Origin of the sequence: Glaciecola sp. 33A (assembly GCF_002836745.1) — a bacterium.
Lineage (GTDB): Bacteria > Pseudomonadota > Gammaproteobacteria > Enterobacterales > Alteromonadaceae > Glaciecola.
The window spans coordinates 115,344-173,014 of the sequence record NZ_PJAR01000041.1 but is presented as its reverse complement, the minus strand read 5'-3'; the positions used below and the strand labels follow the sequence as shown (position 1 = coordinate 173,014).

50 protein-coding genes (1 of these 50 only partly in view) are annotated in these 57,671 nt (G+C 43.4%); 33 read left to right on the top strand and 17 right to left on the bottom strand.

Going from position 1 to position 57,671, the window contains the following annotated elements:
* Positions 1-33: 33 nt before the first annotated feature.
* From CXF81_RS12375 to CXF81_RS12350, 6 genes are all read left to right on the top strand, one after another.
* The gene (locus CXF81_RS12375) at positions 34-981 is read left to right on the top strand and encodes a phytanoyl-CoA dioxygenase family protein (protein WP_101181656.1); all 948 of its coding nucleotides are present in this window, start codon (positions 34-36) and stop codon (positions 979-981) included.
* Positions 982-991: 10 nt separating this feature from the next.
* Positions 992-2,260, top strand: coding sequence for a methylaspartate ammonia-lyase (locus tag CXF81_RS12370; protein ID WP_101181655.1), 1,269 nt, complete (start codon positions 992-994; stop codon positions 2,258-2,260).
* 5 nt (positions 2,261-2,265) lie between these two features.
* Positions 2,266-3,462: a CaiB/BaiF CoA-transferase family protein gene (locus CXF81_RS12365; protein WP_101181654.1), complete on the top strand. Its 1,197-nt coding sequence runs from the start codon at positions 2,266-2,268 to the stop codon at positions 3,460-3,462.
* 19 nt (positions 3,463-3,481) lie between these two features.
* The gene (locus tag CXF81_RS12360; protein ID WP_101181653.1) at positions 3,482-4,420 is read left to right on the top strand and encodes a CoA ester lyase; all 939 of its coding nucleotides are present in this window, start codon (positions 3,482-3,484) and stop codon (positions 4,418-4,420) included.
* Positions 4,398-5,270 (top strand): oxaloacetate decarboxylase, encoded by an 873-nt coding sequence (locus CXF81_RS12355; protein WP_101181652.1) that lies wholly within the window; start codon positions 4,398-4,400, stop codon positions 5,268-5,270. Before CXF81_RS12360 ends, CXF81_RS12355 begins: the two co-directional genes overlap by 23 nt.
* 119 nt (positions 5,271-5,389) lie before the next feature.
* A complete protein-coding gene (locus CXF81_RS12350; protein ID WP_101181651.1) occupies positions 5,390-7,264 on the top strand; it encodes a propionyl-CoA synthetase in 1,875 nt (624 codons plus the stop codon).
* Positions 7,265-7,282: 18 nt separating this feature from the next.
* On the opposite strand, the gene CXF81_RS12345 is transcribed toward CXF81_RS12350, so the two are convergent.
* The 3 genes from CXF81_RS12345 to CXF81_RS12335 all read right to left on the bottom strand — a co-directional run bounded on the left by CXF81_RS12345 (position 7,283) and on the right by CXF81_RS12335 (position 9,798).
* Entirely contained in the window at positions 7,283-8,080 is a 798-nt protein-coding gene (locus CXF81_RS12345; RefSeq protein ID WP_101181650.1) for an alpha/beta fold hydrolase, read from the bottom strand.
* A gap of 295 nt (positions 8,081-8,375) precedes the next feature.
* Positions 8,376-8,867, bottom strand: coding sequence for a DUF3598 domain-containing protein (locus CXF81_RS12340; RefSeq protein WP_101181649.1), 492 nt, complete (start codon positions 8,865-8,867; stop codon positions 8,376-8,378).
* Positions 8,868-9,018: 151 nt separating this feature from the next.
* A complete protein-coding gene (locus CXF81_RS12335; RefSeq protein WP_101181648.1) occupies positions 9,019-9,798 on the bottom strand; it encodes a GntR family transcriptional regulator in 780 nt (259 codons plus the stop codon).
* Between the two features lie 258 nt (positions 9,799-10,056).
* Here CXF81_RS12335 and CXF81_RS12330 point away from each other — a divergent pair, with 258 nt between their 5' ends.
* From CXF81_RS12330 to CXF81_RS12280, 11 genes are all read left to right on the top strand, one after another.
* The gene (locus tag CXF81_RS12330; RefSeq protein WP_101181647.1) at positions 10,057-10,734 is read left to right on the top strand and encodes an isochorismatase family protein; all 678 of its coding nucleotides are present in this window, start codon (positions 10,057-10,059) and stop codon (positions 10,732-10,734) included.
* Between the two features lie 3 nt (positions 10,735-10,737).
* Complete coding sequence (locus CXF81_RS12325; protein ID WP_101181646.1) at positions 10,738-11,685, top strand: polysaccharide deacetylase family protein; 948 nt, start codon at positions 10,738-10,740, stop codon at positions 11,683-11,685.
* The gene (locus CXF81_RS12320; protein WP_101181645.1) at positions 11,678-12,622 is read left to right on the top strand and encodes a polysaccharide deacetylase family protein; all 945 of its coding nucleotides are present in this window, start codon (positions 11,678-11,680) and stop codon (positions 12,620-12,622) included. Before CXF81_RS12325 ends, CXF81_RS12320 begins: the two co-directional genes overlap by 8 nt.
* 203 nt (positions 12,623-12,825) lie before the next feature.
* Positions 12,826-13,845, top strand: a complete 1,020-nt coding sequence (locus tag CXF81_RS12315) for a DUF1838 family protein (RefSeq protein WP_198556395.1) — start codon at positions 12,826-12,828, stop codon at positions 13,843-13,845.
* Positions 13,846-13,847: 2 nt separating this feature from the next.
* The gene (locus CXF81_RS12310) at positions 13,848-14,765 is read left to right on the top strand and encodes a VOC family protein (protein ID WP_101181643.1); all 918 of its coding nucleotides are present in this window, start codon (positions 13,848-13,850) and stop codon (positions 14,763-14,765) included.
* A gap of 22 nt (positions 14,766-14,787) precedes the next feature.
* Positions 14,788-16,002 carry a class I SAM-dependent methyltransferase gene (locus CXF81_RS12305; protein ID WP_198556394.1) on the top strand — a complete coding sequence of 405 codons (1,215 nt, stop codon included), beginning with the start codon at positions 14,788-14,790 and terminating at the stop codon, positions 16,000-16,002.
* Entirely contained in the window at positions 15,999-16,391 is a 393-nt protein-coding gene (locus CXF81_RS12300; RefSeq protein WP_101181642.1) for a hypothetical protein, read from the top strand. The genes CXF81_RS12305 and CXF81_RS12300 overlap by 4 nt, the downstream gene beginning before the upstream one ends.
* Positions 16,372-17,766 carry an MmgE/PrpD family protein gene (locus CXF81_RS12295; protein WP_157825554.1) on the top strand — a complete coding sequence of 465 codons (1,395 nt, stop codon included), beginning with the start codon at positions 16,372-16,374 and terminating at the stop codon, positions 17,764-17,766. Before CXF81_RS12300 ends, CXF81_RS12295 begins: the two co-directional genes overlap by 20 nt.
* A gap of 41 nt (positions 17,767-17,807) precedes the next feature.
* Positions 17,808-18,212 (top strand): nuclear transport factor 2 family protein, encoded by a 405-nt coding sequence (locus tag CXF81_RS12290; RefSeq protein ID WP_101181640.1) that lies wholly within the window; start codon positions 17,808-17,810, stop codon positions 18,210-18,212.
* A gap of 74 nt (positions 18,213-18,286) precedes the next feature.
* Positions 18,287-18,595, top strand: a complete 309-nt coding sequence (locus CXF81_RS12285; RefSeq protein WP_101181639.1) for an REDY-like protein HapK — start codon at positions 18,287-18,289, stop codon at positions 18,593-18,595.
* 11 nt (positions 18,596-18,606) lie between these two features.
* On the top strand, positions 18,607-19,464 hold the full coding sequence (locus CXF81_RS12280) for an SDR family NAD(P)-dependent oxidoreductase (protein ID WP_101181638.1): 858 nt from the start codon (positions 18,607-18,609) through the stop codon (positions 19,462-19,464).
* 128 nt (positions 19,465-19,592) lie between these two features.
* On the opposite strand, the gene CXF81_RS12275 is transcribed toward CXF81_RS12280, so the two are convergent.
* Positions 19,593-20,474: an oxaloacetate decarboxylase gene (locus CXF81_RS12275; RefSeq protein ID WP_198556393.1), complete on the bottom strand. Its 882-nt coding sequence runs from the start codon at positions 20,472-20,474 to the stop codon at positions 19,593-19,595.
* A gap of 227 nt (positions 20,475-20,701) precedes the next feature.
* Between CXF81_RS12275 and leuC the strand changes: the two genes are divergently transcribed.
* The 3 genes from leuC to CXF81_RS12260 all read left to right on the top strand — a co-directional run bounded on the left by leuC (position 20,702) and on the right by CXF81_RS12260 (position 23,446).
* Positions 20,702-22,144 carry a 3-isopropylmalate dehydratase large subunit gene (leuC, locus tag CXF81_RS12270; RefSeq protein WP_101181637.1) on the top strand — a complete coding sequence of 481 codons (1,443 nt, stop codon included), beginning with the start codon at positions 20,702-20,704 and terminating at the stop codon, positions 22,142-22,144.
* A complete protein-coding gene (gene leuD / locus CXF81_RS12265; RefSeq protein ID WP_101181636.1) occupies positions 22,141-22,755 on the top strand; it encodes a 3-isopropylmalate dehydratase small subunit in 615 nt (204 codons plus the stop codon). The genes leuC and leuD overlap by 4 nt, the downstream gene beginning before the upstream one ends.
* Before the next feature lie 67 nt (positions 22,756-22,822).
* On the top strand, positions 22,823-23,446 hold the full coding sequence (locus CXF81_RS12260) for an isochorismatase family protein (RefSeq protein WP_101181635.1): 624 nt from the start codon (positions 22,823-22,825) through the stop codon (positions 23,444-23,446).
* Between the two features lie 3 nt (positions 23,447-23,449).
* Here CXF81_RS12260 and CXF81_RS12255 read toward each other — a convergent pair whose 3' ends face one another.
* The 5 genes from CXF81_RS12255 to CXF81_RS12235 all read right to left on the bottom strand — a co-directional run bounded on the left by CXF81_RS12255 (position 23,450) and on the right by CXF81_RS12235 (position 30,859).
* The gene (locus tag CXF81_RS12255) at positions 23,450-24,289 is read right to left on the bottom strand and encodes an SGNH/GDSL hydrolase family protein (RefSeq protein WP_101181634.1); all 840 of its coding nucleotides are present in this window, start codon (positions 24,287-24,289) and stop codon (positions 23,450-23,452) included.
* A 49-nt stretch (positions 24,290-24,338) separates the two neighbouring features.
* Complete coding sequence (locus tag CXF81_RS12250; RefSeq protein WP_101181633.1) at positions 24,339-26,204, bottom strand: hydantoinase B/oxoprolinase family protein; 1,866 nt, start codon at positions 26,202-26,204, stop codon at positions 24,339-24,341.
* The gene (locus CXF81_RS12245) at positions 26,197-28,275 is read right to left on the bottom strand and encodes a hydantoinase/oxoprolinase family protein (RefSeq protein WP_101181632.1); all 2,079 of its coding nucleotides are present in this window, start codon (positions 28,273-28,275) and stop codon (positions 26,197-26,199) included. Before CXF81_RS12245 ends, CXF81_RS12250 begins: the two co-directional genes overlap by 8 nt.
* 33 nt (positions 28,276-28,308) lie before the next feature.
* Positions 28,309-29,250 carry a LysR family transcriptional regulator gene (locus CXF81_RS12240; protein ID WP_198556392.1) on the bottom strand — a complete coding sequence of 314 codons (942 nt, stop codon included), beginning with the start codon at positions 29,248-29,250 and terminating at the stop codon, positions 28,309-28,311.
* Positions 29,251-29,344: 94 nt separating this feature from the next.
* Complete coding sequence (locus tag CXF81_RS12235) at positions 29,345-30,859, bottom strand: aldehyde dehydrogenase (RefSeq protein WP_101181630.1); 1,515 nt, start codon at positions 30,857-30,859, stop codon at positions 29,345-29,347.
* Between the two features lie 157 nt (positions 30,860-31,016).
* Between CXF81_RS12235 and CXF81_RS12230 the strand changes: the two genes are divergently transcribed.
* From CXF81_RS12230 to CXF81_RS12220, 3 genes are all read left to right on the top strand, one after another.
* Positions 31,017-31,925, top strand: coding sequence for a polysaccharide deacetylase (locus tag CXF81_RS12230; protein ID WP_101181629.1), 909 nt, complete (start codon positions 31,017-31,019; stop codon positions 31,923-31,925).
* A gap of 116 nt (positions 31,926-32,041) precedes the next feature.
* A complete protein-coding gene (locus CXF81_RS12225) occupies positions 32,042-33,430 on the top strand; it encodes a cytosine permease (RefSeq protein ID WP_101181628.1) in 1,389 nt (462 codons plus the stop codon).
* Positions 33,431-33,455: 25 nt separating this feature from the next.
* The gene (locus CXF81_RS12220; RefSeq protein WP_101181627.1) at positions 33,456-34,688 is read left to right on the top strand and encodes an iron-containing alcohol dehydrogenase; all 1,233 of its coding nucleotides are present in this window, start codon (positions 33,456-33,458) and stop codon (positions 34,686-34,688) included.
* Positions 34,689-34,843: 155 nt separating this feature from the next.
* On the opposite strand, the gene CXF81_RS12215 is transcribed toward CXF81_RS12220, so the two are convergent.
* Positions 34,844-35,395: a tetratricopeptide repeat protein gene (locus CXF81_RS12215; RefSeq protein ID WP_101181626.1), complete on the bottom strand. Its 552-nt coding sequence runs from the start codon at positions 35,393-35,395 to the stop codon at positions 34,844-34,846.
* Positions 35,396-35,734: 339 nt separating this feature from the next.
* On the opposite strand from CXF81_RS12215, the gene CXF81_RS12210 reads away from it, so the two are divergent.
* The 6 genes from CXF81_RS12210 to CXF81_RS12185 all read left to right on the top strand — a co-directional run bounded on the left by CXF81_RS12210 (position 35,735) and on the right by CXF81_RS12185 (position 42,902).
* The gene (locus CXF81_RS12210) at positions 35,735-38,068 is read left to right on the top strand and encodes a TonB-dependent receptor (RefSeq protein ID WP_101181625.1); all 2,334 of its coding nucleotides are present in this window, start codon (positions 35,735-35,737) and stop codon (positions 38,066-38,068) included.
* A 119-nt stretch (positions 38,069-38,187) separates the two neighbouring features.
* Complete coding sequence (locus CXF81_RS12205) at positions 38,188-39,231, top strand: ABC transporter substrate-binding protein (protein ID WP_232771909.1); 1,044 nt, start codon at positions 38,188-38,190, stop codon at positions 39,229-39,231.
* A complete protein-coding gene (locus tag CXF81_RS12200; protein WP_101181624.1) occupies positions 39,213-39,986 on the top strand; it encodes an ABC transporter permease in 774 nt (257 codons plus the stop codon). The genes CXF81_RS12205 and CXF81_RS12200 overlap by 19 nt, the downstream gene beginning before the upstream one ends.
* A gap of 1 nt (position 39,987) precedes the next feature.
* Positions 39,988-40,734 carry an ABC transporter ATP-binding protein gene (locus CXF81_RS12195; RefSeq protein WP_101181623.1) on the top strand — a complete coding sequence of 249 codons (747 nt, stop codon included), beginning with the start codon at positions 39,988-39,990 and terminating at the stop codon, positions 40,732-40,734.
* Between the two features lie 151 nt (positions 40,735-40,885).
* Positions 40,886-42,046 carry a porin gene (locus CXF81_RS12190; protein ID WP_101181622.1) on the top strand — a complete coding sequence of 387 codons (1,161 nt, stop codon included), beginning with the start codon at positions 40,886-40,888 and terminating at the stop codon, positions 42,044-42,046.
* Positions 42,047-42,236: 190 nt separating this feature from the next.
* Positions 42,237-42,902: a response regulator transcription factor gene (locus tag CXF81_RS12185; RefSeq protein WP_101181621.1), complete on the top strand. Its 666-nt coding sequence runs from the start codon at positions 42,237-42,239 to the stop codon at positions 42,900-42,902.
* Positions 42,903-42,938: 36 nt separating this feature from the next.
* Here CXF81_RS12185 and CXF81_RS12180 read toward each other — a convergent pair whose 3' ends face one another.
* The 7 genes from CXF81_RS12180 to pedF all read right to left on the bottom strand — a co-directional run bounded on the left by CXF81_RS12180 (position 42,939) and on the right by pedF (position 54,039).
* A complete protein-coding gene (locus CXF81_RS12180) occupies positions 42,939-45,485 on the bottom strand; it encodes a PAS domain-containing hybrid sensor histidine kinase/response regulator (protein ID WP_101181620.1) in 2,547 nt (848 codons plus the stop codon).
* Positions 45,478-46,617, bottom strand: a complete 1,140-nt coding sequence (nosP, locus tag CXF81_RS12175; protein ID WP_101181619.1) for a nitric oxide-sensing protein NosP — start codon at positions 46,615-46,617, stop codon at positions 45,478-45,480. Before nosP ends, CXF81_RS12180 begins: the two co-directional genes overlap by 8 nt.
* A 96-nt stretch (positions 46,618-46,713) precedes the next feature.
* Positions 46,714-48,834 carry a 4Fe-4S binding protein gene (locus CXF81_RS12170; RefSeq protein ID WP_101181618.1) on the bottom strand — a complete coding sequence of 707 codons (2,121 nt, stop codon included), beginning with the start codon at positions 48,832-48,834 and terminating at the stop codon, positions 46,714-46,716.
* 116 nt (positions 48,835-48,950) lie between these two features.
* Entirely contained in the window at positions 48,951-50,471 is a 1,521-nt protein-coding gene (locus tag CXF81_RS12165) for an aldehyde dehydrogenase family protein (protein ID WP_101181617.1), read from the bottom strand.
* Between the two features lie 301 nt (positions 50,472-50,772).
* Positions 50,773-52,569: a PQQ-dependent methanol/ethanol family dehydrogenase gene (locus CXF81_RS12160; RefSeq protein WP_101181616.1), complete on the bottom strand. Its 1,797-nt coding sequence runs from the start codon at positions 52,567-52,569 to the stop codon at positions 50,773-50,775.
* A gap of 173 nt (positions 52,570-52,742) precedes the next feature.
* The gene (locus CXF81_RS12155) at positions 52,743-53,612 is read right to left on the bottom strand and encodes an ABC transporter substrate-binding protein (protein WP_232771908.1); all 870 of its coding nucleotides are present in this window, start codon (positions 53,610-53,612) and stop codon (positions 52,743-52,745) included.
* Positions 53,605-54,039: a cytochrome c-550 PedF gene (pedF, locus tag CXF81_RS12150; RefSeq protein ID WP_198556391.1), complete on the bottom strand. Its 435-nt coding sequence runs from the start codon at positions 54,037-54,039 to the stop codon at positions 53,605-53,607. The genes CXF81_RS12155 and pedF overlap by 8 nt, the downstream gene beginning before the upstream one ends.
* Before the next feature lie 163 nt (positions 54,040-54,202).
* Here pedF and CXF81_RS12145 point away from each other — a divergent pair, with 163 nt between their 5' ends.
* The 4 genes in view from CXF81_RS12145 to CXF81_RS12130 are tightly spaced (at most 49 nt apart) and all read left to right on the top strand, a layout consistent with a single transcriptional unit that may run on beyond the window.
* Complete coding sequence (locus CXF81_RS12145) at positions 54,203-55,381, top strand: ABC transporter substrate-binding protein (protein WP_232771907.1); 1,179 nt, start codon at positions 54,203-54,205, stop codon at positions 55,379-55,381.
* A 49-nt stretch (positions 55,382-55,430) separates the two neighbouring features.
* Positions 55,431-56,432 (top strand): PQQ-dependent catabolism-associated beta-propeller protein, encoded by a 1,002-nt coding sequence (locus CXF81_RS12140; protein WP_101181613.1) that lies wholly within the window; start codon positions 55,431-55,433, stop codon positions 56,430-56,432.
* Entirely contained in the window at positions 56,432-57,160 is a 729-nt protein-coding gene (locus tag CXF81_RS12135; RefSeq protein ID WP_101181612.1) for an ATP-binding cassette domain-containing protein, read from the top strand. The genes CXF81_RS12140 and CXF81_RS12135 overlap by 1 nt, the downstream gene beginning before the upstream one ends.
* A protein-coding gene (locus CXF81_RS12130) for an ABC transporter permease (protein WP_101181611.1) crosses the window boundary here: on the top strand, positions 57,160-57,671 show its 5' portion. 262 nt of this gene lie beyond the right edge of the window; only the first 512 of its 774 coding nucleotides appear in the window; its start codon is at positions 57,160-57,162; its stop codon lies beyond the right edge, outside the window. The genes CXF81_RS12135 and CXF81_RS12130 overlap by 1 nt, the downstream gene beginning before the upstream one ends.

The window sequence follows — 57,671 nt, the reverse complement described above, 5'->3', positions numbered from 1 at the left end:
TATTTTTGATAACTAAGGGGCGTAATTTTGGCCATGAACAAGAAACCACTTAACCCAGTTTCCCAAGCAGATATAGATACCTACCATCGCGATGGCGTTGTTTGCCTGCGTGGTGTACTTAATAGCGATTGGGTAGATGAACTGCTACCCGTAGCACGTCGATTAATTGTCGACAAAGAAGATTTTGGACTATTACCCACATTTCCGGGACGCAACTTGGCGCGCACGATTGAACAGTATCGCCGTCTCGTATTTGAATCACCAATAGCTCAGGTATGTGGGCAGTTGTTGGAGTCAAAAGAAATGCGCTTTTTCTTCGATGAAGTGTTTGCCAAACCACCACAGTCAGATGCTAAGACCATATGGCATAGTGATCATATGGGTTGGCCTGTTTCAGGAGAAATGGTGCCGTCGCTGTGGCTGCCTCTTACCCCTATTACAAAAGCTAATAGTCTCGAATGTATTGCTGGCTCACATAAGCAACATACGCCCTATTGGCTGTTTTCATCGAACGCGCGAAAAATGATAAAACCCGATGATCGAGTACCACATCCTGATTGCGAAAAGTTACGCAATGACGGTAAGACCGAGTTTCTGAGCTGGGACATGGATGCTGGCGACCTATTAGTGGTGCACCCACGGACCTTGCATTATTCTAGCGGCAATCCAACTGATGACTGGCGAGTGGCAATATCACTGCGCATGTTTGGCGATGATATTCGCTGGGCGCCTCGTCCAGACTGCGTTAACTTAGCAGGCGTGAGTTTTGACGAAATGTTAGAGGGCGAAAAACCCATGGGCTCGCATTTTCCGCTGCTATGGTCGCAAGATGGACAATGTGATACCGATGCGGATTATCCGCGTGAGTTTGCCACCCGTTGGCCGCGCCGCGACATGAAAGGTGTTAACGAATATGACACCTTCAAAACATTTAAAGAGAAAGAAGCGCAAGGCGATCTGGCTGCTAAGAATAATACCTAGGCGCGATATAATGAAAATTGTAAAAGTGACTTTTGTGAAAGGATTTTCAGCTTTTTACTTTGATGATCAAGCGGCGGTGAAAGCGGGAGCAACACAAGATGGATTCATCTATGAAGGCAAGCCAATCACAAGTGGATTTAGTTCTGTGCGTCAAGCTGGAGAATGTATTTCTGTGCTGCTGCATCTTGAAAATGGCCTTATAGCTAGGGGCGACTGTGTTGCCGTGCAGTATTCTGGCGCGAGCGGCAGAGACCCCGTTTTCATTGGCGACACTTATATTTCCTTTCTTAGAAACAACATTGCGCAGCTATTGCTTGGCCTATGTGTTGACAGATTTATACCTAACTCACGTTATTTCGATGAATTAATGGTTGATGGTAATCCCATGCATACGGCTATTCGCTATGGTATATCTCAGGCTTTACTAGATGCGACTGCATTAGCAAATGTGTGCTTGAAGGCAGAAGTCATCTGTTCAGAATATGCCTTGCCGGTCATCGCAGATAAAGTAAAGCTGTTTGCGCAAAGTGGCGACGATCGTTATGACTGTGTCGATAAAATGATATTAAAAAGAGTTGATGCCTTGCCCCACGCGCTGATTAATTCACTTAGCAAGATAGGCAAGGACGGTGAGGCGTTACTAAATTACGTAGATTGGTTGGTAAAGCGCATCGATTTGCACAAACCGGATGAGCACTATCGACCTGATCTGCACATTGATGTATATGGCATGATTGGTGACATTTTCAGTAATGAACCACAAAAAATTAGTGACTATATTGCACGTCTTCAAGATACAGCTGGCGATTATCAATTATATATTGAAGGACCCATCGACGCAGGTAACAAAGCTAAACAGATAGAAATGCTGAGAACCATCAAGACCTCACTGGCATCGCTAGGCTCTCGCGCAAAAATTGTTGCAGACGAATGGTGCAACACTTATCAAGACGTGATTGACTTTGTCGATGCCGATTGTTGTCATATGGTGCAAATTAAAACGCCCGATCTTGGCGCTGTGCACAACACAGTAGAGGCCGTTTTGTATAGCCGTAAACACGGCATCGAAGCCTATCAAGGAGGTACCTGTAATGAAACCGATATTTCAGCACAGGTATGTACCCATCTTGCTCTGGCATCTAGACCTGATTTAATGTTAGTTAAACCCGGAATGGGTTTTGACGAAGGTATGACCATTGTCGGTAATGAGATGGCGCGCACTATTCAAGTCTTGAAGGACAAGCAACCACAGTTACATACTAATTATGCTGTTGGGTAGGTGTTATGAATTCAAATAATGATAGTAAAGCGCCTAAGCCTTTTGCTGGTTTATTAGTGGTGTCGATAGAGCAAGCAGTTGCTGCACCCCTCTGTTCTTGCCATTTGGCCCAAGGCGGTGCGCGGGTAATTAAAGTAGAGCGCGAAGAAGGTGATTTTGCGCGCAATTACGACAAATCTGTTAAAGGCGAATCTGCCTACTTTGTGTGGGCGAATCATGGCAAAGAGTCGCTTAAACTCAATTTCAAAAATAAAGACGACGCCGAGTTGCTGCATCGCTTACTCAGCCAAGCAGACATTTTTATTCAAAATTTAGCCCCAGGCGCATTAGAACGCTCAGGACTTAGCTCAGGCAGCCTGCGAGAAAAATACCCGCAGCTTATTACGTGCGATATTAGCGGCTATGGCACGCAGGGCGACTATCGTAATATGAAAGCCTATGATTTTCTGGTGCAGTGCGAAAGCGGTTTAGTATCAATTAACGGCTCGCCCGAGGGCTATGGCAGAATTGGCGTTTCGGTGTGTGATATTGGCGCTGGCATGAATGCAGTAATTGGTATTCAAAATGCATTATTGGTGAGAGCCCAAACGGGCAAAGGATCGAGTGTTCTCGTATCGCTGTTTAGTACCGCGGCTGACTGGATGTCTGTACCCTACTTGCAATCTGTATATGGCGCAGGAGCACCTAAGCGTTCAGGTTTGCATCATCCGAGTATTGCGCCCTATGGTGGTTATACTACAAGTGATAATGAAATCGTGGTTATTTCTATTCAGAATGAACGCGAGTGGACTCGGTTTTGCGAGCTAGTATTACACAATAAAGGACTTTCTAATGCGCCTGAGTACAAAAATGTAGCAGTACGCGTCGACAATCGTGCAGATTTAGATCGACACATCAATACCGTGTTTTGTGCTCACACTCGCGATGAAATGGTGGCGCGTTTACAAATTGCGTCAATCGCTTTTGGCGCCTTGAACTCAGTGGAGGATTTTTCAGTGCATCCACAACTCAAACGCCGCGAGGTAACTTTACAGTCAGGGAAAACCGCGCAAATAATTGCACCGCCGATTGAACATAGTTATGAACTTGAGTCCGCTACTTTTGGCCGTGTGCCGAGTGTTGGAGAGCATTCTGATGCGATCAGGGCTGAATTCGCTATGCCGCTAGAGCAGCCCGTGATTAAGCCCATCACTAGGCCCTAAAAGCAAAAGGTGGTAAAAAATGTCATTTACAAAACACAACATATACAAGCCCGCTAGCAAAAAGCAAATTTTACACACGATCATGCACTGGCGATCGCTGTTGTTTGTGCCTGCGCATGAAGAGCGGTTCATAAATTCTTGCATAAATAAAGGCGCTAGTGCCATTGCACTTGACTTAGAAGATAGCGTTCCTAAAAATAAAAAACAACATGCGCGGCAAAACTACCCGCTTTATGTTGCCTTACTGCGCAGCGCAAACTGTGAGGTTTGTGTCAGAATAAATAGCGATTTACGTGCTTGCGTCGCCGATTTAGAAGTCGTGGTGATAACCGGTACCGCCGCAATTGTAGTGCCCAAAGTTATTGGTATCGACCAATTAATATTAATCGACGAGCTTATTCTTAAATTAGAACAGGAGCGCAACTTGCCAGAAAATGGGATTGCCTTGATTGCCATGGTTGAATCTGCTCAAGCATTGCAAAAATCATCACAGTGGGGCGAGGGTTGTAGCCGACTGGCGGCACTGTTTTTCGGCACTGAAGATTTTTGTCTTGATACTGGCATGCAAGCAAGCCCGGAAAATCTGTTTTATCCCGCTCAGCAATTAGTCCTTGCAGCTAAATCGATCGGTGTTTTAGCTTTCGGCTTTCCTGCAAGCATTGCCGACTACTCCAATCTATCGATGTTACGAGCATCTATTTCTAGTGGCAAATCTATGGGGTTTGACGGTGTTTTTTGTATTCACCCTAAGCAAGTTGACATTGTAAATGAGGTCTATCAGCCAATATCTGCAGAAATTGATCAAGCCGGCTTGATTGTAAAAGCATATGAGCTTGGCCAGAGCCAAGGTAAAGGCGCCGTTGAAGTGGCAGGAAAAATGATCGACGCACCCGTCTATCATCGTGCAAAAAAATTATTATCTGAGGCATTTATCCATGGATCACGCAAAGGCTCTTAGAGCCATTTTAGCCAATAACGTTGTTATAAAAGTCCCTGGTATATACGACGGGCTATCCACCGTATTAGTAGAAAAAGCAGGCTTTCCTGCGGCTTTTTTATCGGGCGGTAGCTTGTCATTTTCACGTTTCGGTCGGCCCGACATGGGCTTAGTTACCGCGACGGAAGTCGCAGATACTGTCGCAGTTATTCGCGAACGTTCTACTATTCCGTTAATAGTCGATATGGACACAGGTTTTGGTAACGCACTGAATGTGCGTCGTACAGTCGAAACCTTTGAGCGCGCGGGTGCATCGGCCCTGCAAATGGAAGATCAGCTTGCGCCCAAGCGTTGTGGTCATATGGCTGGCAAACAAGTTATTAGTGCTAGTGAGATGGTAGGTAAAATAAAAGCTGCACTGGATGCTCGCAACAATAACGATACCCTTATCGTGGCGCGCACCGACGCACTAGGTATCAATGGTTTTGATGATGCCATGGAACGCGCTCACAAATATGTAGAGGCTGGTTGCGACGTACTATTTATTGAAGCTGTGGCATCGGTCGAACAAATGAAAATTATTGGAAACACTTTTGCTGACAAAATACCGTTGATGCATAACCTCGTAGAGGGCGGAGGTTCTCCTGTTGCAGGGGCGAGTGAATTAGCGGATTTACGCTACAAAATTGCACTTTATCCAGTCGCTTTGCTGCATTTATTTGTCAAGCAAGCCCCGGCATTGTTACAACACATTTTACAAGAAGGTAGCACCACCGCTTGGCAGCAAAAAATGGTTGAATTGAAAGACATGAATACATTACTTGGTAGCGATGACTTGCTTGATGCTGCCAGCAAATACGCTGCTCAATAACCTGTCTATTTATATAATTCCAACCAGGACGTCACTGACATTAGCGAGTATTTGTTAGTTGCAAGAACGTTTACAAAGCGCTCAAAGCAAAAAACCAATCATATTTTAAGAGGCTTTACATGAGACTTTATCAGGAAGAATATCAACAATCCGTTGAGGATGTTGAGTCGTTTTGGCAACGGAAATCTAAAGATATCGATTGGTTCAAACAGCCTGAGTCGATATTGAGCCGAGATGATAATGGCATACATCGTTGGTTTGCAGACGGTGAATTAAATACTTGCCATTTAGCCTTAGATTTTCATGTGGCTAATGGAAGAGCTGATGTTGCTGCGTTAATTTATGACTCTCCGCTGGCCGAAACTTTTACGCAGTTTACTTATGCTGAAATGCTGGCTGAAGTCGAAAAGCTTGCTGGCGCAATTAAAGCCTTGGGTGTGGGGAAAGGCGATACGGTTTTAATCTATATGCCAATGATCCCCCAAGCGGTTTTTGCAATGTTAGCTTGCGCGCGTTTAGGTGCAATTCACTCAGTGGTATTTGGTGGTTTTGCGGCAAACGAGCTTGCGGTTAGAATTGACGACACAGAGCCAAAAATAATATTAGCGGCATCGTGTGGATTAGAACCTAACAAAGTAATTGAGTATAAACCAATGCTAGATGACGCGCTACGTATCTCTCAATTTCAACCAAAGCATTGTGTTATTTTTCAGCGCGCGCAAGGATTGGCTTTACTCAGTGCTAAAAGAGACCTTGATTGGCAAGATCTCGTGTTTAATGCCAAACCGACTGCCTGTGTGCCGGTGAAAGCCACCGACCCTTTATATATATTATACACCTCAGGGACAACAGGCGCTCCAAAAGGCATTATCCGTGACAACGGTGGCCATGCGGTTGCGCTCAAATATAGCATGCAAGCAATTTACAATATGCAGGCTGGCGATGTCTTCTTGGCTGCCTCAGACGTAGGTTGGGTAGTTGGCCATTCCTATATAGTTTACGCGCCATTAATACATGGCTGCACAACAATATTGTATGAAGGAAAGCCGGTAGGTACGCCAAATACAGGAGCATTTTGGCGAGTAATAGAAGCATATAAAGTGAAGGCCATTTTTGCAGCACCAACTGCTTTTCGCGCAATCAGAAAACAAGACCCAAACGCAGAGTTAGCCAAAGTTCATGACCTATCGAGTTTACAAACAATATTTGTTGCGGGTGAAAGACTCGATCCGCCAACCTATTATTGGCTAAACGAAAAGTTCAAAATACCTATTGTAGATCACTGGTGGCAAACAGAGACAGGTTGGGCTATCGCAGCTAACATGACAGGAATCGAGTTACTCCCCACCAAGCCGGGCTCGTCATGTGTGCCTACACCTGGGTTTAACGTCGAGATTTTAGATGATAAAGGTAAACAATTGCCTATTGGAGAGCAAGGTAACATTGCTATTAAGCTGCCACTACCACCTGGTTGTACACCGGGGATTTGGAGGGGATTTAAGCGCTTTAAAGAGCTATATTTAACCCAGTTTAAGAACTATTATTTATCTGGTGATGCCGGTTATTTCGATGATGAGGGCTACTTATTTGTTATGGGTCGTGTTGATGATGTAATAAACGTTGCTGGACATCGTTTGTCTACGGGACGAATTGAAGAAATCGTAGGCTCACACAGTGCGATAGCAGAATGCGCAGTGGTGGGTGTTGAAGACAGTTTAAAGGGACAAGTACCTACGGGCTTTGCAATTTTAAAAGACGGCGTTAGTATATCCGCAGCTGACTTGAACAATGAAGTAGTGTCACTGGTTAGAAAGGAAATAGGTGCCATTGCATGCTTCAAGCATCTGCACGTGGTGTCTCGCCTGCCAAAAACACGCTCGGGTAAAATACTGCGCAAAGTGATTCGTCAAGTAGCTCAAGGTGAGTCGTATGCGGTGCCCTCAACGATTGATGATCCTGCCAGCCTAGATGACTTTATTATTATGTTTTTGTAGCGCTTCATATCATGCGACTTATGTCTCACTTTGCGTTAAAAACGTGACCACAGCTTGATTGTATTCTTGTGAAACCGTCATAGGTGCAAAGTGACCACCATGTTGCAACATTTTTAAAGTCGTGTTGGGTATTTTATCCGCCAGTTCCTCAGTAAAACTAAACGGCGTTATCTGATCATCTTTAGCACCCATAGCGAGTGTGTCATGTGAAATCTTGTGAACGCTAGTACGTAAGTCATGAGACTGCACCGCTGCCAATCTACTCAATTCAACCTCTAGCCCAGGAAATGCCTTAATTCGGTCTTCTAAAAATGATCGTGGCGATTTAATTTGTTCACTTAAATACCACGATGGAGTAGCCAAATAAGTACCCATAGTGATGTAGGCAGCGGGACCACAATTTATCAGCACTTGGCGCCTCGCATTGAATAACTGCAGTAAGTAAGGGTCTGGCCCAGCCCAACTGCTGCTAAGTATCAATTTATCTATTCGTTCTGGCGCCTTTAACGCAATGTGCTGACCAATTGCACCCCCGGTAGAATGACCCAATAGATGCGCTTTTTCGATATCCAGTGCATCCATCAGCTCAATTAGATCATCAGCCATATGCTCTGCGCCCAGTATTACTTTGTTTGCTGTGCTGCGCCCAACCCCTCTATGGTCATGTAAGATAACTCGAAAATGCTGAGATAAAAACGGCACCTGTTTCATCCAAAACTCATGGCGTCCGCCCAAGCCTGCTACTAAAAGAAGATTCGGTCCTTCACCGTGTATTTCTGTATATATTTCTACATCATCAACTGGCACTAAGGGCATGATTAATCCTTCGTTTATTGTTTATCAACGGGTTAAAGTGGAACTTAGTATTCGAACAAGGTTCCTTATTTCAATACTTTAGCAGAGCATTACAGCTGATTCTATTGCATAGGTGTGCCTAAGCTATGAGGGAAAATCATAGGAAGCGATTTGACAAATAAAGTGACTCGAAGGTTGAAGGCTAGTGCGGCAAAGGAGAGTTAATGTAAAGACGATAGTCATCAGACAGAAATATTTGTAGGGAATGCGCTCCCGCTCTGTTATTCGCCAGAGCGGCGCGGCAGCATAAAACTAATTATAGCTTGGGTGGCTGAGGGTTTTCTTCGTATTTTGCCCAATCAGGACTAACAAAATGTTCGTCTATTAGAGTACGTTTCCACAAGCGACCACCTCTAAACCATTGCCACACTCTTGATCTGAATTTACGACAATCGCTGTGTTGAATCATTTCGTAAAGGTAAAGATCCGGTTCATTGTGGCGTGTCCAATTTAACATCACAGTGCGGTTGTAAGTATCTAATGGCACTTCAGCAGCCCAGCCGTCGATGTGGGTAAAAAAGACTAACTTATTATTTTCGATTCGAGTGGGGAAGTCTTTAATTTCGACCGTACCGTCAGGCCAAAAGTATTGATTAGTTTGATGATAATTATGCTCGTCAAGAAAACGACAAAGTAATCGAGAGGTATGCTCGTCAATTTTGTCTCCATCTGCATCATAGTGACGATACCAACCTTCCCAAACTCCATCACTGCTTGAAATAATTGGCATTGTTTCTTTTAGTGACATGTAATAACTCCCATAGTTAAGTGAGGTCTTTGCTTATGTTTCCTTGTGACACGCACAAAAAAAGCGATTGTAAAAACCAAATGAGATAATGTTATAACATTAATATTTTAATCATACAAGCTATTACAATTGTAGGGACAGTTTTACGCGACTAGTCTGCGCCTAGCACCATTTTGTAGGTAAATAGTTTAGGATTATATAAGCCATATAAAATATCAACCAGTTCCCCACTAGAGTCGAATGATTGGCGTTTAAGCGATAGCAGAGCGGTATTAATATTAACTTGCAACTGCGACGCAACCAACGAATTGGCATTTTCTGCAGCTAAGGTTTGTTCAACTTTAACAATTTTTATACCGTTTTCTTTAAGAATATCGAGACGGGTTTTCTTTTCGATGTTTTTCTTGGTTAAGCCTTTTGCTTGCGGTAATGTCCAGCTCACATAATAAGCATACGGTTGACCGTTTTCATTACTTCTTACACGTATCACCTTCACAGCTTTTTCATCTTTGCCAAGATTGAGCTCTTCACGAACCGCCGCCGGGGGAACCAGTTTTTCAATGGCTAAGACTACAACTTTGCTGTGTTTACCCATTTCTGCTAGATTTTCGAGCATGCCAACTAGTGGAGCTTTCACTGGTTCATGAACATATTGATAAGTAACATGTGAACCTTTGCCGCGACGCCGAGCAATCAACTTTTCAGCAGCGAGGTCATCCATTGCTCGTTTGACGGTAATACGTGATACAGCGAAGGCATCAGACAATTGCAGTTCAGTCGGCATTTGTTCCCCATACCGTGCACTGCCATTGATAATGGTATTTTTAAGTAGCAAATACAGTTGATGATAAAGTGGCTCTTTTGAAGAGGAGTCGCTAACCACTTCCCACTCAGATTTTAAAGATGCTAATAACGGATACATTTCTTTCATATGGTACTTACATGCCTTTTTAACTGACTTTAGTGAAGCATTATTTCGAATACAAGCAACAACAATAGATAAATACTACTAATAAGGTCATTAGTCGAATATTTGTAATCAGTTTGTTAATGTAGAACTCGTCATAAATACTTTACATTATATTGTTATGTTGATATACCTTTAATAATAATTTTTCATGCTCGTGACAAACAAATACAGTGTAGCGGTGTTCATTCACCTGTCTAGTTAAATTTTATTGAGGATAATGTGCAAACATCTAATAAAACTGCCAAACAAATCTATCTGGATTTAAAAAATAAGCCAACACGCAAGCGTTTTGGCTTTGGTCGAAAGGCGGCGTTAATAAATATAGACCCACAAAAAGCCTATACGCGCACCGATCTGTTTGACACAGCTTATGAAACAGATCCAAACCAGTTAGTCTATATAAATAGTCTTTCAGAACGATTTCGAAAACTAGCTTGGCCCGTAGTATGGACTCACGTAGCCTATATGGACTCGGCTGAAGATGCCGGCATATGGGGTACTAGAACGGATACTCCTGACAGTCTACAAAACATAAAATTTGACTCGCAGCGCAGCGAATTCGACGACCGCCTCGATATTGATCATAACAAAGACGTGGTCTATTTGAAAAAAATGCCGTCTGCTTTTTTTGAAACCCCCTTACAGTCGTTGCTAGTATGGCATCAAGTTGATACGCTTATTCTAACCGGTGGCTCAACCTCAGGGTGTATTCGGGCTACCGGCGTAGACTCGCTGTCTCGCGGTTATCGAACAATAGTGGCTGAGGAATGTGTTGCAGATAAACACGAAAGTTATCACTACGCCAACCTAACCGATTTATCATTAAAGTATTGCGATGTTTTGGACACTGACGAGGTCATACAATGGCTAGACAAACAGTTAGCGATTCGGGAATAAGTTATGCGCGAAGACCCAGAGTTTTACGATTATTGGCCCTATCATAATCGTCCAAAAATAACGTGGCCAAATGGTGCTCGGGTAGCATTTTGGGTTGCACCAAACATCGAATACTACGAGCTTAATCCACCCAATAATCCCTACCGTCAAGCATGGCCGCAAGCCAGTCCTGCTGTGGCTGGCTATAGTATTCGAGACTATGGTAATAGAGTGGGTCATAGTCGGCAAATGAATCTGTTAGATAAGTATGGCATACGCGGGTCTATTTCCTTGTCCACCGCGTTGTGTGACCATCACCCTGAAATTATTGCCGCCTGTCGCGAACGCGATTGGGAATTTTTTAGTCACGGTATTTATAACACTCGATACACCTATGGTATGTCTGGCGAGCAAGAAAGATCGATGATCAGAGACTCAATGTTGAGTATACACAAACACACTGGCCAAAAGTGTGCAGGTTATCTTGCTCCCGCGTTATCTCATTCCGAGCAAACGCTAGATTTGTTTGCCGAAGTGGGTACTGAGCTGTTTGGCGACCAAGCAGCATTCTACACCTGTGACTTATTTCATGATGATCAACCAACACCTATAAAGCTGCGTAGCGAAAAGAAATTTGTTTCCGTTCCCTATTCATTGGAAATGAACGACACCATTGCTTTTGCAGTGAATAAAATTGAACCTAGGCGTTATGGCGAACAGCTCAAACGTAACTTTGATAGGTTGTATCAAGAAGGTGCTCAAAGCGGCACTATTATGTGTATTCCCACGCATAACTATCAAGTAAGTTGTCCACACCGTTTAAAAGCCTTCGAAGAAGCACTTGAATATATCACCGGCCACAGCGACGTTTGGGTAACCACCGGCAAAGAAATAGCGAGCTATTTTATTGATAAATATTACGAGACAGTATTAGCAGACATCAGCGCAAAGAAAGGCAATAATCATGAGTAAAAATGATAAAGGATTGCCAGCCGATTATTTGCATTATCCACATAGAAGCTATGGAATGGACCACGACCGTTACTCTTGGTCAATGTTGCAAAATCGTCAGCCGGTAAAATGGCCGAACGCAGCGTCATTGGCCATTTGGGTAAATGTTGCAGTTCAATACTTTCCATTAGATCAGCAGGGGATCCCATTTAAAGTGCCCGGTGGAATGACCATGCCTTATCCCGATTTACGCCACTACTCACTGCGCGATTACGGCAACAGAGTGGGTATTTTTCGGTTTTTAGAAGCATTTGATAAATACGGAATTACGCCCACATTTGCACTCAATACCCGACTAGCCCAACGCACCCCATATCTGATGGACATTCTAAAAGAGCGCGGCAATGAAATACTCTGTCATGGTTATCATATGGATGCTCTGCATTATTCTGGACAAGATATAGTTGTAGAAGACGCACTAGTAGAACGCGCTTTAAATGAGCTTCGTGAGCTTTCTGGACAAGCAGTTACAGGGTGGCTGAGTCCTGCTAGAAACGAGTCTGAAAATACGCCTGATATTTTAGTGAAACACAACATCGATTACTTTTGCGATTGGGTTAACGATGATATGCCCTATCATTATAATACCGATAGTAAATCGCTGATTGCTATGCCTTTATCTAATGAGCTAGAAGACCGTTTCGTGATTATTAATAATCAACACTCTGAGCAATCATGGAGCGAACAAGTCTGTGATGCCTGCGATTTTCTGCTGGAGGAAGCAAAAACTCAAGGTGGTAGAATATTAGGTATCAATATTCACCCTTGGTTACTAGGTCAACCCCACCGAATCAAATATCTAGAAGATACCTTGGCACATATTATGGATAAGCCGGGAGTATGGTCAGCATCAGCTAGTGAAATAATGCAAAGCTGGGATCAACAAAATCCACGCTAAAGTTTACGTACTGCTAATTAAAATTCAGCCAATTCTCCTTTCACGTAAATTTTGTTGCAATAATAATCAATCTAGTTGCAGGTAATAAACTAATGATATACTATTATAACAAATATAATTACGGGTAAGTTTTTGCCTCATCAGAAATTGATGGAATGACCCGTCCACCATTTAGTAAAATTTTTACCCTTAGGGAAATAGATATGAAAGATAAGCCAAATAAACCTGCGCCAAAAACGACTAACTCTAGAAGAGATTTTATTCAAAAAGCGGGCATGTTAATTGGTGGTGGTGCTGTCGGCGCCAGTATTGGCCAAGCAATGGCCATGACCAGTAGCGCTGCTAAAGGGCACACCAACCCAGTAGATTATTCAACGCTTAAATACAATGATAACAACTGGAATCGTGATGCTTTTGCCAGAATCATGGGTGATTTAGACTTCGGTAAACAAAAATTTGGTTGGTATAAGGGCACAGTTAAAGGCGTAAGGCCGGGCAAAAAAATTGATGATTTATTTGGCTTTGAAGGCTTTTCTTTTGCTCGACTGCAAGATAACGGCGACGGTACCTATAATAAATTACTGAGAGAAGTTGGTTATTATACAGACTTAAAAACAGGTGAGGTGATGGATGAGTATTACAATCCCTATCTCGATGAAGTAGTAAAAGTAGTGCATATTGCCAATGACCCATTTAATCATGTGGTTACCGCTTTTCGTTCACAACCTCCCTCATACGGAGGTTTGAATGATAAAGATAGACCACCTAAAGTTCCACTTATACTGCCTTGGACAGAGGTTGGTAATAATAAAGTGCTAATGCAGAGTAGCATTAATCTGTTTTACCCTTCTGCATTGCAACCGGAAAAGTGGCCAAGAGAATCAGCAGGTAAAATGAACCAAGTATCAGAAATGTTCAATTATGTGCTGGACAGAGAAGACTTAGCTGACCCCGCTATAACCGGCCTGGAGTTTTCAGGTTCATGGACGCGCATTACCCCTTGGTTACCGTGGATGTTAATGGGCCAAGCAGATGGACATATCTCCTACGACTGCATGATGGGCTGTTATAACAATACCGATATGATGTCGCCAAAGATTCGGGCGTATGCTGAGAAGCACCATCCTACATATTTCAATGCGCCAACTAAATGGGAAGATCCAAGCTGGTCTAGTTTAGAACACTATGCTGTAGAACAAACACCTGCTCCGGTTAAAAAGTAGCCATGGCGGGGGAATCTAAATCTGAACAGCATGGGCAAATTAGGTGCGGCACAATTTCAGTATCTGATCTCGGTAAATCACTAACGCTTTACCGAGATTATCTAGATTTTGTGCTCATTGAAACAGGCCAAATTGACGCACAGTTGGCAGCACTATGGGGCTTGCCTAAGATGCACGACGCTAAATATGTCGTGCTGCAAGCGTCTGCTGGCGGACCTGCTTTGCTGCGACTCATCGAAGTACCAAAGATGGCTAGTTTTGTGCCGGCCACAAGTTACGGCTGGAGTGCTTTTGAAATTACGGTAGCTGACGTATTTGCATTAGCTGTTAAGCTACAAAGCAGTGAGTTCGATATTGTTGGGCCACCCAAGTACGTAGATGGTTTTACGAGCTTTATTCCGATGCAAGTAATCGGTCCAGACGGCGAGATATTATTTTTAAATCAGGTCAATCATTCAGACGCCGACGCCGATCTACCCACTGCAAAATGCACTGTTGACCAGCTTTTCATCGTCGTACTTGCGGCTAAGGATCGCGAGGCATCAGCCCTAGAATATCAACATAATTTAGCTTTAGATCGTTCGGGTACACATCACCTTAGGTATTCGTTAATCAATCGAGCGTTCAACCTTCCTGTGCAAACAGAACAAACTATTACGATGGTGCAAAAAGGCCGAACTCCTTTCGCACAAATAGACCAATACCCTGCGCACGCCGAAGTTAGACCTGTCCATTCTGGTTGGCTTCCACCAGGAAATTCAATGGTATCTATATTAGTCGACAATATTGATCAATTACCCATTGCAGACAAGATGTGTTCGAGTCCCGACAATCTTACCAGTGTCGTATATCAAGGGCGCAAAGCGGCGCTAATTAGGGGTGCGGTATCAGAATGTATCGAACTAATAGAAATTGTATAAGCTATATTTTTGGGAGTGAATTTTGAAATCTAAGAAACCTGTGTTTGATATTCCACCACCCATATCAGCGGCTCAAAAACATGGCGTGTATCCTGAATTAAATCATGATGAACGCGCTAGAATGAACTTTTTAGCTGCGTGCTACCGCGTTGTCGCCTCGACTATTGCGCCGGGCAATAAGTTAGCCTATGAAACTCAAGCCTTAGCGCAGTTTACACAGCAACATGAACGCGCACCAAAAACACGGCATGAAGTACGCAAGCTTATGAATTCGAATCCGTTCCATAACATGTGGGGCGCAGTCAGGCGAAACTTGATGGAAGTTAGGCAGCAAACGGGCCGAGCTATCGTGTTGCGTCAAATTGAAGAACTGGCGCAGCGCGCGGCTAAGCTAAATGATCAAGATAGTAACTTGACGCTAAACTCATCAATAACTATTCCACCTTATGTAGCAAACATCGATCATCATTGTATGCCGGGTAGTTACTACACTGAATTAGTCACCGGTGATGTTGCCCCTGCAGCCAATTACGACACCGGCTTTTTTGTAACCACCGGCGGCACGATTGGTGGTCTGTGTGATGGCGCAGGCTTGGCGATTGCCAATTGGGTAAAAACCAACGCATCAGACTTTTCGCCAAAGCGGATTTTAGACATAGGCGTCGCTGCCGGACACAGTCTTGTGCCAATTGCGCAAGCGTTTCCCGACGCCGAAATTATCGCCATTGATATTTCAGCGCCTATGCTGCGTTACGCTCATGCTAGGGCAAAGTCCTTGGGCGTGAACAACATCCAATTTATTCAAATGTCGGGGGAGGACTTATCCCAATTCAGCGACAGCAGTTTTGATTGGGTACTTAGCAGTATTTTTCTACATGAGCTATCCGCCAAAGCATTACCAAAAATTTTAAAAGAAGCCTATCGCGTCATAAAACCGGGCGGCTTAACCGTGCATTTAGAACAACCACAATACGACGATTCAATGCCGGTATTTGAGCAATTTATGCGTGACTGGGATGCTTACAACAACAACGAACCTTTTTGGACGGCTATGCACAGTATCGATATGAAACAAGCATTAATCGACTCTGGATTACAATCAGAAAATATCTTTCTCGCGGCTATGCGCGGCATTATTAACACAACACTATTTGCTGAATCACGTTTAGGCCAAGAAGAAGACTACGGTCGCTCAGCTGCTTGGCATGCCTACGGTGCTTGGAAGGAAAAATCATGAAAAAACAGACCACACAATCACCCTTTGACGCCGCGACTATTGCTAAAATGGCGAACGCCAAATCACAGGGTAAACGCCCTGAGTATTTTTCTGACCCCATGGCTGAACAACATTTTTCAATCACGATGGCATTAATGGCAGAGCTTGCTGTAGCGCGCGAACGTATCGACAGTCTTGAACGTGTTCTGGTAAGCAAGGGACTAATAGGTAGTAACGAGGTAGAAGAATATGAACCCGATGCCGCGACGGGGCAAACCAGACAGCTGGCTCAAGTTGAATATAGCGCACGCGTGCTGAGACCATTGCAGCAAGCAGTTGAAGCAATGTCTGGCGATCAATCGAGTATGAGCGACATGGCAGACAAATTGAGTGATCCCGACAATGGATGAGCTCAATAATCGCATACAGCATATTGAGCTGGTAGAGCAACTTGTCGATTTTGTGGTGGATATCGACTTTGAGAAATTACCTGATCAAGCCATTCAAAGCGCTAAGATATTTTTGATGGACACCATCGCTGTAGGTATAGCCGGAACAACTTACGATGCTACCGACAAAGCCCTTAGTGCGGCGCAAAGTTGGTCTGAAACGGGGTCAATCCGGGTAGTTGGACGTCCTAAGGTCAAACTATCGCGAACCTCTGCAGCCTTTGTTAACGGCGTGCAAACCCATGCACTAGAGTGGGACGGACTGCACGAACCCTCGGTGGTAATTGCGTTATGTGCGCCTGTAAGTGCATTGATGGCGGAAATAGATAGCCAACAAGTAAGCGGAAAAGACCTGATAGTTGCGCTAATAGTAGCAGTTGAAGTTGCCGTATTTTTTGGTGGAAATAGCACTTCAAGCCCACGCTTTTTTCGGCCATCAGCAGCAGGAGTAATGGGCGCTACCATGGCCATGGCGCGGCTGCGAAATTTTGATAGAGAGCAAACTAAAAACGCCCTTGGTTTAGCTTATAGCCAGGTTTCAGGAACCATGCAGGCACACTGGGAAGGTTCCATGGCATTGCCTATGCAAATAGGGGTTGCGGCTAGAACGGCCCATATGTCGGTCGACATGGTCGCAGCAGGCATGACAGGCCCAGTAGATATTATTGGTGGACGATTTGGGTATTTCCAGCTATTCGAGTCAGGTGGGGATATTCAAGGCATGCTTGATAACTTAGGCAAGCCCATGAAAATCACCGAAATGGCACACAAGCCATACCCAGCTGGTCGAGCTACACAAGCGACGCTTACCATGATTCGGCGAATTCAAAGTGAGCATAGTATGAGAATTGATGACATTGAGCATATTCACTTATATATGCCGCAGCTCGTTTTATTGCTTGTTGGCCGCCCACCCACTCCTGAGATGACGCCCTCCTACGCGCGATTATGTTTACGTTTTGTTGCCCCGTTAATGCTAATTGATGGAGATATTGACCCGCGTCGGTACTCTGCGGAGGCATTTGCAGACGACGCAATAGCTGATTTAGGCAACAGGATTAGCCTGCATCATGATGGCAATCCGGACAATAACGCACTTGGACCGCAAAGAATGGAAATTGTGCTTAGAGACGGCACTGTGCTGAAGGCTGATTGCGACCAACCATTGGGCTCACCGGGCAATCCGCTGTCAAAAGCTCAGCGTGAGAATAAGGTTCGATACTGTTTTTCTTTAGGCTTACCTGATGCTGATCCAGAACAGTTAATAGCGATTTGCCAAGAAATACAAGATCTAGATGATTGCTCTGTGCTGCTCGACTGTGCCGCGGGCAAATAAGCTTAGCGGTTAATCTAATGACTAAATTCAAAGGGACATAAATGAAACTTGACCGAGAACAACTTATCGCTATGTCAGTGGCTTATTTTGAAGGCTGTAATGAGCACAATTTAGCGCAATGCCTAGATACCGTAAGCGATGATTGCTTAATGTGGTTTCCAGCAGCACCTTTCAGATACACCGGCAGGGCAGCCTTAGATGTGCATTTAAAGGACGTATTCAAAACCTTTAAAAATATTTATTTTCGTAATTACAGACACATTGTTGATGAACTAGCTCAATCTATAGTGACCTATTTTGAGGTCACATTAGTCCCCCACGAGGGAGACACCATTCACATGAAAAACTGCAACATTTTCCACGCAGATGAGCAGCAACTGTTTAAAGAAATCATTATCTATAACAGCGGTGCATTAAGCGCTGGCTTTCACGAAGGCAGTGAGTAAGCGGCTGGATACTATCTAAACCTGAATCAATAAACCTGGATAAATAAACCTGAATAAATATAGAGGCGAATACAATGACCAAACTTGTCGTATTATTTAATTTACGCAAAGGCGTTGATACAAAGGTCTATCAAGACTGGGCAAAAACTACCGATCTTCCTACTGTGAATAAACTTAAATCGGTGGTCAACTTTGAGATACTTCAATGCACCCAATTATTAGGTTCTGAGCAATCTCCGCCTTATCAATATGTAGAGATCATCGAACTACGTGATCAAGCATTATTTTTCGAAGAAGTCTCAACAGACGTTATGAAGAAAGTCGCTGACGAGTTTCAAGCGTTTGCCGACAATCCAACTTTTATCGTCAGCGAGTCGCTGTAAAGGAGAGTTTCATGTCTACTAATAATACGCCCGTTTATAAAGAGTTAGCCGGTAAAGTTGCCGTTATCACAGGTGCCGGTCGCCACCAAGGCTTAGGCGAAGCAATGGCAAAACGTCTGGCCTCAGAGGGCGTTAAAGTCGTCATCACTGATATAGGTAAAGCTAGCGGCAGCCATATGCCTGAAAATGCTATTGGCAGTCAAAGTGAGATGCAGCAAATAGTTGATGAAATACGTCAAGACGGCGGTGAAGCAGAGTGCTTTGTATGCAATATGCTTGAGGCCAGCGATATTGAAGCTGCTGCAAAATTTGCCGTAGACACCTATGGTAGCCTAGATATTTGGGTTAATAATGCCGGTATTGGTTACATTATGAACGCTATTGTGGATATGCCCGATGACGACTGGGATGCGGTGTTGGGGGTCAATCTGCGAGGCGTATTTTTAGGTACTAAGTATGCTGCGAGAGTAATGTTAAAGCACGGTATTAAAGGCAAGATCATTAACATTGGCAGTCAAGCATCTAAGTCTGCTTTTGCTCACGCGAGTGCTTACACCGCCTCAAAACATGGTGTAGTGGGATTAACACGGGTGGCCGCAATGGAGCTAGGTGAACATGGTATTAATGTGAACACCATTTGCCCTAACCACGTGACAACGGGTTTAGGTGCATGGCAAAACAGTCATTTCTCAGATGTAACAGGCAAAGGCTATGAAAAGTACATGGCTGATATGCGTGCTAGGATCCCCATGGGACGACCTGGTTTACAGCAAGATATCGCTAAGGCCTGTGCATTTCTATGCTCTAACGAAGCCGGCTATATTACCGGTGAGTGTATGAATGTATCAGGAGGTGAGGAGTATCATTAAGGGTATTCGTCATACAAACTAGATTAGGAAATTTGCCGCAGGGGTAATGTAGATAACCTACCGCGGCGCTTTAGTTTGCCGCGAAGGCAAGCCCTTACATGAGGCCTAGCATTTTCAACTGGAGTATTTCAGTCCTTGGTCTCAAGCCAACGACGTTCAAATTCCCACACATCTTCAAAACCAATAAGACTACAAAATTCATTAAAATCATACATAGGAACCTCTGTCTTATAGCTTGAGCCAGTCTGTTTGATATGACTTAAAATCTGTTTTATCGATTCGGCTGCAGCCAGTGAAGTAGCTGCAGGAAATATGGCAAACGCGAAGCCGATATCGGCTAGCTTCTGAGCACTGAGTATTGGCGTTTTACCACCGTCGGCCATATTGGCCATTAAGGGCTTATCAATTGCGTTACACATATCACGCATTTCAATTTCGCTTTCTAAAGCCTCTGGAAAAAGGATATCTGCGCCTGCTTCTGCGTAGGCTTTCATTCTATCTAATGCGCCTTGAAAGCCTTCACTTTGACGCGCATCGGTGCGCGCTGCAATCAATGTATTTGGGTTGCACCTTGCTTCTAATGCCACTTTTATTTTGCGCACCATAACGTCAGTCGGCACTACTCTTTTATTACGCGTATGCCCGCATTTTTTAGGAAATTCCTGATCTTCAATCTGAATAACTTCGACCCCTGCCGCTTCGAAGCCGCGCACGGTTTCGCGCATATTCAATAAGCCGCCGTAGCCAGTATCGGCGTCTGCAATAACGCTTGCAGTGCCCTCCATAGTTTTGACCAATGTTGAAACCCTATCTAGCATTTGTGTATATGTTGTGATGCCTGCGTCGGGTAAGCCATAGGCAGAAGCACCCAACCAATAGCCCGATGCATATACCGCATCAAATCCTACGGATTTAGCCATAACCGCACAAATCATATCCTGAACACCCGGAACACTGAAAAATTCACCCGACTGAATTTTCTGTTTAATAGTCAATTTATTACTCATCATTTTACTCAATTTCTTTTATACGGTTAGTTAACCAAAGCCGAGTCACCCAATGTCAATTGATAAGTGCACAAGACTCTAATAAGGCTGTACTTTCGCAACTATTAGTTATATTGTTATGACATTATACATAATTCAACTTAGTCTACCACAACTATTGTTTCTTAACTGTGTGCTGGGCCTGATGAAATACTAACGAGCGCATAGCAAGTGGGACAAAGGAAGAGAATGTGACCGCCAAAACCTTGTACGAAAAACTGTGGGATAGCCACGTTGTCAAACAATACAACGACAACTCGTGTTTACTCTATATTGACCGTCATTTGGTTCAGGAAGTCAGTAGCCCTGTGGCTTTCAGTTCATTAAGGGCGCGAGGCATTGGCCTGCGACAAGCGCAAAAGTGCTTAGCCATGGTCGATCACGTATTGCCGACTCAAAATAAGCAGTACATTGAAGATCCCGAAGCCCGCATACAAATTCAAACCTTAGTAGATAATACTCTTGAGGCCGGTATAACTTACTTCCCTGTCGATGATGCACGCCAAGGCATTGTGCATGTCGTTGGTCCGGAATTAGGGTTTACTTTGCCAGGTACAACCCTGGTTTGCGGGGATTCGCATACCGCCACTCATGGCGCATTTGGGTGTCTCGCTTTTGGCATAGGCGCTAGTGAATGCGAAAAAGTATTCGCTACTCAGTGTTTAAAGCAGATACAAGCAAAAACAATGCGCATTACGTTCATCGGTTGTTTACCTGTTTTTTGCAGTGCCAAAGATTTAGCGCTGTCGGTTATCGCAAAAATAGGCGCCGCCGGCGGCACAGGTTATGCCATTGAGTATGCAGGTGATGAAATCCGGGCATTGTCGATGGAAGGACGAATGACCTTATGTAATATGACTATTGAAGCAGGCGCGCGGGTAGGCTTAGTTGCGCCCGATGAAAAAACCTATGCGTACCTTGCTCAATCCCCGCTTGCCCCTAAGCACCAAAATTGGCAAGACGCGCTGTGTTATTGGCGGCAATTATGCAGCGACCGCGAAGCCCATTTTGACCGCGAAGTAAGTATTGATATAAGCCAACTTGAACCAATGGTGACTTGGGGGACTAGCCCCGAGCACGTTGTGCCTATTTCTGCCAATGTGCCGACGCATGTCAACACGCAAGCCCAAAGTCAAACGAGAAATCAAGCAAGAAATCAAGTAAGAAATCAAGCAAGAGAGGCAAGTTGGCAAAAAGCGCTGACCTATATGCAAGTAAAATCAGGCGCTCCCATTGCGGGTATCAAAGTTGATAAAGTATTTATTGGTTCGTGCACCAATAGTCGCATTGAAGATTTACGTTCTGCTGCTGCTGTGGTTGCGGGTCGCCAAGTGGCTAGTAACGTTATTGCCATCGTGGTGCCGGGTTCCGGTCAAGTAAAGCTGCAGGCAGAAAAAGAAGGCTTGGATAAAGTGTTCACACAAGCCGGCCTGCAATGGCGCTCACCTGGTTGTTCTTTGTGTGTTGCAATGAATAATGATCGGCTAGTGCCGGGCGAACGCTGCGCTTCTACTTCAAATCGCAATTTTGAGGGCCGACAAGGTGTCGGTGGCAGAACGCATCTAATGAGTCCAGCTATGGCTGCGGCTGCAGCAATTACTGGCGAAATAACCGACGTGAGGAAGTTGCTATGAGTTTTAGTACCTTAATCAGCAAAGCCGTGCCCTTGGCTGAAGATAACGTTGATACTGATGCGATTTATCCTGGGCGGTTTTTATTACGAATAGATAAGCAAGGCGCTGGTGCGTGTTTATTCTATGATAAACGCGTCGGATCAAACAACACAGTGCATGTAATTGATCACCCAACATTCAAAGATGCACAAATTTTATTGGCCGGTGAAAACTTTGGTTGTGGCTCCAGCCGCGAGCAAGCAGTATGGGCACTGCATGATTTTGGCTTCCGCTGCATTATTGCTAAAAGCTTCGGCGAAATATTTTATTCAAATTGTATTAACAATCACATACTTCCCATAGTGATAGTTGACAACGATTATCAGGTATTGATGAGTGCAGCCGAAAGCTTGCACTCATTCCACGTCGATTTAAACAGCAAGCAACTCAGCGTTCAAGGTGGACCAACTATCACCTTTGATATAAGCCAACAGCATCAAAATATGCTGCTCAAAGGGCTCGATGAAATTGGCCTACAGCTTAAAAATGACAGCGCCGATATTGACAGCTTTGAGGCTGCGCAAAAACAAAGCCAACCCTGGTTGTGGCAACCTATTTTTGAATCAATATGATTATTAAGCTCGCCATTAATTTTACTAACTACAGCACCGTTAACAGCACTATTGGAGACACACGTCAATGAGCACAAAAGCTGCGGACAACTATGCAAATGTTTACGACACGCGGATTGGCTTTGGTCATAAGCCCGCCTTAATTTTAGTCGACTTTGTTGAAGCATATTTTGATAAGTCTTGTGACTTGTATGCGGGCGTAGACGACACACTAGCATCTGCTATTCGAGTTCGAGATGCTGCTCGCAAAGCCGGAATTTTAATCATCTATACCAATGTTGTATATCATAAATCAGGCATTAACGGAGGCCGTTTTTACCAAAAGGCAGCTCCACTTCGTTATTTTTTGGAAGGTTCACCTATGGGCGCATGGCCAAAGGGCCTAGTTCCCTCGGACAATGAATTGGTGATTTCCAAGCAGTATCCCAGTGCCTTTTTTGCTACTTCACTGGCATCAACCTTACACGCTGCGGGCATCGACACTGCTATTATTACTGGCTTAACCACTAGTGGCTGTGTTCGGGCGACATGCGTAGACGCGTGCTCAAACGGTTTCATACCCATAGTGGTCGAGCAGGCCTGTGGCGACCGCCACGACGACCCGCACAACGCTAATTTATTTGACATGAATGCTAAATATGGTGACGTAATAAGTGAACAAGAAATTATAAAGTTCTTAGGAGAACTGTAAATTTTAGTCCTCGTTACCGCCCAATACAGCCAACACAAGTCGCGCCATCTCAATATGCCCTTTAGCTGAAGGGTGAAAAGGAATGCCGGTTTCTGCAACAGTCGCACCGTTAACCCAACGTTCAGTAGCAGCGCAGGGCCCATGAAATTCTCCAATCACATAGGCATCCGCGATAAGGATCTGCCTGCTGGATGCAGCGCTTACGAAGGCCGCTTGTAGTTTATGCCCCAGAGCAGCAAGATAGACGGTGTCGTCGGCACCTAAGTCGAGTTCACTGCAGCTTGTTGCGTCGGAGGAGAAAACACGAGGATAGGTCACTAGCACAATGCTAGCCTGTGGCGCTTTTACTTTGATGGCATCGAGCATCTCACCGAGCTTGACGGGGAGTTGGTTTACGGCATCCTTAATCATTGCCTGATCAAGATTAGCAGAGCAATTCTCGTTTGCCGCTGTTCCTGCGCAGGTGAAAGTCGATGAGGTGTACCTGATGTCATTGCCGCCAATGGTAACCGTAACCAGAGCTGTATCGGGATTGACGGAGTCTATCTGAGGAGCAGAATCACCGAGAGATGTATCAAGTATATTAGCAATGGTCGCACCATTGCAGGTCACATCAGTTAGCTTAAGACTCAGTGCACTAGCGACTAGGTGTGAATAATTGTGGTCCGATCGACCACAGGATCCCAGTTGGCTCGCAATGCCAGGTCCTGCTGCGAATGAACTACCGAGCGCCACATAGTTGGCGCCTTTTTTGAGTTCTGCAGCCAGAGAGTCCCTAGAGAAAACAGCTATCACAGTAAATAGCGAACTGCACATTACAATAGAGACGATTGTCTTTCGCATAAAATTAACCTTAATTAATACACTTATTAACTGACGAAAAAATATTTAATTAGGCACCTGCTGCGTGAAATACCGGGGTTTTTGGAGGTTCCAAATGGGTTTCCTGTAGGCATCTAGCTTTAATTTCTTCAATAGTACCACCACGCTCAAACAGTTGTATTTCTGGCCTTTCAGTTGATATTTTATGGCGAAGCGCTGCGGTTTTATCACTATCTACCGCGTTATTCGCTATGACCACACCATATTCAAGCGCACCGGCAATAGTAACAAGCTCTCGATTAACATCGGTCAACACTAGCTCCGGATTGCGTTTTAGCGGGTCGCCCCAGCCACCGCCACCCCAAGTATTAAAGTATAATACGTCGCCTTTTTTAACAACGATGTCATCACACTTAGCCGCCAAGTATTCTTGACTACCGTCTTTACGGATCAAGAGTTTTGAGGAACGTAAACCTGGCTTGCCGCCGTTAACGCCCCAAGGATAAGTTAACCAGCGGTCGTCATGGATAGCAATTTTACCGTTGTTTAGAAATTCGTAGGCAACACACAAACCGTTTCCGCCTCGGTGTAATCCTGCGCCTCCTGAATCAGCGATAGTCTCATAGGTATTTATTCGCAGCGGAAAATACGCTTCAATAAATTCATTCGGCACATTGGTAAAGCCGGGCCACAAGGAGTGACCATCTAAACCATCACCAACCGGCCTGCCGGGAATACCGCCAAATCCTATTTGAAACAACTGAAACCATTCATTATTATCATCATAGCCTGAATAGAACAAATGCGGGCTGTCGGAAAAGCCGGCGGCATTCATTGCTTCGGGAGCACCTTGCCCTAATAGCCCACCCAATATATCAAATACGCGGCCCAGCGCATGGGTTCGCCCCGACAGCGCTGCAGGATACTTGGGTTTAAGTATAGAGCCTTCGGGTACTCGTACTTCAACTAACTCGTAAAAACCGTCGTTGAACACGATTTGTGGATCAATCATGTTAATTGTAAACGAGCCGAAAAACATTTTGAATAGCTCTTCATTAAGATAAAAGTTTATCGAGCTTTGGGCTTGAGGATCCGTGCCGTCGAAATCGAAGAAGGCTTTGTCGCCCTCACGCCACATTGTACATTTCAGTTTGTACGGCCCCATACCCATGCCGTCATCGCAAATATAGTCTTCAAACACGCGGGGCGATTCTGGCACAATCATTTTAATGATGTGGGTCATCGCAATTAAATTACGCTCAAGAATAATATCCATAGTGCTATTAAAAACATCATCACCAAAACGCTCAGCCAATTCTACGCAGCGTTTTGCGGCCGTTCTGCATGAAGCAATTAAGGCATTTAAATCAAAGCGATTCCATTGTGGTGTGCGCACATTGCGCAAAATCAATTCTAAAATTTCGTGTTGCAATACGCCTTTTTTATACAATTTAGTCGGCGGAATTTGGATCCCTTCTTGAAAAACCGTCTCAGCTTTAATCGGTATACTGCCCGGCACCATGCCACCGTTATCAGACATATGTCCAAACATTGCAGACCACGCTAAGTGGCGACCATCCTTGAAAATTGGTACCAACACAATCCAGTCAGGTAAGTGGCTAACCGCGGCATTACACAGATAGGGGTCGTTAGTCAGAATAATATCGCCTTCTTCGATTTGTCCCGTGTACGCGTCTAAAAATCCCTTTATAAATGAGCCAAATTGACCAACGACCATTTTACCGTCGCGGTTTGCGATGATTGGAAAACAGTCGCCCTGTTCTCGGATGCCCGGGCTCATAGCGGTACGAAATAAGACTGCGTCCATCTCTTCGCGCGCATTAGATAATGCATTTTCAATAATATCTACATTAACTGGGTCGACGTCGACTTTGTTAAAAGGCGCTTTGTTAGTCTCTATTAATTTGCTAAGCATGATAATTGGACCCTTTAATCGAATTGATAAGTAGGTTTCCGACCGAGTCGGTAGACGCTTCGTAACCAGGTAGAATGACAGTCGTTGAGTCCATTTCATTAACAATAGCAGGGCCGGGCACCGTTATGCCTGGGCCCAGTAGTCCGCGATCATAAATAACGGCTTGGTGTGTTTGACCAGCAAAAAAGAACTCGGTATCGCATATTTTTGCACTTTTTAAATCAACACCTTTATGCTTCATTATTAGCTCCGGGATAGGCTCAGTTTTAGCATGCACAACGGCTCTTAACATAACCACCTCATGCCCATCATCTAACGCAAAGGTAAATAGCTGAGTGTGCTCTTTATCAAATGCTTGAATAAACAAAGACACACCTTTTTGTTGTAATTCTTCAAGTGCAAACTCAATGGTCAGTTGAAAGGCCTGACCGATGTAACGTAAATCAACCTGAAAGGTTACTAGTAATTCTGCGGGGGCAATGCCGTCATTCAACAATGACTCACTCGCTTTGATATGCAATGTGCTTAAATCAGCAAGTAACTTGTCTTCGTTTATGTCTTTTACGAGTGTGACGTAAGTACGCGATGCTTCATCTTGCACTCGCGTTGTGGCATCGCCGTAGGCACACAATACGCCGGGTCCAGGGGGAATAATCACTGGCCATGCGTTGGTCAAAATACCCATCGCATTTGCGTGCAAAGGGCCTGCACCGCCAAAACCGACTAAAGCAAAATCACGCGGGTCGAAACCCTGTTCAACCGATACCACTCGCAACGCGCCTAACATGGCTTCGTTAGCAATTTTAACGATACCTTCTGCGGCTGCCATCAAGCTAATGCCCATAGCGTCTGCAATAGTTTGCACCGCATTAACAGCGGCTTGTTTATCGATTTTCATTGCGCCGCCAAGTTGCACATCTGAGGGTAAATAGCCGAGTACAACATTCGCGTCGCATACAGTTGGAGCCGTTCCCCCTTTCATGTAGGCGGCTGGGCCGGGCACTGCACCTGCTGAATCAGGTCCAACGCGCAATGCTTTAGTTAATTCAGGTACAAACGCGATTGACCCGCCGCCAGCACCAACGGTGCGCACGTCGACCGAGGGCGAACGTACGGTGACATCGCCAACTTGGGTTTCACGTCTTATTCTTGCTTTGGCATTTTGAATCAAGGCTACGTCTGTTGATGTGCCACCCATATCAAAGGTAAGCACATTGTTGTGACCCCCTCTGCTAGCAAAAAAGATCGCGCCAGTAACCCCACCTGCAGGGCCTGAAAGTAATAAGTTAACTGGTTTTTCCGCGGCGCTGCTACCTGATGCTAACCCCCCATCAGAACGAAGTATCGACAACAATACCGACTCGCCCATTCGGTCAACTAAGGCCGCCTGTAGATTATCAATATAATTGGCCACTTCTGGACGCACATATGAATTAATTACCGTAGTCTCAGTGCGTTCATACTCCTGCATTTCAGGAACTACTTCACTAGAGATTGAAATGGGAATATCCGTGAAGATTTGCTTAGCAATCTGACGTGCCTGTTGTTCGTGGTTACTATTCAAATATGAATTGATAAAGCAGATAGTCAGTGCTTCAACAGTGCCTTTAGCGTGCAAGGCCTTAAGTGCAATGCGAAAACTATGTTCATTGAGTTCCCGTACAACACTACCATCTGCTGCGATTCGTTCATCAGCCTCTATGGTTAATTCCAATGGCGCTAACAGCGGCTTTTTGACAAAGCTAACCCATCCACCCAAACCACCTGGACAAAACGAGCGGGCCACTTGTAATACTTGCTTGTAACCCTTAGTTGTCACCAAGCCTACTTTTGCACCTTTGCCCGTGAGTACAGCGTTAGTAGCAATAGTGGTGCCGTGCATTACCCTGTGAATATTATGCAGCGCTACACCAGAAACAGCTGACAAACGGTCTATCCCGTTTAGCACACCAATTGAGGGATCCTGAGGTGTAGAAGGAACTTTGGCTGAATGGGTTTCACCCGTTTTTTCATTTATCAGCAGTAAATCCGTAAAAGTGCCGCCGACGTCCACACCTAACCTGTAACTCATAACTTGTCCTTTTTAATATAAAATATACGTTTATTAAGTGCTCGGAATAAAGGTAGATTCAGCTAAAGCTAACCTGTCTCGTGTAAAGCTAAATTCTTCCTTTATAATGCCTATAAAATCTTTTAAGACCGCAGCTTGAAAGCCTCCGCTTCTGCTCGCTATGCCGCCCACAGATACCCATGGCTTCATGCGACCGTCTATAACTACCATGCTGCCTGCAGCCAACTCTGGCTCGATTAATATGCGCGGAAGAATGGTCAAATAATTAGACTCTTGAACAAGGTTTTTTATTAATCGCATAGAATTAGCGCGGATGTGATGTACTTTAGTGTGTGTATCTACACTATCTAGAAATTCACGATATAAACTAGTGACCGATTTTTGATCAGCAATAACCCAGTTGCTCGTGGCTAATTGCTTTTTTGAAACGTTTGTGACGTTGGCTAAGTGGTGGTTAGCACTTGCAGCTAGAACCGACTCCACCTCACACAAGCCACTGAAACATAGATCGCTGGTATCAAATGAGTCTGGGAATAAACTTAACACCGCGTCTAGCTTACCTGCACGCAAGTCTGAACACAGGTTCTCAACAAACCCTTCTACTAGCCTCACTTCCACATGTGGACCTTTGGCTAGCAGTCGGTCTAAGGTAGTTGATAAGAACCCTGCACTAAATACAGGACCGACTCCAATGGATAATGTGCCGCGTTCACCAGAGTGCATAGCTGATATTTCGCGCTTTGCCCGTTGGGCGTCATTTACCATGTTACGGGCATAATCGAGAAAATGCTGGCCGTAAATAGTTAAAAATACGCCATTAGCTTTTCGTTCAATCAATTCAACACCAAAGCAATGCTCTAGATTTTGAATACTCCGAGTAAGCGCTGGTTGACTGATGTTCTGATTTTTAGCAGAACGGCTGATATTGCCTGTCTGGGCAATAGAGATAAATTGCTTAAGTTGTCGAATATTCATTTGCCACCTCACTGATGGCAAAGAATAAAACATTATTAAACTTAATGATATAAAAATATGTCATTAAGTTTAATTTAAAGGGTGGGTTTAATTATTACAATATCGCGCAAACCGTTTTAGTTTCCATATAATTCATTACCGCACCCATGCCACTTTCGCGCCCCCACCCTGATTGCTTGTAACCACCAATCGGCAAAGATGGATCGTACATTAGGTGCGAGTTTATCCACACGGTGCCCGACTCAAGGTCGCTGGCAAAGCGATGAGCATGACTCAAATTTTGGGTCCACACGCTTGCTGCTAAGCCATAGTCAGAATCATTGGCCAGAGCCAGTGCTTCTTCAGTGCTGCGAAAAGTCATACAACTTAATACGGGCCCGAATACTTCTTCCTTCATTATTTTCATCTGCTGTGTACATTGTGTAAGCACTGTAGGCTGAATAAAAGTGTTATTCGGGCCACCTTGCTGCCCGCCCGTCAATATATGCGCACCATCAGCCGAACCGCCTTGTATGTAATTAAAAACTTTGTCTGCTTGTATGCGATTCACCAACGGGCCCATTTGAGTGACTGGGTCTAAGCCGTGCCCCATAGACAAGCTTTTAGCATATTTGGCAATACCTGTGTAAAGCGCATCAGCGATGTTTTCTTGTACATATAATCTGGTGCCTGCCACGCATACTTGACCGCCGTTGAAAAAAGCGGCATTGGCAACGCCGGGAATAGCTAACTCTAAATCAGCATCATCCATCACAATCATCGGCGACTTGCCACCGAGCTCCAAGGTCACTCGTTTTAGATTACCTTTGGCAGCATCGAGAATTTTGCGTCCAGTTTGAGTCGAGCCTGTAAAACTAATTTTATCTACGTCCATATGCTCAGCTAAGGCTTGACCCGCAATATGACCGTAGCCCGTAACAATATTCAAAACGCCTGGCGGTAACCCAGCTTGCACACATAATTCGCCTAAACGTAGTGCAGTCAGTGAGGTGTCTTCAGCTGGCTTTAATACCACCGAGCAGCCAACACATAGTGCCGGCGCAAGTTTCATTGCGGTCAATATCAAAGGACTGTTCCAAGGAGTAATCGCTGCAACAACTCCGACCGGCTCAGTCAGTGTATAAGAATGCACTCGCTTGCCCGCAGGTTGATAGGCTATTGAGCTTGGAATTACCGCGCTTTCCAGTTTGCTACACATACCTGCAAAATAACGGAATTGTTCAGCCGCTCCGGGTATTTCTGCCCATCTGGCAACGCCAATAGGCTTTCCTTGATCAAGTGTTTCAAGTTCCGCTAATTCGTCGATATTGGCGTCAATCAATTCACCTATGCGCCACAAAATTTTTGCACGTTCGCTGGGCACCATGCCATTCCACACACCGATTTTGAATGCACTACGGGCAGACGCGACTGCTGCGTTAACATCTTCAATGCTGCTTTGCGGAATAGTCGCTAGCACTTCGCCAGTAGCGGGATCTTGAGTGTCAATGACGGCACCATTTTGCGCGTTTACCCAATCATTGTGGAGTAACATCTTTTTATCTTTGTCAGCTAAGAATAAACGAGTTGCTTGTGAGGTAGGTTTAACAGAATTTAGATCAAGCTGCATGGTAATTTCCTTTTAAAAATATACCAGTTGATTGTAGATAGCCTGTTGAGCACAAGCTCATGCAAATAGTGATCACAGTGATGCAATTTTGTTATAGCAGCACAATATGCCGCGTTTATCGTGTATAAAAATAAGAAATTATTTACTTGGATCTATTATGAATTACGCGTTTTCGTCAATGCCATCCCGTGGAAAGCTAACTTGGCCAAACAATGCAAAAGTTGCACTGATCATTACAGCAAACCTGGAATACTGGGACATGATTAAAGACACCGAGAAGCCTTATTATGCCGGTGGTCCTTCTATTTTACCTGACCTAATGCCGGGCAATGTGCCTGACTTTCCTAACTTTACATGGCGTGAGTATGGACAAAGAGTAGGCATTTGGAGGTTATTTAACTGCTTTGAGAAAATGGGAGTTCCACTCAGTTGCACAATGAATGCAAAAACTGCCTTAGAATTGCCCGAAATAATAGATGTGGTTAAACAAAATGGCTGGGAACTGCTGGCTCACAACTATGAGCAAGGCGAGCTGCTGACTAATTTTGCACATGACCCCGACAAAGAGCGTGACGTGATAAAAGCGACGTTGGATGTGTATGAGCAGACGATGGGAAAACCGGCTTTAGGTTGGTTGTCTTCGTCATTACGCGGCACATTGAACACCTGCGACATTATTGCACACCAAGGTCTGACTTTTTATTGCGATTTAATGAACGACGACCAACCCTACTTAGTTGACACCAAGCATGGGCCGATTGTCTCTATCCCTTATTCGAACGAGATCAATGACTTCACTCTAATGACGCGCCGCGCCCATACTAACGATCAATTTGTAGATATCTTGAAGTGCGAACTTACTGAATTGTTAAATGAGTCAACTGAGAGTGGTAGCGGACGAATGATGAATTTAGGTTTGCACCCGCATGTTTCCGGTCGCGCTTATCGTATGCCGGCTATTCGAGAGTTTCTTGAGTTCGCTAAATCGCAAAAAGATGTTTGGTTTGCGACACGCGAAGAAATTGCAAAATGGTATGTGGAAAATAATGAAGGGCATATTGTTTAAACAAATTTAGGTTTAGACAAATGTAGCCATAACAGCTGAGCCAAAACAGCTGAGCCAAAATAGCGGTAAAATAGCGGTAAAAAAGGTGTGTAATAAATAAGGAAAGGGAGTAAGTGATGAAAAATAAAGCATCATCTTGGTGGACGGTAGATGAACGTGAGGCGGCTAACAGTGACGATAATCCTCACAGCCCGCTGCGTCCTGAGCAGCGCCGCGATACTTTGCCGCTGTTGTCACTCGCCTTTGGTTGGGGCTTTCTGGTTACCGGACTATTAACCGGGGGAGCACTGGGTAAAGGTATACCGTTCTACCCCGATTTACTGATAGCGTCGTTTGCTGGCAACTTTATGAACTTTATAATAGGCGCACTCGTTGGCTATATAGGCTACAAAACTGCTTGTAACAGTGGACTACTGTATCGGTTTGCCTATGGAAACATGGGTGCGTATATTCCAATTTTATGTATTGCACTGCTCACTATTGGCTGGCAGGGCATCGTAGTTGGTGCTTTTGGGTTCACTTGGGCACAATCTTTTGATAGTCCAACATTTTATGCGGTCGCAATATTTGCAGGTCTGTTATACACAGTAACCACTTACTTTGGTGTATCGGCGTTGGAAAAAGTAAGCATGCCCTCGGTGATATTACTTATTGTTGTGGGCATTTATGCCGCATGGTTGAATATTGATAAAGTAGGCGGCTGGGAGAACTTTATTGCTATGTCAGCGCAAAAATCCTCGTTAGCTCCGATCAGCATGACCGAAGCAATTAACTTAGTCGTCGGGTCATGGATTGTGGGGGCAATAGTCATGGCTGAATATACTCGCTTTGCGAAAAAAGCGTGGGTTGCACTGGCTATTCCGTTTGTCGTGTTAATAATTTCCCAATGGTTTTTACAACTAATTGGCTCGATGGGCGGCATCGTCTCAGACACTTACGAGTTCACCACCTACATGCTGCAACAAGGGTTCATTATTGGCGGTATTGGGTTAATCGCAATGAGTCTAGCGCTATGGACCACCGGCGACGCCAACCTCTATTTGCCTGTAGTGCAAACTGCCAGCGTATTTCGTAAACCGCAAAAGTTAATGACCGTAATATGCGGACTCTTAGGTACGATCTTGGGCTTAGGTGTATACCAATATTTCTTAGAATGGATTGGTTTATTAGCCAGTCTAGTGCCGCCGCTAATTGGCCCAGTTATTATCGACTACTACCTCATAAACAAACGACGCTATCAAGCCGAATATTTATCACGCTTACCTAAATGGAACCCCGTTGCCGCTGTAGCTTACCTGGTTGGAGCAAGTATGGGTTATGCCGCTAGTCAGGGCTTAGTCATTCCCGGCCTTAACTGGATGTTCCCATCATTATTGGGTCTGTTAGCATCTATGCTCGCTTACTTTGTGTTATTTCACGTAGCCAAAATGAGCGGAAAAACATATGGCGTGAGTGCATTGAATAGTAAAGTTAAAGATAAAAATAAAGATAAAGATAAAGTATAACTAGTCGTTTTGATAAGGATAAACAATGAAGTCCTTCGTGTTCTCTACCACCAAGTCCATCGTTAGTGAAATAGGTGCTACCTCAAGAATTGCAGAACTGTGTCATTTGCTGAATATCACCAGACCATTAATAGTGACGGACCAAGGAATTATTGATAACGGCTTACTAGCGCCTATCTTAAGCGCTTTTAATGATGCTCAAATGCAGTTTTGGTATTTTGATAAAGTTGTCGCGGACCCGCCTGAGTCAGTGGTTGTTGCGGCTGTAGATTATGCAAAACAGTCAAGAGTAGATGGTGTGATTGGTCTCGGTGGTGGCAGCTCGTTGGATACCGCAAAGCTAGTCGCACTATTAGCAAATTCAGATGAAAGCATTACCGAGATATATGGCGTAGATAATATCAACGGTAAGCGATTGCCCTTAATATTAGTTCCAACGACGGCGGGAACTGGCTCAGAAGTGACACCGATATCAATTGTGACCACTGGTGAAACAACTAAAGCTGGCATTGTTTCAGCTCAACTTTTACCCGACATTGCTTTATTGGATGCGAGTTTAACTGTCAGCCTACCATCGCACATTACAGCGGCCACTGGCATCGATGCAATGGTGCATGCTATTGAAGCTTTCACCAGCGCGGTTAAAAAGAATGTACTGTCAGATATGTTGGCGAAAAATGCCCTCGAATTACTCTCTAAAAACATTGTTGAAGCGACGTTTAATGGCCAAAATGTAGAAGCTCGTCAAGCCATGTTGCTAGGCTCATGTTTGGCTGGACAAGCATTTGCTAATGCACCGGTTGGGGCTGTGCACGCGCTGGCTTATCCACTTGGGGGGCAATTCCATATACCACATGGTTTGAGTAATGCGCTCGTGCTACCTCATGTCATGAGGTTTAATAAAAGCCATTGCGCTGACCTATATGCTGAGCTCGCAACACATATTATGCATGGTGATGATGCTCTCAATAATCTTGCTAATAGTGCCGCTGACAATGGTGCCGCTGACAATGATCGCGCAGATACTAATAATAAACACACTACGGACCGCCTCATACACTTCCTACACGAATTAATAGCCAAACTGCAACTGCCAGATTCGTTGGCTGCACTTGGTATTGAAGAAAAGCACATTGATTCACTAGCAAACGATGCACTTCAACAGACACGCCTACTCACCAATAACCCAAAAGTCGTTTCACTTGACGACGCTAAGCAGATTTATCGCAATGCACTTACAGGAAAACGAAATGGCTAACCAAAATCTAAATAATCTTACCTATCACCTGCAGATTACCGCAATGTGAATGAATAGTAAGTAACATCGAGCCTATGTTCAGCCTCAAATATTAATACTATCGCACATTAACCTCACTCAAGTTTGTTGAGAAAATTGTCTAATTACCATCAATTTCACGGCAACATTTGCAAAAATATTCTCGCTTCTGGGTGATTTTGTAAGCGAGCTTTTTCTAGCCATTGACGCGCGTCTTCAAGCATTTTGGCTGAGGCTGGTAGTTCGGTTCCGTAGTTGGTTATCAGCATTACGCCGAGATTGAATTGTGCATCAGGATCCCCTTGTTCGGCAGATTTACGAAACCAATCAGCCGCTTGTTGGTTGTCCCGAGGAACCCCTGCACCTTGTTCATATGCTGTTCCCAAATGAAGTTGTCCTAAGCGGTCTCCAGCCTCTGCGCTGAGGCGATACCATTGAACTGCTATTTGCATATCACGAGGAAAGCCAAGTCCGCTTTCATACAAATTGCCAATGTTGTTCATCGCGGTTGTATTACCTTCATCAGCAAGTTCTTTCCAAAGTTCATAGGCTTTTTCATAATCGCCCATTTTGAAAACAGCGTAAGCTTTTAAAGCGCCAACCCCGGTGTTCTCTGCATGGACACTACCTGAAACACAAAAGCAGAATATAATCACTAACGAACAAAAACTGTTTTGGATGTAACTCATAAAAACTCCTATTGTAAAATTAACGGCTTACTCACTTTATATTCGCGATACGGATGACCATTATAATTAAGTGGAACTTCCCTGCAGGCCATTACTCCGGTCATGGTATTTAATCGGCGATAAAAGCGTGGTTGTTCACTGACCATATAGTACTCGTTTACTGTGTCATCATTAGTTATAAATAATTCATACCTTAGTAGTAGTCCTATTGGACTTATCTATATAACCAATTGTTATTGCTTGTTTTATTGCTATTTATTAAATGCTCGGCATGCATATTTTATTGTAATTTTAAGCCAGTTTCTTTATCTTACAAAGACAGTCAACAGGGATAGAAATATGATAAAAGCATGTTTAATAGGCTTACTGGTTATTACATCTTTTGCGAACGCGAATACAGATCAAAATACGCTGGAAACAATCGTGATTACTGGCAGCAACCCGCTGAGTAAGTTGTCAGATACGCAGTCCATAATTGGGCAAACTCAAATACTGACCTCCGACCAATTGCACCGCTTACCGTCGCGTTCATTGGCTGAAATCATGCGTAACCAATTGGTTAGTGTGAACATTAATGACGTACAGAACAATCCGTTTCAACCCGATGTTCAGTACCGTGGTTTTACCGCCTCTCCTTTATTAGGATTACCGCAAGGTCTGTCTATCTACTTAAACGGGACTCGTGTTAACGAACCCTTCGGTGACACCGTTAATTGGGATCTGCTACCGTTAGAAGCATTAGATAATGTTTTATTGTTTTCGACTTCAAACCCTGTGTTTGGTCAAAATACCTTAGGCGGAGCGCTAGTCTTAAACACCAAGAATGGGTTCAGCTATGAAGAGACGGCAATTGACATCTCAGTAGGTCAATACGGTCGCAAAGAATGGTCATTGCAAAGTGGTATGAACCAAGGTAATTGGGGACTCTATGTACTGGCAAATCAATACCAAGAAGATGGATGGCGTGATTTTTCTCCCAGTGAAGTTAATCAATTTTTCTCTACCTTATCGCACCACACTAGCGATTCACAGATTGATCTGACGTGGCTGTATGTTGACAATGAGTTGCTAGGTAATGGGGCTATTCCAGAAGCATTGCTTGAATTTGAGCCCCGCTCTGCTGTGTATACTCATCCGGATCAAACCAATAATGAATTAAATTTTATTACGCTTAATATTAATACTTCCTTAAATAACTCCCTTAAGCTGATCGTTAATGCCTTTTATCGAGATAATGAAACCCAATCAATTAATGGCGATGACAGTGATTATGGTGCTTGTGAATTTGCTCAAGGTCTCATTACTTTGTGTGATTTAGAGGATGATAACGAGCCACAAGCCGTTAATTTTGTAGGATATGAGGGCGTAGCCTTTAGCCAAATTAGTGATATTGATGCCGATGAGGTTGATGGCACCTACAATACTGGCCGTGCGCGCAATGAAAGTAGGGGAATGACAGCGCAATTAAGTCAGCCATTCAAGCTCGGAACATTACCATCTCAAACTATTTATGGTGTGGGTGCTATTCGCGCTGGCATTAATTATAAAGCCGATAGTACCTTTGGTATCTTGGCTAATGACACTGCAGATGACACTCGCGTAGTGGTTCCATTAACCGGTATACTAGATGATGAAGCTCGGGTGCGTTTAGATGTCGATACAACAACGGCATTTGCGTATGTGTCCAATGTCACCGAACTTAGTGCCGCGATGACTTTAAATATAGCGGCGCGCTATAATCGGGACCATATCCTAATGAGGGATTTGATTGACCAAGGGGAAGGTTCATTAAATGGCGATCATCGCTTTACCAGTTTTAATCCAGCCATCGGTTTAACGTATGCCATTTCTGATGTATCGAACTTTAATCTATCCTATGCTCAAGCGACACGAGTCCCTAGTCCCGCCGAGTTAAGTTGCGCCGATGAGGATGACCCATGTCGTTTACCGAATGGATTTGTGGCTGACCCACCGCTTAACAAGGTGGTTACGCGTACCTTAGAAGCTAGTTTTGTTGGTTCACTCGACACGCTATCTTACAATGCCACTGTGTTTCATTCACAAAGTGTAGACGACATTATATTTCAACAAGCAGGCACAACTTCTTCTCGTGGTTATTTTATCAATATCGACAAAACTCAACGACTCGGTGTTGAATTATCGGTCAGTCGTCAATTTGATAAATGGTCAACAAGTGCGTCCTACAATTATCTCGATGCGACCTTTGAATCCGGCTTCACTTCGTTTAGTCCTATGAATCCATTGGGTCCGAATCGTCAAGTATCCGCGGGTGACACAATCCCAGGTCAACCTCAGCACCAACTAAAATTACGCGGTATTTATTACTACTCGGATAGTTGGAACATGGGTGCGCAATTTATATATGCCAGTAAACAATACTATCGTGGTGATGAGGCGAACGAAAACAAACAAATTGGCGCATACAGCTTAGTCAATATATTTTCAGAGTATATTGTTAATGACCGGTTGACCTTTGCTTTGCGTGTGGATAATTTATTCGATAGTGACTATGACACCTTTGGCACTTACGGAGAAGCTGACGAGGTACTGGAAGATATTTATCCGAGTATTGATTCGCCCTACTTTATTGGGGTTGGACACCCCAGAACAGTCTCAATCAATGTCCAATATAAATTTAAATCGTCGTCCTAAAGAGTGGGCACTAATAAAGAGTGAGCTACTAATACCGATTCTCTGGTGGACAAGCCACAGCATTAGAGCGCTTGTCACCATCTATTTTTTAATGACAAGCCAGCGTGGAGCTACCTAGCATGAAACATAATAGTTATTTAATTAAGCGACCACGGCTACGCCGTTATAGTAGCTACTGCGTGTATCTGATAACGCTCGCCATATTTGCCCTTCCTGTCAATGCTAATACTGTTGACGAATTGCCTGTGTTGAAAGTGGGGGTATTACAGTTTGGTACTATAAATTGGGAAATGGATACGATTGTGCATCACGGATTGGATAGCGCTAATGGATTTAGTCTCGACGTTCACAATTTTGCCAGTAAAAATGCGTCGGCCGTTGCCCTGCAAAGTGGCGCGGTGGACATTATATTAAGCGATTTATTTTGGGTCAGTCGCCAGCGCTCGCAAGGTAAAGCTTACGTATTGATGCCTACAACAAAAGCGTCCGGAGGCGTATATACCCGCGCTGATAAAAGCATTGCACAATTACTTCGAAATACAGATCAATCAATAGGTGTCGCAGGCGGCGCGGTAGATAAAAATTGGTTATTGCTACAGGCGTATGCAAAACATAATAAAATGGATTTAAGCGCCCACCTAAGTCCCAAATTTGGCGCGCCTCCTTTATTAAATCGATTTATGCTAGCCGATGAATTAGACGCAATTATTAATTTTTGGCATTATAATGCGCGTCTAGAAGCAGCGGGTTACCGCTTATCTTTGTCCGTTATGACGATGCTAACTGAGCTCAACATCAGCAGTGATGTGCCTTTGTTGGGTTGGGTATTTGCACAAGATTGGGCAGAGCGGGAACCTGATTTAGTAAAAAGTTTTATGCACGCATCTATGGCAGCTAAACAACGACTGGTCACTGACGCTGGCGAATGGGAGCGTATTCGAGGCTTAACCAAAGCTGAAAATAAGCAGGTATTTATGATATTGAAAGCGCAATACCCACAAACCCTCTTAAGCCAATTCGGTGCTGATGAAATTGCTGCAACTAAGGCCTTATTTGATATTTTCGCTGACATCGGCGGACACGCATTGATGGGACAGGTAGATGTATTTGAACCTAATATCTATTGGTCTGAAGCTGAGAAAGTATGGCAAACGAAGCCGTAAATCCGCATACAATGCCCATTGCACCTGTGTATATCAAACTAGGTGTATTTGCGCTACTGATGGCTGTGTGGCAAGGTTTCGCCATGTTATTGGACGTGCCTGACTTACCATCACTGACGCAGACCTTACAAGCTCTTTATTATCATACACATGAAGGTGATTTGATTAATAACGTTTTGATTACCCTCGCCCGTGTGTTGATAAGCTTTATACTGGCCATGCTGATAGGCAGTATTTTTGGCATTGCGATGGGTTCGAAAGCTTGGTTTAACAATATTAGTGAAAGTTTGTTGATTATTTTGTTGAATATACCTGCTCTGGTTGTCATTATTTTATCCTATATTTGGATTGGTTTGGTAGAGGCCGCAGCAATTTTGGCCGTGGTGATTAACAAGGTGCCTACCGTCGCGGTCATGTTACGTGAAGGAGCACGAACCACTGACACAAAGTTAGCCCAAGTTGCTAAAGTCTACCAACTATCTTGGTATCGTTTTATGCACGCGGTATATTTACCGCAGTTGTATCCATTTTTCTTAGCATCTGCGCGTAATGGCTTATCTCTGATCTGGAAGATTGTTTTGGTTGTGGAACTTTTAGGACGTAGTGATGGCGTCGGTTTCGCTTTATACAGTATGTTTCAATTCTTTGATATTGCAGGCATTCTTGCCTATACGATGGTCTTTATAGGCGTCGTATTTGTGATTGAATTGGTGTGTTTTAAACCCTTTGATTTACGTATCCAGCGCGGGCGCTAACATGAGTTCAGTAGACCTTAACATTAATCAATTATCTTACTCCGAAGATAGCGGCTCTCAAACCATAATTGATCACATTGACCTTGCAATCAAAGAAACCGAATTTATCTGCATTGTGGGTCCGTCAGGCTGCGGTAAAACGACATTACTTAACACCATTGCGGGCTTATTAAATAGCCCAAATGCCACCGTTAAGTTTAGCCAAGCTGACATTCGCTTAGGATATATTTTTCAAGAGCCTCGTCTGATGCCATGGCTAACCTTACAACAAAACATTGAATTAGTATTACCACAATCAAATCCGCAATTAGTCAAACAGGTACTCAAACAAGTTGGCTTATTAGCATACTCACAGCATTATCCTAATGCATTATCTGGTGGCATGTTGCGGCGCGCCAGTATTGCCCGTGCTTTTGTGATCCAGCCACAATTATTACTCTTAGATGAACCCTTCGTGTCGCTTGATTCACCAACCGCAATGAAATGTCGAGCACTGCTGCTTAACATGGCTAAGCAACATCAGACAACCATGGTGTTCGTTACTCATGATGTCAATGAAGCGCTTTATATGGCGGACCGAATTGTGTTTTTATCGAACAGCCCGTCGACAATTATTCACCAGCTAGTATTAAACAGGTCAGCTCAACAACACTCAGGTGACTACGAATCGCAACACCAACAAGCACTGAAATCTGCCTTATTCAGCCAACATCCAAAAATTTTGGAAGGGACGCTGGCAACAAGTTAGTACTTCCGTTGTATTTTCTTCATCCCTAAGAGCTACTCATTTAGGATATGTCTAATTAACTCTATAAATCAGCAATATGTGGAATTCATAAGCGTGTTTATTAATCGTAGTCTTTGTTCAAACTATAACAAACACACACTTGGACACTATTATGAAACCTACTTTAACGAAAAGTCTTATTGCTACGGCTGTATTAGCAACTTCTTGGCACGCCAATGCCGGGGTTGAAATTTATAACAAGGATGGAACTACCTTTTCTGCTGACGGCTTGATTAACATCTTTTATGTCAACAGTAGTATTGAAGCAACCGACATAAGCGGTGCCGTATCTGACCGTGATCAATCTCGAATTAAAATGGGATTTTTGCCTAACAACATTGGCTTTAACTACGGTAAGCAACTAGATGATTTGAAAATTGAAGTACGGTCTTCATTTTGGGTAAGTATTAACGATACTGATCTCAGTCGCGGTGCAACAGCCTTGGGCACGAACTCATTAATAGATGTGCGTCAATTTTATGCAAAATTGTCCGGAGATTGGGGTTCAGTGACCTTAGGTAAAGACTTTGGTTTATTTAACCGCACCAATATTTTAGGTGATGAATTACTTCTTGGTTATGGGCAAACCTCGGACACGTTTGGATTAGTCGATGGCGGCAACGTCTCATTTGGTAACATCTCCACAGGTTATTCGTATCCGATGCCCAAAGCACAGATCACGTATCGAACCAATGATATGAACGGTTTTAATGTGGCCGTTGGTGTAATGGACCCAAGTAAATCGGCTGCAGATTCATCAGAAGACACACCACGTATCGAATTTGAAGCTTCGTATACCACCGAACTTAATAATGTGGGCGTCAAAGGTTGGCTGAATGGCTTATCGCAAACGAGTGAAGTACAGGGCATTGAGCAAGACCAATCTGGATTAGGATATGGATTAAACGTCAAATTCTCTGGCCTATCATTGACCGCATCTGGTTATTCTTCGGAAGGTGTCGGATACGTCGCTGGCTTAGACAATATCGTTGGCGCTGAGTCGAATGAGTCCGACGGTTCTTTATTACAAGCATCTTACACCACAGGTGATAATCGTTTTGTGATTTCATCAGGTGAAACCGAAAACCAAGACACTGCCAATATGGCAGCGGGTATCACTACCCACAAAAACTTTGCATTGGGATATTTTAGAACGGTTCGCCCTGGTATTATCATGGTTGCCGAATTTAACAATACCGAGTCTGAAAACTCGATAACTAGTTTGGCAGAAGATAATAAGACTTTCTCGATTGGCACAGTTGTGACCTTTTAAACGCCACTCTTATCTCTCAACACATCAGCGTGTTGAGACATTATTAGTCATCTGCTATGGGTGTTAGAAATAAACACCCCGTTTTGTAAATTAACATAAATAATTTTATGCAACTTCGGTCTTAGTTTGTTAGCAGTTAAGATAAATCATGGTACTATGACGATAGTTAAAAAATTGTAAATCAGATGTTATGTACAAGATGCTAATAGTGGATGACCATCCTATTTTTAGGCAGGCCATCTCGGGGATTATATGTGATCGATTTGCTGGTTCGGTTTGTTTAGAAGCCGATTCACTAGAGGCATCTCATCGCATTATCAAAGAAAATATGGACTTTGATTTGGTTTTATTGGACCTCAATATGCCATGCACTGCTGGTTTGAATGGTTTATTAGAATTACGCAACGAATATCCCACTATCCCTGTCGTTATCGTTTCTGCGGAAAGTGAGAAACAACAAATATTACAAACCATTTCATATGGTGCTGTGGGATTTATTTCGAAGTCTTCCAGTATAGATACCATCGCTGACTCTCTCGAATCTATTTTTAACGGTAATGTTTGTTTACCATCCGATTTGATCCGTGCGCCTAATTCGGCACCAAGTAGCAAATCCAATAAAAGCTGTGAAATCTCACCTGAAAAAATGCAGTTACTCACTCGCAAAGAATTGATAGTACTCAAATACCTCAATCAAGGTGAAGCAAATAAACACATTGCTTATGAAATGAATATTTCAGAAACAACAGTGAAGTCACACGTATCCTCAATTTTAAAGAAACTCGGTGTCTCAAATCGGGTGAAAGTAGTCATAGGCAGTGCAAATATTGATTTTGATACCTATCTCAAACGCTAAGTCATATCAGCGAAGCAGTTCCTGCTAGGGACATTATTACTGACGAATGCACTGCTGCATAATCATTCTAAGTTTGAGTGGTTTGACCGGTTTATTTAAAAAGAAAATGTTGTTTTCTTTACATTGCTCTCTTAACTCTTGTTTATAGTTGGCTGAAATCATAATGGTGGGGATCGCCACACGCCTGTTTTCATTGATTTGTTGTGCCACCACTATGCCGGTTTGATCATTATCCAAATGATAGTCAACCAATAATAAATCACACTCACCATGTTCAAGGTCAGCCAACTCCCTTAAGTCATCGTATGACGAGGCTGTAATGACTTCACAACCCCAACGAGTCATCAATAGGCGCATGGCTTCACAGATACCCAGATCGTTATCTACAATCCATATCTTGGCACCTAATATCTGACTGCTCAGTATCGTGCTCTGGTCTCTATTATGGGCCATTGAGAGATCTACTTTCTTTATTGGTAATGATATCGAAAAACAAGAACCTTTACCCAATTCAGATTTAACACTGATAACATGGTCGAGCACTTTTGCCATTTTCTCAACAATAGCAAGACCCAAGCCTAAACTATGCTGAGCATGCACAGCGCCTTTTAAACGCTTAAACTCTTTGAATATTTCGTGTAAATTCTCTTGCGCAATACCATCCCCTGTATCCCAAACTTGAATCTCAATGTTATCTCCTCGGCGCCGACAACCTAAGGTTACTTTTTTACCTTTCGCGTACCTAATAGCGTTGGAGAGGTAATTACGTAAAATTCTGGCCAATAACAGGCTATCTGACTCAACATAAACAGAGGTCGGCACAAAACTGAAGTCGATAAGGTGCAGCACGGATATTTTTTGATAGTCCCTCGATATATTTTCTAACAAAGAATTCAAGGAAAATATTTGTTTATCCGGATTGACTAAACCAGCGTCAAGTTTGGAGATATCAACTAACGTAACGATCAGATTTTCCAAATCATTTAATGAATTTTTAATTGAATTGAGTATCGGTCTTTCAGTCAGTCCAAAGTCATGAAACAGCGATTCAGCAAATAGTTTTGCTGCATTTAAAGGTTGCAGTAAATCATGACTAACTGCCGCTAAGAATTTAGATTTAGACTCATTCGCTAACTCAGCAGAACGAATAGCGTCAGATAGTCTAAGCTGCGCAGTTTTGCGACTTTCAACCTCTTGCTTCAAATCCAAAGTGCGCAACAGTACACGCTCCTCAAGTTCTAAGTTTGCGCCCTGCAACGCATGAGCAGCAAGAATTCGCTCTGTAATATTGTTAATTAACACAAAAAAACCGACCACTTCACCTTGCTCAGAGATATTGGGCACATATGATTTGAGCAAGTAACTTTCAACGCCATCATGATTAAATTCACGACTCTCAAAGGTCACTGTCTCGCCGGCTAACACGCGACTTATAAACACATCTAGCTGCTTATAATCATCGAATAGATGTGTTTCCTCCAACGCCTTGCCGATAAGTTCGGAGCCATTTTGCCCATACCATTTGTTATACACTTTGTTAGTAAACATAAATCGCTTTTTATTGTTTACATAAGCAATCATGGCGGGAACATTATCAGTAATCGTGCGTAACCAGATTTCACTTTCTTTTAAAGACAATTCGTATTGATGTTGTTCCGTGATATCTGCCAGGGTAATAATGCTTCTTCCATCCGCTAAAAAATGCCGACGCACATCAATCACGGTGCCATTTGGTAACTCTTGAATATGCACACACTGGTTAGAATTGGTTAACAAGGATAGCTCGGTAATAGCCGTAAAATCTTGTATTTGACTGACTTCTTGGATAGTGTCTGTGCTTAATTCACAAAAACGTTCAAACTGAAGGTTCCAGACTTCTGGACTGTCATCTTGATTGATTAGCAGTACGCCTTGAGATAGATTATCAATCAGACTTTGCAATAAGGCATTTTTCTCAGCAATAGCAATTTCAAAACGCTGCGATTCAGCTTTTTTAATGTGAGTGATATCAGTAAATAATATGACCACACCGCCTTCTTGGGTCTTGCGCTCTTTAAGCTGATACCAGCGATCGTTATTTAGATGGTAAACCGAACTTTGTGGGTCATCGTCAGCCGTGATACTTAAAATAGTGCCTTTTAATTTACCTAACGATTTTAGTCTATTATAATTCGATCCTTCTATTGGACTGAGTTCTGAATTTTTCCAGAACCGTTCAAAATTAGAATTTTGAAAAATGATATTGCCATTTTGGTCAAGCAGCACGAAGCCATCGGTGATACTTTCGATTGCTTCGACAAATCGTTGTTTGAAAATATTGGCGGCTTTATTCGCTTGCGATAAGCTCTTATTGAGTCGCTGTAATTTTGATAGCGCATCATTAAGCTCTTGCGTTTTTTGATTGACTTGAACCATCAGATTCACCGATCTTTCGAAGGATGAGTAGGGTACGTCGTTAGTGGCGCCCTCCTCAACTCTGAAAATTAATGCATCGTTGATTTTTTTTAGCTTATTATTTTCATTTTTTAAATAGTCAATCTCTTCATCCTTGGATGAAAACCTATTTAAGGCGTCATTATTCATAGGCTTCTTCGCTAATGTACACACCGGTAAAGGTTTGATTTAAGTGCAGTCCGTTTATATGTTCGCCGTACGCGTTGAAACCCACCAGGTTAAACTCTGATTGAATAGCGTGGGTTTTGTCGATTACACCTTTACTAACAGACGCTATACGACGCAAGAAACAATCACAGCCCATCACCATATGTGGCGACCCAAGGCTATTGCGTATTGATTCTAATTTCTTAAGCAGTGGCATATTAATGTCCACTAGAGATACTTCATTTAAGACAATACCTTTATCCACTGCACAATAAAAAGATAAGCTGTAGAAGGCCTTGTTAACTCGTTGAATCGAGCGAATGTAATAATCCCTGCCTATTTTTACCGCCAGTGGATGCAGTGAAAATACTTCTGCATCCAATTCATCTACGCTGAGGCCCATTAATTCTGCATATACCGAAGCGGCCGGTTCACCATTAATTTCGAACACCTGGCGTGTTCTCGCATCAGCATCAGTGACCACTAGCTTACTTCTACATTGATCAACATGGTTGACCGAAAATATAGAAAATTTTTGCTTCGTATTAATAAACATCACAATCGCCGCTGAAGTTCGAAATTTACCGTCGTAAAATACATGGGTCTTATTGCCATCTAGTCCGACACCTGCCGAACCGCCAAAGTGCGGAATCCCGTTGGTAAAGGTATCTAAGTTGGTCAAAAACACTTCTTCTTTGGCTGATAATCCATCCACTATAGAAAAAATAAAACTGTTAGAATCAATGCATGCCAGTGCCTTTTCAGCGATAGATTCACGTAGAGAATTAATTGTTTTTTGCGCGTCGAAAGTAGAGAATTCAGTCAGGTTTTCAATTAACGTAGATTGAATAGCAAAACAGCTATCATGAAAACCCACAGCAACAATGGTGTCGGTTTCATAGCCCGCACCATTGAATTCGCCAGCGGTTGTGCAACCAACACATTCATTATCAGGAAAGTGTGAATTAATGGCGTCGGCTAATAAGCTCAAATCAAATGACGAAGCGCAATAGAAAATAATAGTGGTCATCACCGATAAATCTAATTGAGCTTTAAGCTCACTACATGCTATTTGAGGGTCAGTTGCAGAACTAATTGCACTCGTACTTATCATAAATAAATGTCCATATTTTACATTACTTTCTGTTGGCTTGAGTGGGTCAAGCAACGGCAAATAAATAATTACGTATTTTAGCAGAATTTACCAAATCTACTCAACATTACTGACAAAAATAGTCGCTTCCTTGCCTAAGGGCCGCTTCCTTTTACCTTTATATTTATCAACCACGCAAATAGTTGGATTTTCAATGGTGACGACACATTCTAAGCACTGCACGCATTCAGAATAATTGATCTCGCCGGTTTTCTCGATGGCATCAATCTCACACTTTTTGGTTTTACATAATTGACAGGGACTTCCACATTCCTTGCGGCGACGTAACATTTTTAGGATCGGGAATCGGCCAATAATCGCAAGACCGGCGCCAAGCGGACATAAATAACGGCAGTATACTTTATGTATTTTCATACTGAGTAACAATAGAAAGACGGCATACAGAACAAACGGCCACGTTCTAACAAATTGTAAGGTGATCGACGTTTTGAAAGGTTCAATTTCAGCAAGTTTCGACGCCAAATTTAGCGACACAAAGGAAGTACCAATTAGACCGACTAAAATGACGTATTTAATGGCTTGACCAAACTTATGATGTTGCGGTTTTATTTTAATCTGCTTAATCCGCAGTTTTTTAGCCAGCATGCCGGCAAATTCTTGCAAGGCACCAAAAGGACATAGCCAGCCGCAATATAGCCCACGACCGAAAATAAATAAGGATATAAAGACAAAAACCCATAAAATGAAAAGCACGGGATCTAATAAAAACACTTCTATTTTAAAGTCATCATAGACGGCTAATAGTAGGGTAAATATATTAACAACGGACAATTGACCTTGCGCATAAAAGCCAATAAAAAAGAGCACAAACAACAATGACGCACCGCGAATTGCATGCGTTAGTCGAGGGTGTTTTACCACCGACGTTTGCTTGATAAATAAGACCGTTAAACCAATCAAATACAGACAAGTTATGCCAATAATGACAATTCTATCTTGCCATATTCTCATCCATAACGGCGTAGGAGTTACCTCGATTGCATCCGGATTTAGGATAAACATATCACTTGATAAATTCACGCTGTAAGGAAATATAAACTGCTGAACATCAATAAAAGAAGCATTATAGTTAATACCAAGTCCCACATTCATAGCCCGACTTAATTCAAAGCCTGATTGAGATTTTAAACGCAATACATGGATGTCTCGATAATCAGGCATGGTGGTAATAAAGCTAGGTTTGTTATAACTGTAAAAATCTATGTCCCTAATATCAGTTGGCAGTCCACTTTGGGTTAACGATAATCGGCTTGGAACTGTTTGTGGAATAAATTCATCACTGACGTAGGAGTAATCGCCATTGCTCAAGACCATAATGGCATGCTCACCGGGCTTAAGTTCTTCTTGTAGGCGCGCGAATTCGCCTTCACCCAGTAGATTTTTACCAATTATCGGGACACTAATAAATGCGATATACAATTCCACAAATTGTTCAGAGTCTTGACCCACCGCTTTAATTGCTGCTACCACTTTACTGGGTAGGGTAGTATCGGACAGTGCCGCTTCCCTGGATATCTTCCACGAGCTGATTAACTGCCTGTCAACTAACTCAGCAAACGTCAACGTAGCAAAGTAATCTGGTTTAAGCATCATATTGCTCGGGGCAATGAAACCATCGAGTTTTGCTCGCGCTACTTTCAACGCAGAAGTAATAATGGTGTCATTCACCACCAATACCGACACAGTGGCTTTTGTCACACCATCAAAATACGTGGTGTTAGGCGCACTTCGATCGCGACTATTAATAATGTAGCGCTCTTTAATGGAATGATTTTTGTACTGTGCTACAAACTCTAGTAAAGGGACCCCGCCTAAGCCATAGATGAAGATAGGTTCATTATGCTCAAGTATAGATAAACCAACCATCACGCCTTTGGGGTCTATGCCAATTAAAATATTAATTGGATCGCCTGAAAAACCGATGAAATTGGTAAAATCATTGGTCTCAAAGATATAACCTAATAATTGATTAAGTTGATACACAGGTAAAACAGGTACGTCAATCTCGGGTGGGCCAATGCGAGTTGCGGTTGGAAATATTTCTACTATTTGTTGCGGTATGTCAGTTACGTCACCTGGTTTAGAAACTGCGGTGAAACTAATAAAAAAGATTAATATCGTTATACATAAACCGAGGTATGTTGTTTTTATGTACATACATATAAACCTTTTAGCCAAAACGTGTCAAAAAGTTACAGCATTATAAAATGACAATGCGTGGATATTACAATGATGGGGCATCACACCACCATCATTGCACAGCATATCAATGCTTAGAAGAAACCCAATGGGTTAATATCATAGCTTACCAACAAGTTTTTAGTCTGCTGATAATGATCGAGCATCATCTTGTGGTTTTCACGACCAATTCCCGATTTCTTGTAACCACCAAATGCAGCATGCGCTGGATACAAGTGATAGCAGTTGGTCCACACTCGACCGGCCTGAATACTGCGGCCCATTCGATACGAACGATTCATATCACGCGTCCATAGACCGGCGCCAAGACCAAATTGAGTGTCATTGGCAATTTGCAACGCTTCTTCTTCAGTCTTAAAAGTAGTCACCCCTATTACCGGACCAAAAATCTCTTCTTGGAAAACACGCATGGAGTTTTTACCCAGAAGAATAGTTGGCTGAATATAATAGCCTGAATCTAACTCATCACTAATACGCTCTTTTTCGCCACCAATGACAACGTTGGCGCCCTCTTTACGACCAATATCGATGTAGCTGAGCACTTTTTCGTATTGTTGACTTGACGCTTGTGCGCCAACCATTGTGTCGGTGTCCAGTGGATTACCGCGAACAATTGCTTTGGTTTTGGCTATAACGCGCTCCATAAAGGCGTCATAGATGCTTTCCTGAATTAACGCACGTGATGGACAAGTACACACTTCACCTTGGTTAAAGAAACCGAGAACAAATCCTTCAGCACACTTATCAATAAACGCATCTTCCTGATTCATGATGTCTTCAAAAAAGATATTCGGTGATTTACCGCCCAGTTCTACTGATGAGGGGATTAGGTTGTCTGCAGCACATTTTAAAATATGTTCACCGACGGGTGTGGAACCCGTAAATGCAATTTTAGCAATTCGTTTTGATGTGGCTAACGCTTCTCCCGCTTCTTTACCAAATCCATTAACCACGTTAAGGACACCGGCGGGTAAAATATCTTGGATTAACTCAAGCATAACTAAAATACTAACGGGCGTTTGCTCAGCTGGTTTTAATATGATGCAGTTACCGGCAGCTAGGGCGGGTGCTAATTTCCACGCCGCCATTAGTAGCGGGAAGTTCCATGGAATAATTTGACCAACCACACCCAATGGTTCATGGAAATGATAAGCAACTGTATGCTCATCAATGTCAGACATAGTACCCTCTTGTGCTCGGATACTACCCGCAAAGTAACGAAAGTGGTCAACAAATAAAGGTAAATCAGCATTTAGCGTTTCACGCACTGGCTTGCCGTTGTCCCAGGTTTCTGCTATCGCCAGTAATTCAATATTGGCTTCAATGCGGTCAGCGATTTTAAGTAACATGTTTGAACGCTCGGTTACCGACGTCCGCCCCCAACTATCGCGTGCTGCATGGGCTGCATCTAATGCTAGCTCGATATCTTCAGCTGTAGAACGTGGAATTTCACAAATGGTACTGCCGTTGACAGGTGAGGTGTTGGTGAAATATTCACCTTTGACCGGTTCTACCCATTTGCCGCCGATAAAGTTAGCGTATTTTGCTTTAAACGTGAGTAGGGAGCCTGCACTCCCTGGATTTGCATAGATCATAAGTGCCTCGGTTGTATCTTTGAATATAGGTCGTTGTTAGGTGATGCAGACTGCCCATAAGTGCTGATAAAAATCTGCATCAATAACAACTTAAGAATAACGTATCAGCGGTAAGCGTGCGCTCATTTGAAGTTTAGCGCTATGACTCGTTGGATTTAAAAACTTCCTACTTTGGGATGATCTTTTGGTAAATATATGAATGGCGTCTGGTCGTCCGTGCACTTTAAAAAGCTTTTTATTTAACTAAAAAACCCCGGTAAATCATAATTTTACCGGGGTTTTTAGTGTGCTTTTAGCTATCTTAGTTCTTTGCTATCGAAGAAACCTCAGCGTATTTTTTCGGTAACTTAAATGTCCAAACACTACCACCTTGGTTTAAGTCTTTGATGCGTTTAGCTACCTCGCCACCCCATAGAGGAACCGCACCACCCCAACCAGATAAAACAGAGATGTATTGCTCACCATCCATTTCCCAAGTTACAGGTGAACCGACGATGCCCGAACCGGTGTTGAACTTATATACTTCCTCACCCGTCTTGGCATTGAAAGCTAATAAATACCCTTCAGGATTACCCGTAAATACCAAGTTACCTGCCGTCGCTAAAACGCCACCCCAAAGCGGTGCATAGTTATTATAGCGCCATACTGTTTCGCCGGTCTTCGGGTCAATAGCACGTAATACGCCGATATACTCTTCATTCAAGGACTGTATAGTGAAGCCGGCACCTAGGTAAGCAGCTCCTTTTTTATAAGCGACTGGCTCATTCCATATTTCCATTTCCCACTCGTTAGAAGGCACATAGAACAAACCGGTATCTTGGCTATATGCCATCGGTTGCCAATTTTTACCACCTAAGAATGAGGGTGCTGCCATAACTGAAGACCCTTTATTGCCATCAGTCGATGCCATTGGGTTACCCGGACGGAAAGCGTCGTCATAAATCGGTCTACCTTTGACGTCTAAGCCTTTTGCCCACGTAATTTTGTCTACAAATGGAAAGCCACGAATAAAGTCGCCGTTTTCGCGATTTAAGACGTAAAAGAAACCATTTCGGTCGGCTGTTGCTGCCGCTTTAATCGTTTTACCCTTATCGTCATAGTCGAAAGAAATGACTTCGTTAACCCCGTCATAATCCCAACCATCATTCGGAGTCGTTTGAAAGTGCCATACAATCTCGCCTGTATCTGGATTAATTGCTAAGCGTGATGATGAGAAGTAATTATCACCGGGGCGTAAATGTGAATTCCACGGCGAAGGATTACCTGTGCCAAAGAATAACAAATCCGTATCTGCGTCATAAGTGCCGCCTAACCAAGGAGCCGCGCCACCTGTTTTCCATAGGTCAGCAGGCCAAGTTTTGCCTGGTGCACCACCAGAAATACCGTTTTCTAATTTCTTACCATCTTTAACCAAATAACCCATATGGCCTTCAACTGTCGGACGTTCCCACACTAGGTCACCGTTAGTTGCATTGTAAGCACGTACTTTACCGACGACACCGAATTCACCACCTGCAATACCGGTAATTACGTTGCCTTTGACTATAATCGGTGCTGCGGAAATAGAGTAACCGGCCTTATAATCTTCAACGGTCTTTTTCCAAACCACTTTTCCGCTGTCTTTATCTAACGCGACTAGCTTAGCGTCTAGTGTGCCGAAAATAACCAGGTCACCATACAGAGCCACACCACGGTTAATAACATCACAGCAAGGCATGATGCCATCCGGCAAACGTGCGTCGTACTGCCATAATTCATCACCCGTTCGAGCGTCAATAGCGAAAACGCGCGAGTAAGAACCAGTAACAAACATAACGCCATTTTTGATCATGGGTTGTGATTCTTGGCCTCGTTGTTTTTCACCACCGAGTGAGAATGACCACACCGGTCGAATATCTTCAACTGTTGCCGTGTTAATCGTTTCAAGCGTGCTATAACGCTGACCTTTTAAACCCATTCCACTGGTAACAATCTGATCAGTTGATAGATGATCCTGCGAAATATCTTCGTCAGTGACTTGAGCATGTGCTGTATTAGCAAACGCCAAGGACACTAACACAGACAATGAAAGGGCCTTCACTTTACCGTTTTTTAACATTTTCATTTCCTCGTGAAATTACAATCGGTGTTTATTGCACCGTGTTACTGGTTATCGTGGCATACCCTTATCAAAGTATGTCGATACTAAGTTACTCACAATACTAAAGGTCTTATAAACGCAAGCCTATCAGACCCTCGGGTGAATTCTTTCATCCATTAGGAGGAGACTTACTACATATAATAAGCTGGTTGTTCGTAAGTGGAGTGATGTGTCTTAAATATATCAGCCATTGTCTGATCATTGATCATGGCGGTAACGATGTCGCCTAACTCATAAGCTAACGCTCTATAATCATTATGCACCGCGAGCCCTATATCCCATTTTTGTTTTCCTATTAAAGGAAATGCATTTTCAGCAAGTTGATACTGAGCTTGATTTAACGTGTGATGCAAGGCCGTGATTTGCGATCGTAATCCCATAACCGCATCTACTTCACCTGCTTGCATGCCTTCCACCGCAGCAACAATAGAAGGAAACTGATGAGTGTTTTTGCGCATACTGCCGCGAAACGCTGAAATCAGATAAAACTGCGGAATAGAATCTACTTCAACACCCACGGGGTGATATTGAAAAACAGCCATTGTAGACACTTCCTCAATCTTCTGTTTTTTGAATACAATCTTCCATGTTTCAGTATGATACGGCGCAAACATGTGGACCTGTTCATGCACTAGCAAGCCAACATCGTCACGCTTTTGTGAGTAAACCTTGTCATAGGGGACGCGCATCATGACATCAGCTTTGGTTTTATCCAAAAAATGCCCTTTCCATATACTATTTCTCAAGTCATCTTCTGTGGTCTCACCCGCTGTAATCCATTTGAGACGCAATTCGACTTTCAGCGTTTTAGCAATATGTTGTGCAATATCAATATCAATTCCCACCGCAGTGCCGTCTACTTGCGCAGAAAATGGTGCATAATCTCGGTACACGGCAATCACTATTTCTTTTGCTTCAATGATATCGTCTAATGAACTTGCGTGCGCTTTGCAGCACAACACAGTCATCACTATATATAAACAAACTACTATTTTATTCATCGGCAGTAAGAGACTCCACATATGAACGCACCGCCCACAAAGCTTCTTGGTTTAAGTGTTCATTCATTTTCGGCATATACACAGCGCCATTGCGCACCGCACCGTTTACCACTCGCTCGATGTACCACTCATCACCATCAAAGTCAGCCGCTAACGCGCGCAAATCAGGTGCAATGCCACCACTGATCGCTTGCAAGCCATGGCAACGTGCACAATTTTGCGCGTAGGCTGACTCACCGACACGAATAATTTCAACTTTGACCTCGCCGCTGAGCTCACGATAAGGATTAGTATCCGTCCATTCTTCACCTAGTGTAGGCAAAGTTGATGTATCAATTGATTGCGGCGTTACGGCACCATGCGCTAGAACAGCGGCTGAAAAGACCAAAGCGGTAGCCATCGTACTCAGCGTTAATATTAGTTTCATAAGGAAAATTTCTCGGTTCATTAAAAAGTAGACTAATGATAAAAGTTAACAAATTTAATCGCCTTTACGAACGCTACTTTAGCCTAACCGCCCCCCCTCCTTTAGTAGGAGATTACATATTTTTTAAGGCAAATGGCTTTTATTTTGTTACAAAGAGGGATGGATGTTTAACTTTCGGTACCGCATGAGATATATTTTGTTTGGATTCGTTGCTGCGTGCTTGGGATTTGATGTCATAGCCAGTCAATTGTCTATTCCCATAACTTACCTATCCAACCGTGTAGAGCCGAGTTATGCCATTAACGATTTATTAGTTAGGCCTGCCAATGCTGGCATAGCTGGAGCTGAGTTGGGTATTGCTGACAGTAATACGACCGGAAAGTTTCTGGACCAACGGTTTGTTTTTCTACGCATTGATTTGGCCGAGCAAAAAGGCAGCAAGATTAATTGGTCGGAAGTACTTCCTATGCCCACTTTGCTACTAGTTGACCTAGACACTGAGACCTTATTTGAATTACTGGCATATAATAGTGAGCTGGTGGCGCCACACTTAATCATTAATGTCAGTGCGCGCAGCAACGCGTTGCGGCAAACAATCTGTTCGGAGTACGTCTTTCATACCACACCAAGTTATGCACAAATTACCGATGCCTTAGGACAGTGGTTACTGATGAAAAGACTGGATAATATCTTTTTAATTGATGGCGATACGTCACAAGATGCGCAATGGCTTGAATCATTCAAACGCACTGCCAAACGCTATAAACTCACCATCAGTACAGAAAAAAAATGGTCATTCAACAGTGACCTGCGCCGCACTGTAGGGCAGGAGATCCCACTATTTACGCAAACGGCGCGACCATATGATGTCGTTGTCGTTGCCGATACTCATCAACGTTTTGGACAATATATACCTTTCAATACTTATTACCCGCGTCCAGTCGTTGGTTCGGCCGGTTTAGTCGCTAATACTTGGCACCCCAGCATCGAACAGTGGGGCGCCAAACAATTACAGCATCGTTTCATGACCCTGCATGACCGTTACATGCAGCATCATGATTATGACAGCTACGTGGCGATCCGCGCAATCGCGTATGCCGTTCAGCAAACAGCGTCAATTGATCCCTCAGTATTGAGTCCTTTCTTACGCGGTGACAAATTTCAATTAGCCGCATACAAAGGCAGAAAACTGACATTTCGTAATTATAATGGTCAATTAAGAATGCCAATTGAGCTGACTCATCCACTTGGGCTGGTATCACGTTCGCCGCAAGCTGGATTTATGCATCCATTGTCAGAGCTCGATACACTGGGTTTTGATAAGAGTGAGGTTTGTCAGTAGTATGTATAAAAAATGTATAAAAAAAGCGTGTATAAAAAAAAGGAAAACTATGCGATCTTCGATGTTCTTTTGGCCCAACACTAAACGCTTAACGCTTACTATAGTGCTCGCAACTGGCTTCGTTTTCACAACCAGCGCGGCTGCTGAGTTAGCTTATATTACGAATGAAAAAGACAACTCTATTTCAGTTGTAGAGTTGGATACGTTCACGGTAATAAAAGAAATCCCGGTTGGAGAACGGCCTCGTGGTTTTATCTTCAACCATGATCAGTCATTGGCTTATATCTGTGCCAGTGATTCAGATCGTATTCAAATATTAGATGTCGCAACAGATAAAATAGTGGGTGAACTACCCTCTGGTGAAGACCCAGAAACCATTGCATTGCACCCAAATGGGACGACTATTTATACCGCAAATGAAGACGATGCGTTGCTCACAGTAATCGATATCCCAACGGCACAAGTCATTAGTCAAATTGATGTAGGCGTCGAGCCAGAGGGATTAGCCGTCAGCCCCGATGGCACCAAACTCGTCGTCACCTCAGAAACCACTAATATGGTGCATTGGATAGATACTGCCACAAATACTAATTATGCTAATAGCTTAGTAGGTGCACGACCGCGTTCAGCAGTATTTACCCAAGATAACCAACAACTTTGGGTTTCCTCCGAAATTGGTGGACAAGTAACCGTGTTTAACGTCGCTGACCAGTCAGTCAAATATGAAATGACCTTCGCCATCAAGGGGATCCATAAAGACCGGGTGCAGCCTGTCGGTATTGTATTAATGAAATCTAAACCCTTAGCCTTTGTTGCATTAGGACCAAGTAATCATGTGGCCGTTATTGACACTAATACCATGCAAGTATTGGAGTACTTATTAGTCGGACGCAGGGTTTGGCAGTTAGCATTTAATCAAGATGAGTCACTGTTACTCACAACCAATGGCATCAGCGGCGACATCAGTATTATTGATACGGACAAGCTAAAGACAATCAAATCTGTCAAGGTTGGACGCTATCCATGGGGCATTAGCGTGAAGTATTTATAATGAGTATCGTTATTAATAATATTGATTTTATGTATCGTAATAAACGCGCATTAGCCGATTTGTCGTGTACTCTGGCACCCGGGTTTAACGTACTACTAGGGCCAAATGGTGCAGGTAAAAGTACCCTTCTAAATTTATTGACCGCACAACGACCATTGCAACGCGGCAACATTCATTTTGATGGTGTGGATATAGAAAAAACGCCACGCCAGATAATGCAACAACTGGGCGTTGTCTTTCAACAGACCACCCTCGACTTGGATTTATCTGTATTCCAAAACCTCACTTATTTTGGCGCCTTACACGGAATAAAGGCCCGCGTTGTGCTTGAACGAATTACGCCGGTGTTGACTCAACTAGGCCTGATTGAACGTTTACATGACACCGTTCGCGACTTGAACGAAGGGCATCGTCGACGAGTTGAAATTGCCAGATGTATGATCCATCAACCCCGCTATTTATTACTAGATGAGGCTACCGTGGGCTTAGATGTGGATAGTCGCAAACTGATCATAGAACATATACGTCTGCTTGCTCAGCAACAAGCGATGACTATTTTGTGGACCACACATTTACTCGATGAGGTGCAAGAGGATGATCCCTTGTACATTCTTAATCACGGACAATTAATTGCTCAAGGTAAGTGCAAAACATTGTTGAGTGAACATCAACAAAACTCTGTATTTGACTTGTATCGCTGGTTAACTCAACCACAAGGACTGGTTTAATGTCGATTTATATGACTTGTTTTTGGGCTATATTAAAGCGTGAAATATTACGCTTTTTTCATCAACGTTCGCGTTTATTTAGTGCTTTGGTGCGTCCCCTATTATGGTTAGTTGTTTTTGCTGCCGGGTTTCGTAGCTCCCTAGGCATATCCATCATGCCGCCATATGAAAGTTACATCTTGTACCAGGAATACATCGTACCCGGACTGTGCGCCATGATTATCCTATTTAACTCAATGCAAACCTCCTTATCCATGGTTTATGACCGTGAAATGGGCAGTATGAAAGTGTTATTAATGAGTCCTATTTCACGCAGCTTTTTATTGTTTTGTAAGCTCATTGCCGCCGCATGCTTGTCTTTATTACAAGTAGTCATTTTCTTATTACTGGCTAATTTAGTTGATGTTGACATTCCATGGTGGGGCGTGATTTATGCGATACCGAGTATTTTTCTGAGCGCCTTCTTTTTAGGTGCGTTGGGCCTAATGTTGTCTAACTTTATAAAGCAACT

Coding starts and splice junctions, on each gene's coding strand:
- CXF81_RS12375 (WP_101181656.1), top strand. CDS start 34: ATGAACAAGAAACCACTTAACCCAGTTTCCCAAGCAGATATAGATACC.
- CXF81_RS12370 (WP_101181655.1), top strand. CDS start 992: ATGAAAATTGTAAAAGTGACTTTTGTGAAAGGATTTTCAGCTTTTTAC.
- CXF81_RS12365 (WP_101181654.1), top strand. CDS start 2,266: ATGAATTCAAATAATGATAGTAAAGCGCCTAAGCCTTTTGCTGGTTTA.
- CXF81_RS12360 (WP_101181653.1), top strand. CDS start 3,482: ATGTCATTTACAAAACACAACATATACAAGCCCGCTAGCAAAAAGCAA.
- CXF81_RS12355 (WP_101181652.1), top strand. CDS start 4,398: ATGGATCACGCAAAGGCTCTTAGAGCCATTTTAGCCAATAACGTTGTT.
- CXF81_RS12350 (WP_101181651.1), top strand. CDS start 5,390: ATGAGACTTTATCAGGAAGAATATCAACAATCCGTTGAGGATGTTGAG.
- CXF81_RS12345 (WP_101181650.1), bottom strand. CDS start 8,080: ATGCCCTTAGTGCCAGTTGATGATGTAGAAATATATACAGAAATACAC.
- CXF81_RS12340 (WP_101181649.1), bottom strand. CDS start 8,867: ATGTCACTAAAAGAAACAATGCCAATTATTTCAAGCAGTGATGGAGTT.
- CXF81_RS12335 (WP_101181648.1), bottom strand. CDS start 9,798: ATGAAAGAAATGTATCCGTTATTAGCATCTTTAAAATCTGAGTGGGAA.
- CXF81_RS12325 (WP_101181646.1), top strand. CDS start 10,738: ATGCGCGAAGACCCAGAGTTTTACGATTATTGGCCCTATCATAATCGT.
- CXF81_RS12320 (WP_101181645.1), top strand. CDS start 11,678: ATGAGTAAAAATGATAAAGGATTGCCAGCCGATTATTTGCATTATCCA.
- CXF81_RS12315 (WP_198556395.1), top strand. CDS start 12,826: ATGAAAGATAAGCCAAATAAACCTGCGCCAAAAACGACTAACTCTAGA.
- CXF81_RS12310 (WP_101181643.1), top strand. CDS start 13,848: ATGGCGGGGGAATCTAAATCTGAACAGCATGGGCAAATTAGGTGCGGC.
- CXF81_RS12300 (WP_101181642.1), top strand. CDS start 15,999: ATGAAAAAACAGACCACACAATCACCCTTTGACGCCGCGACTATTGCT.
- CXF81_RS12290 (WP_101181640.1), top strand. CDS start 17,808: ATGAAACTTGACCGAGAACAACTTATCGCTATGTCAGTGGCTTATTTT.
- CXF81_RS12285 (WP_101181639.1), top strand. CDS start 18,287: ATGACCAAACTTGTCGTATTATTTAATTTACGCAAAGGCGTTGATACA.
- CXF81_RS12280 (WP_101181638.1), top strand. CDS start 18,607: ATGTCTACTAATAATACGCCCGTTTATAAAGAGTTAGCCGGTAAAGTT.
- CXF81_RS12275 (WP_198556393.1), bottom strand. CDS start 20,474: ATGATGAGTAATAAATTGACTATTAAACAGAAAATTCAGTCGGGTGAA.
- leuD (WP_101181636.1), top strand. CDS start 22,141: ATGAGTTTTAGTACCTTAATCAGCAAAGCCGTGCCCTTGGCTGAAGAT.
- CXF81_RS12260 (WP_101181635.1), top strand. CDS start 22,823: ATGAGCACAAAAGCTGCGGACAACTATGCAAATGTTTACGACACGCGG.
- CXF81_RS12255 (WP_101181634.1), bottom strand. CDS start 24,289: ATGCGAAAGACAATCGTCTCTATTGTAATGTGCAGTTCGCTATTTACT.
- CXF81_RS12250 (WP_101181633.1), bottom strand. CDS start 26,204: ATGCTTAGCAAATTAATAGAGACTAACAAAGCGCCTTTTAACAAAGTC.
- CXF81_RS12245 (WP_101181632.1), bottom strand. CDS start 28,275: ATGAGTTACAGGTTAGGTGTGGACGTCGGCGGCACTTTTACGGATTTA.
- CXF81_RS12240 (WP_198556392.1), bottom strand. CDS start 29,250: ATGAATATTCGACAACTTAAGCAATTTATCTCTATTGCCCAGACAGGC.
- CXF81_RS12235 (WP_101181630.1), bottom strand. CDS start 30,859: ATGCAGCTTGATCTAAATTCTGTTAAACCTACCTCACAAGCAACTCGT.
- CXF81_RS12230 (WP_101181629.1), top strand. CDS start 31,017: ATGAATTACGCGTTTTCGTCAATGCCATCCCGTGGAAAGCTAACTTGG.
- CXF81_RS12225 (WP_101181628.1), top strand. CDS start 32,042: ATGAAAAATAAAGCATCATCTTGGTGGACGGTAGATGAACGTGAGGCG.
- CXF81_RS12220 (WP_101181627.1), top strand. CDS start 33,456: ATGAAGTCCTTCGTGTTCTCTACCACCAAGTCCATCGTTAGTGAAATA.
- CXF81_RS12215 (WP_101181626.1), bottom strand. CDS start 35,395: ATGAGTTACATCCAAAACAGTTTTTGTTCGTTAGTGATTATATTCTGC.
- CXF81_RS12210 (WP_101181625.1), top strand. CDS start 35,735: ATGATAAAAGCATGTTTAATAGGCTTACTGGTTATTACATCTTTTGCG.
- CXF81_RS12205 (WP_232771909.1), top strand. CDS start 38,188: ATGAAACATAATAGTTATTTAATTAAGCGACCACGGCTACGCCGTTAT.
- CXF81_RS12200 (WP_101181624.1), top strand. CDS start 39,213: ATGGCAAACGAAGCCGTAAATCCGCATACAATGCCCATTGCACCTGTG.
- CXF81_RS12195 (WP_101181623.1), top strand. CDS start 39,988: ATGAGTTCAGTAGACCTTAACATTAATCAATTATCTTACTCCGAAGAT.
- CXF81_RS12190 (WP_101181622.1), top strand. CDS start 40,886: ATGAAACCTACTTTAACGAAAAGTCTTATTGCTACGGCTGTATTAGCA.
- CXF81_RS12185 (WP_101181621.1), top strand. CDS start 42,237: ATGTACAAGATGCTAATAGTGGATGACCATCCTATTTTTAGGCAGGCC.
- CXF81_RS12180 (WP_101181620.1), bottom strand. CDS start 45,485: ATGAATAATGACGCCTTAAATAGGTTTTCATCCAAGGATGAAGAGATT.
- nosP (WP_101181619.1), bottom strand. CDS start 46,617: ATGATAAGTACGAGTGCAATTAGTTCTGCAACTGACCCTCAAATAGCA.
- CXF81_RS12170 (WP_101181618.1), bottom strand. CDS start 48,834: ATGTACATAAAAACAACATACCTCGGTTTATGTATAACGATATTAATC.
- CXF81_RS12165 (WP_101181617.1), bottom strand. CDS start 50,471: ATGATCTATGCAAATCCAGGGAGTGCAGGCTCCCTACTCACGTTTAAA.
- CXF81_RS12160 (WP_101181616.1), bottom strand. CDS start 52,569: ATGTTAAAAAACGGTAAAGTGAAGGCCCTTTCATTGTCTGTGTTAGTG.
- CXF81_RS12155 (WP_232771908.1), bottom strand. CDS start 53,612: ATGAATAAAATAGTAGTTTGTTTATATATAGTGATGACTGTGTTGTGC.
- pedF (WP_198556391.1), bottom strand. CDS start 54,039: ATGAAACTAATATTAACGCTGAGTACGATGGCTACCGCTTTGGTCTTT.
- CXF81_RS12145 (WP_232771907.1), top strand. CDS start 54,203: ATGTTTAACTTTCGGTACCGCATGAGATATATTTTGTTTGGATTCGTT.
- CXF81_RS12140 (WP_101181613.1), top strand. CDS start 55,431: ATGCGATCTTCGATGTTCTTTTGGCCCAACACTAAACGCTTAACGCTT.
- CXF81_RS12135 (WP_101181612.1), top strand. CDS start 56,432: ATGAGTATCGTTATTAATAATATTGATTTTATGTATCGTAATAAACGC.